We start from the raw sequence: 57534 nt of genomic DNA, 5'->3' as shown, positions 1-57534 counted from the left end.
GTACGCCGCCTGCTGGGTGTCGCGGAAGGACTCGAGGTCCGCGCGAGGAAGCTCCGACAACGGCTGGGACAGGGGCTGCGTGCTCACCCGCCCATCGTGTCAGAGAGACTGGGTCCCGAGTCCACGGGGTATCGGCTCTCGGAACCGGCTCTCGCAGGCGGTTTGGACGCAGCCTTCCTCGACCCCGTAGACTCCACCACTGGTGGATTTCCCACAGGCTCAGCCATGCCCTCGAAGGGCTCGGCGGCCCGTGTGTGGCCCACCTCGCGGGTCACTGCGAAGGGCACTAGCTCAACTGGCAGAGCATCGGTCTCCAAAACCGAAGGTTGGGGGTTCAAGTCCCTCGTGCCCTGCAAAGGGAATGCTGATGAGAACTGGTCGAACGGTCTAAGGGAGTAGGTGAAGGACATGTCGGACAGCAAGGCGGTCCGAGGGTCGCGAGGCGGGAACGCCGACAAGCGCACCAGCCTCCCGACGTTCTACCGGCAGGTGGTCGCGGAGCTGCGCAAGGTCGTCTACCCGACCCAGGAGCAGCTGGTCACCTACTTCATCGTGGTGATGGTGTTCGTGATCGCGATGATGGCGATCGTCGCGGCGATGGACCTGGGCTTCGGCCGGCTGGTCTTCGCGATCTTCACCGGCCCGTCCAACACGTGATTCCGGCTGCCGCCGGATGACCTGGATAACTGAGCAGCAAATCGACGTTGATGGAGCAGTACGTGTCTGAGCAGGAGTACGACTCGGTGGAGACCGACGAGACCGCGGTCGACCCGACCCTGGAGGACCAGTACGGCGAGCCCAACGACGGGCCCGACGTCGAGGAGGACCCGCGTCTGGACGCCGAGGTGACCGACGAGGACACCGACGCCGAGCTGGGTCTGGACGACCACACCGCCGCGGGCAGCTCCATCGAGCTCTCCCACGCCGAGGGTGACGAGGGCGACGAGGCCGTCTCGGGCGACGAGGACGAGGTCGACGAGAACGACCCGCTCGAGGCATTCCGCCGCGAGCTGTGGGCGAAGCCCGGCGACTGGTTCGTCGTGCACACCTACTCCGGCATGGAGAACCGGGTGAAGTCCAACCTCGAGAACCGCATCATCTCCCTCAACATGGAGGACTACATCCACGAGATCGTGGTCCCCACCGAGGAGGTCGCCGAGATCAAGAACGGCCAGCGCAAGATGGTGCGCCGGACCGTCCTTCCCGGCTACGTCCTGGTCCGCATGGACCTCACCGACGAGTCGTGGGCCGCGGTGCGGCACACCCCGTCGGTCACCGGCTTCGTCGGTCACAGCCACCAGCCGGTGCCGCTGTCGATGAGCGAGGTCGAGAACATGCTGGCGCCCGCCGTGGTCGCCCGCGCCGAGGCCGAGGCCGTGGCCGCCGGTGTCCCGTCCAGCTCGGGCGGCGCCGTCGCGAAGAAGCCGGTCGAGGTCGCCGACTTCGACGTCTCCGACTCGGTCATGGTCGTCGACGGCCCGTTCGCCACGCTCCACGCGACGATCACCGAGATCAACGCGGAGTCGCAGCGGGTCAAGGCGCTCGTCGAGATCTTCGGCCGCGAGACGCCGGTCGAGCTGTCGTTCAGCCAGATCCAGAAGGTTTGAGCCCCTGCCCAGAGCTTGCTCTGGGCAGGATCCGGCTCAAAGGTTGAGGGCGTCGACGCAGACCCGAGCGAAGCGAGGGGCTGCGTGACGTGTCTCGAAACCCAGGAGATCGCGAATTCGCTTTAGAGGCGAACCCGCAGCACAATAGACAGGTTGCCCGGCTCGCGAGCCGGGCGGCAGCAGCAGGTGGCAGGGGCCTCTCCGGGGGCCTCGTCATGACCACGAGACAGAAAGAGAAGCAGCATGCCTCCCAAGAAGAAGATCGCCGCACTGGTCAAGGTGCAGCTCCAGGCCGGCGCCGCGACGCCCGCCCCGCCGGTGGGTACCGCCCTCGGTCCGCACGGCGTGAACATCATGGAGTTCTGCAAGGCGTACAACGCGCAGACCGAGTCCATGCGCGGCAACGTGATCCCCGTCGAGATCACGATCTACGAGGACCGCTCGTTCACGTTCATCACCAAGACCCCGCCGGCCGCCGAGCTGATCAAGAAGGCCGCCGGCCTGCAGAAGGGTTCGGGTGTCCCGCACAAGGAGAAGGTCGGCAAGCTGACCAAGGACCAGGTGCGCGAGATCGCCCAGACCAAGCTCCCGGACCTCAACGCCAACGACATCGACGCCGCCATGAAGATCGTCGAGGGCACCGCCCGCTCGATGGGCGTCACGACCGACTGAAACGTGGGAGAGCCGCGCTGGCTCGCTAACCACATCTCCTGAAAGCAGAGGACCATCATGCAGCGCAGCAAGACCTACCGCGCGGCGGCCGACTCGTTCGACAAGGACGAGGTCTACGCCCCGCTGGCCGCGATCAAGATCGCGAAGACCACGAGCAAGAAGAAGTTCGACGAGACCGTGGACGTCGTCATGCGTCTCGGCGTCGACCCCCGCAAGGCCGACCAGATGGTGCGCGGCACCGTCAACCTGCCGCACGGCACCGGCAAGACCGCTCGCGTGCTCGTGTTCGCGAACGCCGACAAGGCCGAGGCCGCCCGTGAGGCCGGCGCCGACGTCGTCGGTGGCGACGAGCTGATCGAGAAGGTCAGCGGTGGCTGGCTCGACTTCGACGCCGTGGTCGCGACCCCGGACATGATGGGCAAGGTCGGCCGTCTCGGCCGCGTGCTCGGTCCGCGTGGCCTCATGCCGAACCCGAAGACCGGCACCGTGACGCCGGACGTGGCCAAGGCCGTGTCCGACATCAAGGGCGGCAAGATCGAGTTCCGGGTCGACCGGCACGCGAACCTGCACTTCATCATCGGCAAGGCCTCCTTCTCCGAGGTCCAGCTCGCGGAGAACTACGCCGCGGCGCTCGAGGAGGTGCTTCGTCTGAAGCCGTCCAGCTCCAAGGGCCGCTACATCAAGAAGATCAGCATCTCGACGACCATGGGCCCCGGCGTCCAGGTCGACCCGAACCGCACCCGCAACGTCGCGGTCGAGGACGAGGCCGCTCAGGCCTGATCCACGCTCCGAGCCGAGGCCCGTCACCGTGAGGTGGCGGGCCTTCGGCGTTCCACCCGGGAGGACGCTCTCGATTTGGCGGGTCCCGCTCGGCCGCGTAAGGTTCTCCACGAAACCAAAGACCGCCGGTTGTCTCGCTGCGAATGCAGCAGGACCGAAGGCTCCGTGGAAGCGGACGACCTGCGCAGGGGACAGAGCACGAAGTCACTTCACGCCCTGAGCCTGCGCTCGGGGCGTTCGTCTTTTCCGGGCCGGGACCGGTGGTCACCACCGAAAGGACACCCATGGCGCGGGCAGACAAGCAGGCGGCCGTCGCGGACATCGTTGAGTCGTTCAACGATTCCGCCGGTGCCGTGCTGACCGAGTACCGCGGTCTCACCGTGAAGCAGCTGCAGGATCTGCGGCGCTCCCTCGGTGCGAACGCCGACTACGCCGTGGTCAAGAACACGCTGGCCAAGATCGCCGCCAATGAGGCGGGCATCTCCGGCTTCGACGACCTGCTGACCGGCCCGACCGCCATCGCCTTCATCAACGGCGACGTGGTCGAGGCGGCCAAGGGTCTGCGTGACTTTGCCAAGGCGAACCCCACCCTGGTCATCAAGGGTGGCGTCCTGGACGGCAAGATCCTCGACGCGAAGGAGGTCGCCAAGCTGGCCGACCTCGAGTCGCGCGAGGTGCTCATGGGCAAGCTGGCCGGCGCGATGCTCGCGTCGCTCAGCCAGGCCGTCTACCTGCTCAACGCTCCTCTCGCCCAGGCCGCCCGTCTCGCGGGTGCGCTCCAGGCGAAGGCCGAGCAGGACCCCTCGATCCTCGCAGGTGGTGCTGGCCAGGCTTCGGCCGAGCCGGTCGCCGCTGACGAGGCTCCCGCCGAGGAGGAGGCTCCGACCGAGGAGCCCGCCGCCGAGGCCGCCTCTGACGAGGAGACCGCCGAGGCCTGAGGCCCCGGCGTACACACCACCTGAAACCCGGTCCGGCGGCGATCCCGCACCGGACCACCGAATGGAAGGAAACGCCACCATGGCGAAGCTCAGCACCGACGAGCTCCTCGACGCGTTCAAGGAGATGACGCTGATCGAGCTCAGCGAGTTCGTGAAGCAGTTCGAGGAGACCTTCGGCGTCACCGCCGCTGCCCCGGTTGCCGTTGCGGCTGCCCCGGCTGCGGGTGGCGCGGCGGGCGGCGACGCCGCTGCCGCGGGCGGCGACCAGGACGAGTTCGACGTCATCCTGGAGTCGGCCGGCGACAAGAAGATCAACGTCATCAAGGAGGTCCGCGCGCTGACCTCCCTCGGCCTCAAGGAGGCGAAGGAGCTGGTCGAGGCCGCTCCGAAGCCGATCCTCGAGAAGGTCGCGAAGGACGCTGCGGAGAAGGCCAAGGAGGCCCTCGAGGGCGCCGGCGCCACCGTCACCCTCAAGTGACGTCTTTCTGACGCACCTCTTCGACGAGGGGCGGTCCACCCGATCCGGGTGGGCCGCCCCTCGTTGCATGTCCCGGTCCAGACCCCCAGGTGTAACGGGCGTCTCACGGGGAAGGAAACCCGCGCGTAACTTCACGCCACCGGTCGCGTTGTTACCGGTCAGTGGGGGAGTGGGGAGTGTCAGGCGGGCCCGACCCGGGAATCGGAGCGCGCGGGGTGTCGTAGGAGGGACAGGCAGGTCATGGGCGTCGAGATCAAGGTCGAGAACCTCAGCAAGTCGTTCGGCAAGCAGCTGATCTGGGGCAACGTGAGCCTGACCGTCCCGGCCGGGGAGATCTGCGTGATGCTCGGTCCCTCCGGCACCGGCAAGTCGGTGTTCCTCAAGACGCTGATCGGCCTGCTCAAGCCCGACGAGGGCTCGATCATCATCGAGGGCACCGACATCGCGACCTGCTCCGAGAAGGATCTCTACGAGATCCGCAAGCTGTTCGGCGTGCTGTTCCAGGACGGCGCGATGTTCGGCTCCATGAACCTCTACGACAACGTCGCCTTCCCGCTGCGCGAGCACACCAAGAAGTCCGAGTCCGAGATCCGTGACATCGTCATGGAGAAGATGGACCTGGTCGGCCTCATCGGCGCCGAGGACAAGCTCCCCGGCGAGATCTCCGGTGGTATGCGCAAGCGTGCCGGCCTGGCCCGGGCCCTCGTGCTCGACCCCGAGATCGTGCTGTTCGACGAGCCGGACTCCGGCCTCGACCCCGTGCGCACGGCGTTCCTCAACCAGCTCATCGTCGACCTCAACGCCCAGATCGACGCGACCTTCCTCATCGTCACCCACGACATCAACACCGCCCGCACCGTGCCGGACAACATCGGGCTCCTCTACCACCGCCACCTCGCGATGTTCGGCCCCCGCGAGATGCTGCTCTCCTCGGAGGAGCCGGTGGTTCGCCAGTTCCTCAACGCCCAGCGCGTCGGCCCGATCGGCATGTCGGAGGAGAAGGACGCCGACGAGCTCGAGGCCGAGAAGGGGCAGGAGCTCCCGCCGCTCCCGCCGATCCCGCTGCAGCTCGACCCGTCGAACGGCATCGCGCGGCGCAGCCAGCGCCCGCCGGGCGAGTGGTGCCGCGAGAACGGCGTCACCCCGCCGCCGGGCTCGTTCGAGCAGAACATGACCATGGTGACCGGGGGCTGATCGCATGTCGTCCCTGACCGCGAGCCGCGCGCTCGCTCCGGTCGGGACCGCCGGCAACCTGTTCGCCTTCGGTCTCGACGTGGCGCGGAGCATGTTCCGGCGTCCGTTCCAGCTCCGGGAGTTCATCCAGCAGGCGTGGTTCATCGCCTCGGTCACGATCATCCCGACCGCGCTGGTGGCGATCCCGTTCGGTGCGGTGATCGCGCTCCAGGTCGGTGGTCTCATCAAGCAGTTCGGCGCCCAGTCGTTCACCGGCTCGGCCGCGGTGCTCGCGGTCGTCCGCGAGGCCGGGCCGATCGCCACCTCGCTGCTGATCGCCGGCGCGGCCGGCTCCGCGATCGCCGCGGACCTGGGCGCGCGCAAGATCCGCGAGGAGCTCGACGCGATGATGGTGCTGGGCATCGACCCCATCCAGCGCCTCGTCGTCCCCCGCGTGCTCGCCTGCATGCTCGTCGCGGTCTTCCTCAACGGCCTGGTCAGCGTCGTCGGCGTCGCCGGCGGCTACGTCTTCAACGTCGTCCTCCAAGACGGCACACCAGGGGCCTACCTGGCGAGCTTCACCGCGCTCGCCCAGCTGCCCGACCTGTGGCAGGGCATGCTCAAGGCCCTGGTGTTCGGCCTGATCGCCGCGGTCGTCGCGTGCTACAAGGGCATGAACGCCAAGGGCGGCCCCAAGGGCGTCGGCGACGCGGTGAACGAGTCCGTCGTCATCACGTTCATGCTCCTGTTCGTCGTCAACTTCGTGATGAGCGCGATCTACTTCCAGCTCGTCCCACCGAAGACGGGTTAGCGACGCCATGGCCAACATCCGCGCGGTGTACGACAAGCCCGCCCGTTTCCTCGACCGCCTCGGCGAAGAGCTCGCGTTCTACGTCAAGGCCCTGTCGTGGACCCCCCGCACGATCCGCCGGTACAAGAAGGAGGTCCTGCGGATCCTCGCCGAGGTCACCCTGGGCTCCGGCGCGCTCGCGGTCATCGGCGGCACCGTCGGCGTCATCACCGCGATGTGCTTCTTCACCGGCACCGAGGTCGGGCTGCAGGGCTACGCCGCGCTCAACCAGCTGGGGACCGCGGCGTTCTCGGGCTTCGTGTCCGCCTACTTCAACACCCGCGAGATCGCCCCGCTGGTCGCGGCGATCGCGCTCGCGGCGACGGTCGGATGCGGCTTCACCGCCCAGCTCGGCGCGATGCGGATCTCCGAGGAGATCGACGCGCTCGAGGTGATGGCGATCCCGTCGCTGCCGTTCCTCGTGACCACCCGGATCATCGGGGGCCTGATCGCGATCGTCCCGCTGTACGTCGTCGGTCTGCTCGCGTCGTACTTCGCGACCAGGCTCACCGTCACCCAGTTCTTCGGGCAGAGCGCGGGCACCTACGACCACTACTTCAACCAGTTCCTGCCGCCCGGCGACGTGCTCTGGTCCTTCGGCAAGGTCCTGGTGTTCGCGGTCGTCGTGATCCTGATCCACTGCTACCACGGCTACAACGCGTCGGGCGGCCCCGCCGGCGTGGGCGTCGCGGTCGGCCGCGCGGTCCGCACCAGCATCGTCGCCATCAACGTCATCGACCTGTTCCTGTCGATGGCCATCTGGGGCGCCACCACCACCGTCAGGTTGGGTGGGTGAGCGATGCGTCGTACGGCCGGGCACAAGCTCCTCGGGGTCGTCTTCATCTGCCTCCTGCTGGCAGGTGTCTACTTCACCTACGCGATCTTCACCAAGAAGTTCGCGGACTACGAGGAGGTCACCCTCGAGACCTCGACGATCGGGCTGCAGCTGCCCATGCGCGCCGACGTGAAGATCCGCGGCGTCCTGGTGGGCGAGGTGCTCGGTTTCGAGCCGTCCGGCGACGGTGCTGAGGTGACGCTCGGCATCTTCCCGAGCGAGGTGGACACGATCCCGGCGGACGTGACCGGCGCGATCGTCCCGAAGACGCTCTTCGGTGAGAAGTACGTCGCGCTCCAGGTGCCCGACGACCCGTCGCCGGAGCCGATCGCGGCCGGCGACGTCATCGAGCGCACCGAGGTCTCGACCGAGGTCGAGCAGGTGCTGTCCGACCTCTACCCGTTGCTGCGCACCGTCCAGCCCGCCGACATCAACATGACGCTCAACGCGCTCGCGACAGCGCTGGAGGGCCGCGGCGACCAGATCGGCGAGAACTTCGAGACCGTCGACAGCTACCTCAAGCGACTGAACCCGCAGATCCCGCAGCTCGTCGAGGACCTGCGGCTGACCGCGAAGACGTCCGACACCTACGCCGCCGTGATGCCGCAGATCGCCGACATCCTCGATGACACGATCACCACCACCGGCACCCTCGAGGACCGCGAGGCCAAGCTCAACGCCCTGTTCGACGACGTCTCGAGCTTCTCCGACACCGCACGCGCGTTCCTGGAGGAGAACGGCGACAACCTGATCCAGCTCTCCGACGTGAGCCAGAAGCAGCTGGCGGTGTTCGCCCGTTACGCGCCGGAGTTCACGTGCCTCACCAAGGGCATCGTGACCGCCGGCTCCCGCCAGGCCGAGGCGTTCCGCGGGTTCGTGCTGCACATCCAGCTCGAGACGCTGCCGAACCAGCCGCGCGCCTACGGTCCGAACGACAAGCCGCACTTCGGGGAGGACCGCGAGCCGCACTGCGGGAGCCTGCCCAACCCGCCGTGGAGCCAGGACAACCCGTTCCGCAACCAGCCGAACTTCGACGACGGCGTGGACGAGCCCACCGGCAAGGGCACCACCCGGGTGGTGCCGAACCAGTACTTCCGCAGCACGGCCGGCTCCCCCGAGGAGACGCAGCTGCTGCGCGAGCTGCTCGGACCGGCGCTCGGCGTCAGCGCCGCGGAGGTGTCCGACCTCGGCCTGCTGCTGGTCGGGCCGATGGCGCGCGGGGCGGAGGTGTCGCTGCGATGAAGGTCCTCGACAAGCGCACCACCCTCGACCTGACCAAGCTGCTGATCTTCATCGTGGTCACCACGATGGCGACCGCCGTGCTGGTCATGACGATCGGCAACATCTCGTTCTCGCCGAAGAACTCCTACAAGGCCGAGTTCGTCGACGCGACCGGCGTGGTGAAGGGCGACGACGTCCGGATCGCCGGCGTGAAGGTCGGGTCGGTCACCGGCGTCGACATCGTCGACCGGACCCGCGCGCTCGTCACGTTCACGGTCGAGGAGGACGCCGCGCCCAGCGCCGCGACCCACGCGGCCATCCGCTACCGCAACCTCGTCGGACAGCGCTACATCGCGCTCACCGACGAGATCGGGGACACCGAGCCCTTGAAGGAGGGCGAGACCATCCCCGTCACCCGGACGTCGCCCGCGCTCGACCTGACGGTGCTGTTCAACGGGTTCAAGCCGCTGTTCCAGGCGCTGTCCCCGGCGGACATCAACCAGCTGTCGTACGAGATCGTCCAGGTTTTCCAGGGCGAGGGCGGCACGCTCGAGGGCCTGCTCGCGCACACGGCGTCGGTCACCTCGACCCTGGCCAGCCGAGACCAGGTCATCGGGGACCTGATCGACAACCTCAACGAGGTCCTCGACCACGTCGGCGACCGCGACGAGCAGCTGAGCCGGCTGATCACGACCTTCCGCACCTTCGTGGGCGGCCTCGCCGACGACCGGGAGGCGATCCTGGGCGCGCTGGACGACGTCTCCGAGCTGTCGGTCGAGACCGCCGACCTCGTCGACGGCATCCGCGAGCCGTTCGTCTCCGACATCCACCAGCTGCGCCGGCTGGCCGGGAACCTCGACGCCGGCCGCGCCGAGATCGACCGGTCCCTGCAGGTGCTGCCGATCAAGCTCAACAAGATCGGCCGCACGGCGACGTACGGATCCTGGTTCAACTTCTACCTCTGCAACTTCCAGGGCCGGGTGCGCCTGCCCGGAGGCCAGTCCGTCCCGGTCGACTACGCCACCGGCTCCGACAGGTGTGATCTCGGATGAGCGGCTCCTTCCGCGAGAAGAACCCCGTCGTGATCGGGGCGGTCAGCCTCGCCGTCATCGCCCTGCTCATCATGGCGGCGTTCCGCGCCCAGGACCTGCCGCTGATCGGGGGCGGCGACACCTACTACGCCGCGTTCAGCGAGTCCGGCGGGCTCAAGCCCAACGACGAGGTCCGCATCGCCGGCGTTCGCGTCGGCAAGGTCGAGACGGTCGAGCTCGACGGCGACCACGTCAAGGTGACGTTCCGCGTCGACACCGACTCCGCGTTCGGCGACGAGACGCACGCCGCGATCAAGGTGAAGACGCTGCTGGGCGCCATGTACCTCTCGCTCGAGCCGGCCGGCTCCGGCCAGCTGGACGAGGGTGCCGAGATCCCGGTCGAGCGGACCAGCTCGCCGTACGACGTCGTCGACGCGTTCTCGGGCCTCGCGGAGACCTCCGAGCGGATCGACACCGACCAGCTCGCCGAGTCGCTCACCACGCTCGCGGACCTGACCCGCAACACCCCGGAGGAGTTCCGGGCCGCGCTGGACGGGGTGTCGCGACTGTCGACGAACATCGCCGCGCGCGACGAGCAGATCAACACGCTGCTGAAGAATCTGAAGCGGGTCTCGAGCGTCCTCGCGGAGCGCGACCAGGACATCGTGGGGCTGATGCAGGACTCCGACGTCCTGTTCCGCGCGCTGGTCGCACGCCGCGCCGCAGTGCACGACCTGCTCACCTCGACCACGCGACTGTCGAACGAGCTGACCGCGCTCGTCGAGCAGAGCCGCGAGGACCTGAAGCCGGCGCTGCTCCACCTCGAACGGGTCGTGCAGGTGCTCAACAAGAACGAGGACAACCTCGACAACAGCCTGCGCCTGATGGCGCCGTTCTACCGGGTGTTCGCCAACACCCTCGGCGGCGGCCCGTGGTTCGACACCTACATCCAGAACATGCCCCCGGTCCCGCAGGTGGGTGGCTGACATGAAGAGCACCGGCATCCTGAAGCGGGCGGTCATCCCGGCCGTCATCGTCCTCGCGCTCGTGGCGGCGGCGTTCACGATGTTCACCGGCGACGACACCAAGACCGTGACCGCGCACTTCCCGCGCACGATCTCGATCTACGAGGGCAGCGACGTCCGCGTGCTCGGCGTGCCGGTCGGGACGGTCGACACCGTGACCCCGTCGGGCACGGACGTGGTGGTCACGATGACGTACGACGCGGACGTGAAGGTCCCGGCCGACGCGAAGGCCGCGATCATCGCGCCGTCGGTCGTGGGCGACCGGTTCGTGCAGCTCACCCCCGTCTACACCGGCGGCGACGTGCTGGCCGACGGCGAGGTCCTCGAGGAGGACCGCACCGCGGTGCCGCTCGAGCTCGACCAGATCTACACCAGCCTCGACGACCTCACCGTCGCGCTCGGCCCGACCGGCGCCAACCAGAACGGCGCGCTGTCGGACCTGCTGGAGACGACGGCGGAGAACTTCGGCGGTCAGGGCGCGAAGTTCCACCAGACCATCGAGGACTTCGGGAAGCTGAGCCAGACGCTCGACGACAACAAGGAGGAGCTCTTCGGCTCCGCCCGCGAGCTGCAGGGCTTCATCAGCACCCTGGCGGCGAACGACTCGACGGTACGGCGCTTCAACGAGTCCCTCTCCGACGTCTCGTCGATGCTGGCCGGCGAGCGCGACGAGCTCAGCGCGTCGCTGGAGAGCCTGGCCACCGCGCTCGGCCAGGTGAAGACGTTCGTCGCGGAGAACCGCGAGGTCCTCGGACGCAACATCTCGGGGCTGACCCGGGTCTCGAAGGTCCTGGTCAAGCAGCGCGACGCGCTGTCGGAGATCCTCGACTACGGCCCGCTGGCCCTGAACAACCTGGCGCTGACCTACAACCCCCAGGCCGGCACGCTCGACACCAACGCCAACATCGGCGAGCTGGTCCACCAGATCGAGTCCGACCCGGCGACGCTGCTCTGCGGCTTCCTGTCCCAGGCCGACCGCTCGGGCGCGCTGTGCGACCTGGTGCAGACCGCGTTGCCGCGCGCCGCGACGCTCGGCCAGGGCAAGGGCGCCCCCGCCTCGGGCGACCGCTTCGACCCGACGCTCGGCGGCTTCGTGGAGGTGGACCGATGAGGACCCCGAAGGTGCTGCGCGCCCTGGTCGCCGTCCTGGCCGGCACGATCCTGCTGACCGGCTGCGACTTCGACGTCTACCAGCTGCCGCTCCCCGGAGGCACCGACGTCGGCGACGACCCGATCACGGTGACGGCCGAGTTCCGAGACGTGCTCGACCTGGTCCCGCAGTCGACGGTGAAGGTCAACGACGTCAGCGTCGGCCAGGTGACCGACGTGGAGCTGAAGGGTCAGCACGCCGAGGTCACGCTGGAGCTGCGCAACGACGTCGAGCTCCCCGACAACACCATCGCCGAGATCCGCCAGACCAGCCTGCTCGGCGAGAAGTTCGTGTCGCTGAGCCCGCCCGAGGGCATCGAGCCGACGGGCGAGCTGGAGACCGGCGAGGTGATCCCGCTCGACCGCACCGGGCGCAACCCGGAGGTCGAGGAGGTGCTCGGCGCGCTGAGCCTCCTGCTCAACGGCGGCGGTGTCGCCCAGCTGAAGACCATCGCGACCGAGCTGAACAACGCGCTGGAGGGTCGCGAGGAGGACGTCAGCTCGGTGCTGGAGCAGGTGCGCCTGTTCATGAGCCAGCTCGACGAGAACAAGGACGACATCGTCACCGCGATCGACTCCCTCAACAACCTCGCGGTGTCGGTCAACGACCAGATGGACTCGATCGACGCCGCCCTCGACGAGCTGCCGAGCGCCCTGGAGTCCCTGGACCAGCAGCGTGCCGACCTCGTGAAGATGCTGAAGGCGCTCGACCGCCTCGGCGGTGTGGGTGTCCGGGTCATCAAGGCGTCGAAGGACGCGACCATCGAGTCGCTGCGCCAGCTCAACCCGGTGCTGACCGAGCTGGCCGACTCCGGGGACGCGCTGGTGAAGTCCTTCAACGTCTTCCTGACGTACCCGTTCGTCGACGAGGTCGTCGGCCGCGACCCGCAGGTCGCGCGCAACCTGCACATGGGCGACTACACCAACCTGTCGGTCGAGCTCGACATCGACATCTCCGGCGGTGTCACCGGCCTGCCGACCGGGATCCCGACCGAGCTGCCGACCGTGCTGCCGACCGACCTCGACCCGACGGTGATCCTCGGCCGCGTCGCGCGGTGCATCGCCAGCGGCGACGTCACCAGCAAGCCGTGCCGCAAGCTGCTCTCGACGGTCCAGGGCTTGGCGAACCTCAAGGACGCCTGCCTGAAGAAGAAGAACGAGAAGACCGTGGTCTGCCGCATCATCAACCAGATCCCCGGCCTGCCGCACCTGCCCGGCGGTGAGCTGCCGAGCGGCCTCCCGACCGAGCTCCCGTCGCTGCCCGGCCTCGACCTCGGCGGCATCCTCGGTCTCGGCCGCACCGGCGTCGGGCCGACGCAGGCCGCGCAAGGCCCCACCCTCGGCCAGCTCAGCCGGGTGTTCGACCCCGCCCTCGTCCGCCTGCTCGTCCCCGGGATGGTGACCAGGTGATCACCCGCCGCACCCGCATCCAGCTGGTCATCTTCGTGCTCATCACGCTGTTCGGCGTCAGCTTCGTCGGCGCGCGCTACGCCCAGCTCGACCGGATGATCATCGACGACAGCTACACCGTCGTCGCGCACTTCCCCGACTCCGGCGGCATCTTCGCCGGCGGCGAGGTGACCTACCGCGGCGTCAAGGTCGGCCGGGTCAGCGAGCTCGAGCTCACCGACGCCGGCGTCGACGTACACCTCGAGGTCGACAACGGCTACGACGACATCCCGGCCGACTCGCTCGCCGTGGTCGGCAACCGGTCGGCGGTGGGGGAGCAGTACGTCGAGCTGCAGCCGCAGGTGGACACCGGGCCGTACCTGCGCGACGACTCCGAGATCGACACCGAGGACACCCGCACGCCGATCCCGACGCAGAAGCTGCTCGCCGACATCTCCAACACGGTGTCCTCGGTCGACCAGGAGGCGCTCGCCACGACGGTCCGCGAGATGGGGGACGCGTTCGCCGGCACGGGCGAGGACCTCCAGCGGATCATCGACACCGGTGACTCCTTCATCAACGAGGCGAACGCCAACTTCGACGTGACCACCGCGCTGATCCGCGACAGCAACACCGTGCTGCGCACCCAGGTGAGATCGGCGAGCGCGATCCGCAACTTCGCCAGCCAGATGAGCCTGTTCAGCGACACGCTGGCCGGCTCGGACGCGGACCTGCGCCAGGTGATCGACGACGGCTCCGCTGCCGCCACCGAGCTGCGCACGTTCCTCGAGGACAACGAGGTCGAGCTCGGCGAGCTGATCAACAACCTGCTCACCACCGGCCAGGTGATCGTCGAGCACCTGCCGGGCGTGCGGCAGATCCTGGTGATCTACCCGTACGTCGTCGAGGGCGGGTTCACCGTCGTGTCCAAGTCCCCCGACACCGGGCTGTACGACGCCCACTTCGGGCTGATCCTCACCACGAACCCGGTGTGCCACCGGGGCTACGAGGGCACCGACACCCGCCCGCCGCAGGACGGTTCGAACCGGCCGATGAACGAGAACGCCCGGTGCACCGAGCCCGCCGCGATGAGCAACGCCCGCGGCTCGCAGAACCTCAACCGCGCGGGGGCGGCGTACCGCGCCCCGATCGCGTCGTACGACCCCGACACCGGTCGGCTGCGGTGGGGCAGCAAGGCCCACCAGGACGACTCGCAGGCGGCGGCCCCCGCGCCGCCGAGCTTCGGAGAGGACTCGTGGAAGTGGCTATTTCTCCAGCCGTTGACCAGTATCCAGAGGTGACCACGGTCGATCCCGCCCCGGGCAACCAGCCGAACCAGCGGTTCCGGCTGGTCCTGCTGGTCGTGCTCCTCGTCGCGCTGGTCGCCTCCGCCGCCACCCTCGGCTGGCTCCTCGTCGACCGCGAGGGGGGTGGCAGTGACAACCAGGCCGATCGCGAGGCCGTGATGTCGCAGACGGAGCAGTTCGTGCTGCGGCTGAACACCTACGGCCCCGACCAGCTCGACGGCCAGGGTCACCTCACCGAGTACCGCGACCAGGTCAAGGAGGTCATCACCGCGAAGTTCGCCAGCGACTTCGAGACCTCCGGCCTCCCGATCGCCGAGGAGACCGTGAAGACCGCCGGCTACGGCCGCACGGCCGAGGTGTACGGCGTCGGTGTCGAGTCGATCGACGCCGACTCCGCCACCGTGCTGGTCGCCGCGGGCCTGACCGGCAGCTACCCCGACCCGAAGCAGCCCGACGACCCGTCGAAGCGCGTCGACGCCGACGAGGACGTGCTGCGCTGGGCGGTCGACCTGGTCAAGACCGACGGGGAGTGGCTGGTCGACGACTACACCCCGGTGAACCAGGAGGAGGAGCAGTGACCGGCAGCGGGAACCCCACCTGGTACGACATCCTCGGCGTCGGCCCGGACGCCCCGGCCGACGAGATCCGCGCCGCCTGGCGAGCCCAGATCGCCGACCTCGACCCGACCGACCGGCGCTTCTCCGTCCTCAACCAGGCCGCCGAGGTCCTCCTCGACCCCGAGCGCCGGGCCGTCTACGACGCCGAGCTCGCCGCGGCCGCCGCCGAGCCCGAGCCGGAGCAGGAGCCGGTCGCCGAGGTGGACACGGCGCCGGCCGCGGACCCCGCGCCCGCTCCCGCCGGCGGGCGGACCATCCCCGGCTGGCTGCTGGCCGGTCTCGCCGCGGTCACGCTCGCCCTGGTCGCGGTGACCGCCGTCGTCTGGAGCCAGGAACCCTCCTCGGCGTCGGTCGAGAGCGACACCCGCGCCGCCCAGGCCGCCGCCGAGCGCGCCGTCGTCCCGATCCTGTCGTACGACGCCCGCAACCTCGACACCTCCAAGGCCGCCGCCCACCCCTACCTCACCAGCGACTTCCGCGAGGAGTACGACAAGCTCTTCGACGGGATCATCGCCGAGAACGCCCCCTCGACCGGGACCGTCCTCGACGCCACCCTGGTCAGCTCCGGCGTCGTCCGCGCCGGCGAGGACCGCGTCCAGGTCTTCGCCCTCGTCGACCAGACCCGCACGAACAAGAAGTACACCGAGCCGCAGGTCTACAAGAACTGGGTCACGATCACCATGGAGAAGGTCGACGGCGACTGGCTGGTCGCCTCCCTCGACACCTGACCTTCCCCCCATAGGAGGCACGACCGAGGAGCGAGCGGGCAAGCCGGACGCCGAAGGCGACCGGCGTCGCCGATGGAGCGTCAAACCGAGGCGTGGCGAGCGAAGCGAAGACACGGCGAGGTAGCGACGAGGCGACGGCGTGTGCGCCTGAGGCGGCCGGAACAGCACGCTGCAAGACGACGAGGGAGACAACGATCCCGCCGCCACCGCGGCGCCGTCGCTTGACCCAGCCCGATTCCCCGTTCATGATCGTCGCCAACGCGACCCCCGAGGCGAGATCCGGGGTTTGTGAGGTGTCCGCGCGTGCGGTAGGCTGCTTCTTTGCGTCTGCCCTCAAATGCTCTTCGGCCTGCCCGGTGGCTGATTTTGTGGTGGGCTGACGCAGATCGAAGAGCGAATCGTCGAAGGACACCTCTTGGCCGCGCGCACCACCTCTGGTAACTCCCGCCGCATCTCTTTCGCAAAGATCACCGAACCTCTCGAAGTTCCTCAGCTCCTCTCGCTCCAGACCGACAGCTTTGACTGGCTGGTCGGGAACGAGAAGTGGCAGGCCGCCGTCGAGCGCCGCCGTGCTGAGGGTGAGGACGTCTCCAGCAAGTCCGGTCTCCAGGAGATCTTCGAGGAGATCTCCCCGATCGAGGACTTCTCCGAGACGATGTCCCTCTCGTTCGAGAACCCGGTGTTCTACGACCCCAAGTACACCGTGGACGAGTGCAAGGAGAAGGACTTCACCTACTCCGCTCCGCTGTACGTCTCCGCGGAGTTCACCAACAACGACACCGGTGAGATCAAGGGCCAGACGGTCTTCATGGGCGACTTCCCGCTCATGACCGACAAGGGCACCTTCATCATCAACGGCACCGAGCGCGTCGTCGTGTCGCAGCTCGTCCGTTCGCCCGGTGTGTACTTCGAGCGCACCGCCGACAAGACGTCCGACAAGGACATCTACACCGCGAAGCTCATCCCCTCGCGCGGCGCCTGGCTCGAGTTCGAGATCGACAAGCGCGACCTGGTCGGCGTCCGCCTCGACCGCAAGCGCAAGCAGAACGTCACGGTGCTGCTCAAGGCCCTCGGCTGGACCAACGAGCAGATCCGCGAGGAGTTCGGCCAGTACGAGTCGATGATGCTGACCCTCGAGAAGGATCACACCGAGACGCAGAAGGACGCGCTGCTCGACATCTACCGCAAGCTCCGTCCGGGCGAGCCCCCGACGGAGGAGGCCGCGCAGACGCTGCTGAACAACTACTACTTCAACCCGAAGCGCTACGACCTCGCGAAGGTCGGTCGCTACAAGATCAACAAGAAGCTCGGCCTGGTCGAGGCCTTCGACCAGCAGACGCTGACCATCGACGACGTCGTCGCCGCGATCAAGTACATCGTCGCGCTGCACGACGGCCGCGAGCAGATCGAGTCGCCCCAGGGCACGCTCGACATCTCGTCGGACGACATCGACCACTTCGGCAACCGCCGGATGCGCACCGTGGGCGAGCTGATCCAGAACCAGCTCCGCACGGGTCTGGCCCGCATGGAGCGCGTGGTCCGCGAGCGGATGACGACCCAGGACGTCGAGGCGATCACGCCGCAGTCCCTGATCAACATCCGTCCCGTCGTGGCGGCGCTGAAGGAGTTCTTCGGCACCTCGCAGCTGTCGCAGTTCATGGACCAGACCAACCCGATCGCCGGCCTGACGCACAAGCGTCGCCTCTCGGCGCTCGGCCCGGGCGGTCTGTCCCGTGACCGCGCCGGCATGGAGGTCCGTGACGTCCACCCGTCGCACTACGGCCGCATGTGCCCGATCGAGACGCCGGAAGGCCCGAACATCGGTCTGATCGGCTCGCTGGCCTCCTACGGCCGGATCAACCCGTTCGGCTTCGTCGAGACGCCGTACCGCCGGGTCGAGAAGGGCAAGGTCACCGACCAGGTCGACTACCTCACCGCCGACGACGAGGACCGCTACGTCATCGCGCAGGCGAACGCCGCGCTCGACGACAAGGGCCGCTTCGCCGAGGAGCGCGTGCTGGTCCGCCAGCGCAACGGTGAGGTCTCCGAGGTCCTGGCCGACGAGGTCGACTACATGGACGTCTCGCCGCGCCAGATGGTGTCGGTCGCGACCGCGCTGATCCCGTTCCTCGAGCACGACGACGCCAACCGCGCGCTCATGGGCGCGAACATGCAGCGCCAGGCCGTGCCGCTGATCCGCAGCGACGCGCCGCTGGTCGGCACCGGCATCGAGTACCGCGCCGCGGTCGACGCCGGCGACGTGGTCACCGCGACCGCCGCCGGTGTGGTCAAGGAGGTGTCGGCCGACATCATCGAGACGATGAACGACGACGGCACGTACTCGACGTACAAGCTCGCGAAGTTCAAGCGCTCGAACCAGGGCACCTGCATCAACCAGCGCCCGCTGGTCGCCGAGGGTGACCGGGTCGAGGTCGGCTCGCCGATCGCCGACGGTCCGTGCACCGACGACGCCGAGATGGCGCTCGGCACGAACCTCCTCGTGGCGTTCATGCCGTGGCAGGGCCACAACTACGAGGACGCCATCATCCTGAGCCAGCGCCTGGTCCAGGAGGACATCCTCACCTCGATCCACATCGAGGAGCACGAGGTCGACGCCCGCGACACCAAGCTCGGCCCCGAGGAGATCACCCGGGACATCCCGAACGTCTCCGAGGAGATGCTGGCCGACCTCGACGAGCGCGGCATCATCCGCATCGGCGCCGAGGTCACCACCGGTGACGTCCTGGTCGGCAAGGTCACGCCCAAGGGCGAGACCGAGCTGACCCCGGAGGAGCGCCTGCTCCGCGCGATCTTCGGTGAGAAGGCGCGCGAGGTCCGCGACACCTCGATGAAGGTGCCGCACGGTGAGTCCGGCACGGTCATCGGCGTCCGCGTGTTCGATCGCGAGGACGGCGACGAGCTGCCCCCGGGCGTCAACCAGCTGGTGCGCGTGTACGTCGCCCAGAAGCGCAAGATCTCTGTCGGCGACAAGCTCGCCGGTCGCCACGGCAACAAGGGCGTCATCGCGAAGATCCTGCCGATCGAGGACATGCCGTTCATGGAGGACGGCACCCCGGTCGACGTCGTGCTCAACCCGCTCGGCGTGCCGCGACGGATGAACATCGGTCAGATCCTCGAGCTGCACCTGGGCTGGCTGGCCAAGCAGGGCTGGGACCTCAACCTCCACGAGGACGACAAGAAGTCCGACTGGAAGCAGCGCCTGATCAAGATCCACGCGGACAAGGCCGACCCGAACACCCGGGTCGCGACCCCGGTCTTCGACGGCGCCCGCGAGGACGAGATCACCGGCCTGCTCGGCTCGACGATCCCCAACCGCGACGGCGTGCGGATGATCGACGACACCGGCAAGGCGTCGCTGTTCGACGGCCGCTCGGGTGAGCCGTTCCCGGACCCGGTCTCGGTCGGCTACATGTACATCTTGAAGCTGCACCACCTCGTCGACGACAAGATCCACGCGCGCAGCACCGGCCCCTACTCGATGATCACGCAGCAGCCGCTGGGCGGTAAGGCCCAGTTCGGTGGCCAGCGGTTCGGTGAGATGGAGGTCTGGGCGATGGAGGCGTACGGCGCCGCCTACGCCCTGCAGGAGCTGCTCACGATCAAGTCCGACGACGTGCCTGGTCGCGTCAAGGTCTACGAGGCGATCGTGAAGGGCGAGAACATCCCCGACTCCGGCATCCCCGAGTCGTTCAAGGTTCTCGTCAAGGAGATGCAGTCGCTCTGCCTGAACGTCGAGGTCCTCAACCAGGACGGCGCGCAGATCGAGCTCCGCGACGCGGAGGAGGACGTCTTCCGCGCCGCCGAGGAGCTCGGGATCGACCTGTCCCGTCGCGAGCCCAGCTCGGTCGAAGAGGTGTGAGTCGCGGGGCCGGCTCCGGCCGGCCCCGCCTCCGCCCCCTACTTCACTTTTCTAGAACTACCGAAGGGTTGCAGCCACCGTGCTCGACGTGAACTTCTTCGACCAGCTTCAGATCGGCCTGGCCACCGCGGACGACATCCGCACGTGGAGCCACGGCGAGGTCAAGAAGCCGGAGACCATCAACTACCGCACGCTCAAGCCGGAGCGTGACGGCCTCTTCTGCGAGAAGATCTTCGGTCCCACCCGGGACTGGGAGTGCTACTGCGGCAAGTACAAGCGCGTGCGCTTCAAGGGCATCATCTGCGAGCGCTGCGGCGTCGAGGTGACCCGTTCCAAGGTGCGCCGTGAGCGCATGGGCCACATCGAGCTGGCCGCCCCGGTCACCCACATCTGGTACTTCAAGGGTGTCCCGAGCCGCCTCGGCTACCTGCTCGACCTGGCCCCGAAGGACCTCGAGAAGGTCATCTACTTCGCGGCGTACATGATCACCTCCGTCGACGAGGACGCCCGCCACCGCGACCTGTCCTCGCTCGAGGGCAAGGTGCAGCTGGAGCGCGAGCGCCTCGAGAAGCGCCGCGACGGCTCGCTCGAGGACCGCACCAAGAAGCTCGAGGAGGACCTCGCGACCCTCGAGGCCGAGGGCGCCAAGGCCGACGCGCGCCGCAAGGTCCGCGACGGCGCCGAGCGGGAGATGAAGCAGCTGCGCGACCGCGCGCAGCGCGAGATCGACCGCCTCGACGAGGTGTGGAACACCTTCAAGTCCCTCAAGGTCCAAGACCTCATGGGCGACGAGATGCTCTACCGCGAGATGAAGAACTGGTTCGGCAAGTACTTCGAGGGCCACATGGGCGCCACGGCGATCCAGAAGCGCCTCGAGAGCTTCGACATCGCGGCCGAGGTCGAGAGCCTGCGCGACACCATCGCCAACGGCAAGGGCCAGCGCAAGGTCCGCGCCCTCAAGCGCCTCAAGGTCGTCGACGCGTTCCGCAAGACCGGCAACAAGCCGCAGGGCATGGTCCTCGACGCCGTCCCGGTCATCCCGCCGGACCTGCGCCCGATGGTGCAGCTCGACGGTGGCCGCTTCGCGACCTCCGACCTGAACGACCTGTACCGCCGCGTCATCAACCGGAACAACCGCCTCAAGCGGCTGCTCGACCTCGGCGCGCCCGAGATCATCGTCAACAACGAGAAGCGGATGCTCCAGGAGGCCGTCGACTCGCTGTTCGACAACGGCCGCCGCGGTCGTCCGGTCACCGGCCCGGGCAACCGGCCGCTGAAGTCGCTGTCCGACATGCTCAAGGGCAAGCAGGGTCGTTTCCGTCAGAACCTGCTCGGCAAGCGCGTGGACTACTCGGGCCGTTCGGTCATCGTGTCGGGTCCGCAGCTGAAGCTGCACCAGTGCGGTCTGCCCAAGCAGATGGCGCTCGAGCTCTTCAAGCCGTTCGTGATGAAGCGCCTCGTCGACCTGTCGCACGCGCAGAACATCAAGTCCGCCAAGCGGATGGTCGAGCGCGCCCGCCCGGTCGTGTGGGACGTCCTCGAAGAGGTCATCACCGAGCACCCGGTGCTGCTCAACCGGGCGCCCACGCTGCACCGCCTCGGCATCCAGGCCTTCGAGCCCCAGCTGATCGAGGGCAAGGCCATCCAGATCCACCCGCTCGTCTGCTCGGCGTTCAACGCCGACTTCGACGGTGACCAGATGGCGGTGCACCTGCCGCTGTCGGCCGAGGCGCAGGCCGAGGCCCGGATCCTGATGCTGTCGACGAACAACATCCTGAAGCCGTCGGACGGTCGCCCCGTGACCATGCCGACGCAGGACATGATCATCGGCCTGTTCTTCCTCACCACGGACCGCGAGGGCGTTCCGGGTGCCGGTCGGGAGTTCTCGTCCGTGGCCGAGGCGATCATGGCGTTCGACCGCAACGAGATCGCGCTGCAGAGCCCGGTCAAGATCCGGTTCAACGACATCGTCCCGCCGCTCGAGCTCGGCGCCGACTGGGAGGCCGGCCAGGCGATCACCCTGGAGACCACCCTGGGTCGCGCGCTGTTCAACGAGACCCTGCCCGCCGACTACCCGTTCGTGAACTACGAGGTCGGCAAGAAGGCCCTCGGCGCGATCGTCAACGACCTGGCCGAGCGCTACACCAAGGTCGAGGTCGCCGCGTCGCTGGACGCCCTGAAGGACACCGGCTTCCGCTGGGCCACCTTCTCCGGCGTCACCGTCTCGATCGACGACGTGACCACGCCGCCGGAGAAGGTGCAGATCCTCTCGGGCTACGAGGACCAGGCAGCCAAGGTCCAGAAGCAGTTCGAGCGTGGTCTGGTCACCGACGAGGAGCGCCGCCAGGAGCTCATCGAGATCTGGACCCAGGCGGCCAACGAGGTCGGCAAGGCGATGGAGTCGACGTTCGACCGCGCCAACCCGATCTACATGATGGTCGAGTCGGGCGCCTCCGGAAACATGAACCAGATCCGGCAGGTCGCGGCCATGCGTGGTCTGGTGGCCAACCCGAAGGGCGAGATCATCCCGCGCCCGATCAAGTCCAACTTCCGCGAGGGCCTGACCGTTCTCGAGTACTTCATCGCGACGCACGGTGCCCGCAAGGGTCTGGCGGACACCGCGCTGCGGACCGCCGACTCGGGCTACCTGACCCGTCGTCTGGTGGACGTCTCGCAGGACGTCATCATCCGCGAGGACGACTGCGGCACCGAGCGCGGTCTGCCCAAGCGGATCGGTGAGCGCCGTGAGGACGGCACCGTGGTCAAGGCGGAGAACGCCGAGACCGCGGCGTACGCCCGCTCGGCCGCCGTCGAGGTCACCCACCCGGAGACCGGGGAGGTGCTCGCCGCTGCTGGTGAGGACCTCGGTGACGTCAAGATCGGTGAGCTCGTCGCCGCCGGCATCGAGGAGGTCAAGGTCCGCTCCGTGCTGACCTGTGACGCCCGCACCGGCACCTGCGCGAAGTGCTACGGCCGCTCGCTGGCCACCGGCAAGCTCGTCGACATCGGCGAGGCCGTCGGCATCATCGCGGCCCAGTCGATCGGTGAGCCCGGCACGCAGCTGACCATGCGTACCTTCCACACCGGTGGCGTGGCCTCCGCGGACGACATCACGCAGGGTCTGCCCCGCGTGGTCGAGCTCTTCGAGGCCCGCTCGCCCAAGGGTCGCACCCCGATCTCCGAGGCCGCCGGTCGCGTGGAGATCGAGGACACCGACAAGTCCCGCAAGGTGCTCATCACGCCGGACGACGGCTCCGAGGTCCAGGAGTACCCGGTCTCGAAGCGCTCGCGCCTGAACGTCACCGACGGTCAGCACATCGAGGTCGGCCACCACCTCACGTCCGGTACGCCGGACCCGCAGGACGTGCTCCGCATCCTCGGTGTCCGCCGGGCGCAGGAGCACCTGGTGGACGAGGTCCAGGCCGTGTACCGGTCGCAGGGTGTGTCGATCCACGACAAGCACATCGAGATCATCGTGCGGCAGATGCTGCGCCGGGTCACGGTGATCGAGTCCGGTGACACCAACCTGCTCCCGTCCGACCTGGTCGACCGGGTCCGGTTCGAGGAGGAGAACCGTCGCGTGGTCTCCGAGGGCGGCAAGCCGGCCTCGGGTCGCCCGGTCCTCATGGGCATCACCAAGGCCTCGCTGGCGACCGAGTCGTGGCTCTCGGCGGCCTCCTTCCAGGAGACCACCCGCGTCCTCACCGACGCGGCGATCCACGGCCGCTCGGACTCGCTGCGCGGTCTGAAGGAGAACGTGATCATCGGCAAGCTGATCCCGGCTGGTACCGGCCTCGAGCGGTACCGCAACATCCGGGTGGAGCCCACCGAGGAGGCCCGCGCCGCGGCGTACTCCGTCACCGGTTACGACTCCTACGACTACGAGTTCGGCAACGGCACCGGTCAGGCCGTCGCCCTGGACGACTTCGACTTCGGGTCGTACCAGAACTGACGTAGCAGACAGAACGCCCCGCCACGCATCGCGTGGCGGGGCGTTCTGCGTCCCTCAGGCGGCGGCCGGATCGGGCCAGGGCGGTCGACGTGTTCTCCTCAGGACCGGGTCCCGGGGTGCCGATAGACCTACGTCACCTCGACGCGCCCCTCTGGCCCCGCGTCCCGCCCCGAACCTCGGCCCCGTCACCCCCTCCCGGGCGGCGGGGCCGACGCCTGTGACCGGTCTCCCTCGATCCGCTCGCCGATTTCCTCATGCCGGCCGCCTCAGCGGCCGATAAGAACTCTTGCCACCTACCTGCGTACACCCCCAGGTACACGCTGGACGGTGGCCGCCGCTGGACGGATCCGGCGGTGTTCCTATCCGTAGACCAGCAGGAGACCCCCCATGTCTAACCGGAATCGGACGCCACGGACGGCGGCCCTCTTCCTCAGCCTCGCCCTCGCCGGCGGCGCTGTTCTGACCACGGTGCCGGCCATGGCCGCCGACGCCCCCGTTACCACCGTTGCCCGGCTCTCGGTCGCCAAGGCGCACGCCGGCGACACGATCCTCGTCAAGGGCGCCAAGCTGGCCACCAAGGACAGCGAGGGCGAGTGGGTTGCCAAGGCCGTCAAGTTCGGCGACAAGACCGTCACCGCCTCGGACGTCGACGCGCTCTCGGGCTCGACCCTCCTCGTCGACGTCCCGACCACCGCGGCCGGCTCGGTCAACGTGACCGTCGGCGACGCGCTCAAGGGCCCGAAGTTCACCTACCTCGCCACGATCACCACCGACCAGGACGACCTGGACGACGTGGTCCCGAGCAGCGAGTCCGGCCTCGCGGCCCAGACCGTCGTGGGCGACCACATCACCAAGAACACCAAGGTCTTCGTCGGCGGCAAGTCGGTGAAGTTCGACAAGGTGACCGGCGGCCCGTCCGCTGACGGCACCAAGTTCACGTTCGACTACCCGGCTGGCCTCACGGGCGAGCAGGACGTCATCGTCACCGACGGTGGCGAGACCGACTACCTCGGTTACGTGACCTACTCGGCCACCAAGCCGGCCATCTCGGCCGCGAGCGTCTCGGAGGTCCTCGTCGAGGCCCCGACCGCGGTGACCCTGACCGGCTCCAACCTGGACCTGGTCGTCAGCGCGACCTTCAACGACACCGAGAAGGTCACGTTCGCGAAGACCACGGACAAGACCAAGCTGACCGTCACGATCCCCAAGGGCACCGCGGTGGCCGACAAGGACCTGGTCGTGACCACGAAGTTCGGCGAGACCGCCTCCTTCACGCTCGACCGCGTTGCCGCCAAGGCGCCGACCGTCACCGCCATCTCCGGCCAGAAGGCCGCCGGCGGCGAGGTCACCCTCACCGGCACGAACCTGGTCGGCCTGAAGGCCGTCAAGGTCTACAGCACCACCACGACCGTCAAGATCTACTCGGGCTCGAAGATCTCGGTCGTCTCCCCGACCTCCGCCAAGGTGACGCTGCCGATCCTGCCGGACAACGCGGCGTACAAGGTCGAGGTCACGACCTGGTTCGCGACCCCGTCGGCGAAGTTCGACTTCGAGGTCGGCACCGTCTCGACCCCGACCCCGGCGCCGGTCCTGTCCGACGCGACCTACACGTTCGAGGCTGACGCCCCGGGCGGCAAGGCCACCATCGACCTCGAGGGCACCAACCTCGTCGTCGGCCAGAAGGTGCGCTACTACACCACCGCTCAGGGTCAGGCCGGCGCCGTTCAGGGCACCGTCGCGACCGTGGGCAGCGGCGGCACCATCGGTGCGGTCGAGCTGGCGGCCGACCTGGCCGACGGCACGTACCACGTCCAGATCAGCAAGGACGGCGGCACCACCTGGGAGACCGCGGTGATCGACTTCACCGTCGCGGCTGCCTGACAGCTCCAACCTCTCGACCGGCGCAGTCCCCTCTGGGGGCTGCGCCGGTCGTCATTTCCGCGGTCGCGCCTCCCGATGGTGCTGGTGGTGGGTGACGATGCCGGCCGGGAGTGCCAGAAGGCCGACCGCATGCCACGGTGACGCGCGCGGCCTGAGACACTAGGAGGGTGAGCACTCCCGCGCAGACCGACGTCCTCGTCGTGGGTGCCGGCCCGGCCGGGTCGGCCGCCGCGGCGTGGGCTGCCCGCGCCGGCGCGGACGTGGTGCTCGTGGACGCCGCGGTGTTCCCGCGGGACAAGACGTGTGGCGACGGGCTGACGCCGCGGGCGATCGGCGAGCTGCAGCGGCTGGGTCTGGAGGACTGGCTGCGTGCGCACACGGTCAACCAGGGTCTGCGGGCACACGGCTTCGGCCAGACCCTGCTGCTGCCGTGGCCGGGTGGGTCGCTGCCCGACTGGGGCTCGGCGGTCGCGCGCACCGAGCTCGACGATCATCTGCGGACCACGGCGATCAAGGCCGGCGCGATCGCGGTCGACGGGCACCGTGCGGTCGACGTACGACGTGACGGAGACCGGGTCAGTGCGGTCGTGTTCAAGACGGAGAACGGGCCCGTCGAGATCGGCTGCCGGCGCCTGGTGGTCGCCGACGGCGTGCGGTCCCCGCTGGGCAAGGCGCTCGGTCGGGAGTGGCACCGCGAGACCGTGTACGGCGTGGCCGGGCGGTCGTACGTCGCCTCCGAGATGTCCGACGACCCCTGGATCAGCTCGCACCTGGAGCTGCGCGGCGAGGACGGCAAGATCCTGTCGGGCTACGGCTGGATCTTCCCGCTCGGCACCGGTGAGGTGAACCTCGGCGTCGGCACCCTCGCGACCGCGAAGCGGCCCGCCGACATCGCGATCAAGCCGCTGATGGCGCACTACGCGGAGCAGCGTCGGGACGAGTTCAAGCTGTCCGGCGAGCTGCGGATGCCGACGTCGGCGCTGCTGCCGATGGGTGGCGCGGTGTCGAACGTCGCGGGGCCCAACTGGGCGCTGATCGGCGATGCGGCCGCTTGCGTGAACCCGCTCAACGGTGAGGGCATCGACTACGGCCTCGAGACCGGCCGGCTGGTGGCGGAGATGCTGGCGGAGCACGAGGACCTCTCGGTGCTCTGGCCGGCGCTGCTGCGCGAGCACTACGGCGAGTCGTTCTCGATCGCCCGGCGGCTGGCCGGGCTGGTCACGGTGCCGCGGCTGCTGCCGACCCTCGGACCGGCCGGCATGCGCTCGGACTGGCTGATGACGCTCGCGCTGCGCTGGATGGGCAACCTGGTGACCGACGAGGACCGTGACCGCGCGGCACGGGTGTGGCGCTGGGCGGGCCGCCGCTCGATCGCCCTGGACGACCGCCCGCCGTTCAGCTGATGTCCGGGCTCCCGAAGCGGCAGCGGGTCGCGGCGTACGCCGTGATCCTCAGCGGGGAGCGGATCCTGCTCAGCCGGCTGTCCCCGGCCATCTCGGCCGACGAGCTCTGGACCCTGCCCGGCGGTGGGCTCGACCACGGCGAGGACCCGCGCGACGCCGTCGTGCGCGAGGTGCACGAGGAGACGGGGCTGGACGTCGAGATCGGTGAGACGGCCCGCGTCTACTCCGCCCACCTGCCGGGAGTCTGGCGCGACGGCCACCGCGTCGACGCGCACGCGCTGCGGATCGTGTACGACGGCTGGGTGCCGGTCGACTCGCCGGCTCCGCGCGTGGTCGAGGTGGACGGCTCGACGGTCGAGGCGGCGTGGCAGCCGCTGGCGTCCGTCCTCGACGGGACGGTCCCGGTCGCGCCGATGGTGCTGGAGGCGCTGGCCGACCACCGCCCCTACCGGCACCAGCGGCTCGGTGCCTACGCACTGGTCCGTCGAGAGGACGCGGTGCTCCTGGTGCGGATCTCCGCGCGCGGCTTCCACACGGGCTCGTGGACGCTGCCGGGCGGCGGTGTCGACCACGGCGAGCCGCCGCGCTCGGCGCTGGTCCGCGAGGTCCGCGAGGAGTGCGGCGTCGAGTGCGGGGTCGGCGAGCTGGTCGCCGTCCACGACGAGCACTTCAGCGGGACGGCCCCCTCGGGGCGCTTCGAGGACTTCCACTCGGTGGGGCTGGTGTTCGCCGCCACGATCGAGGACGACGCCGAGCCGCGGCTGGTCGAGGAGGGCGGCACCACCGACGCGGTGGCGTGGGTCCCGGTGGCGGACGTCGAGTCCGGCGCACTGCCCGTGCTCGAGGTGGTCAGGGCGGCGCTCAGGGCAGCGGAGCCGCGGCGATCTCGCAGTAGTTGAGCTCGGGGCGGGCGGCGCTGTTGCCCTTCACGTACGACGACAGCACCCACGCCTTCTTGACGCCGTCGACCGACCACCAGATCCGCATCATGCCGTTGGTCGGGACCGGGACCGGCCCGACGAGCCCGGTGAACGGGTCGCGGCCGAGGTTCTTGTAGTGCACGACGTGGTCGGTGACCGCGCCCTCCTCGGTGATGTACTCGTAGTCCATGAAGGCGTTCGGGTCGTCGGTGGCCAGGGCGACCGAGCGGGTGCCGTTGCGGCCGGTCTCGCAGCGCAGCTGCGCGGTGCCGAAGCCGGGGATCGGCGTCGAGCTCGTCGAGGTGTTCGCGGCCTCGTCGTCGCCGTGCCAGCTGAGCCCGAACTGCCGCTCGGTGTCGGTGTGCAGCTTCAGCGTCATCTTGCAGTACTGGCTGCCGGGGTAGGCGAACCGCTCCCACCACCAGTTCAGCTTGAACGACGTCGCCGGCAGCGCCAGCGGCCCGCCGCCGCGGTTGTGGCGGCCCGGGCGCTGGCTGATCACGCCGTACGCCGACCCGGTGCTGAAGTCCTCGATCGGGTTCCACTGGTTGAGGCCCTCGTGGGCCTGCCATCCCGTGCCGCCGGTGCCGTCGTCGGCCGCGGTGTCGAACGTGTAGATGCGCAAGGTCTTGACGGCGACGACGCTGCGGCCGTTCTTGGTCTCGAACTTCGCCATCCACATCTGGGTCTCGGCGCGCCGGTCGTTGGCGCGGATCCGCAGGATGGTGTTGTTCGGCCGGCAGATGAGCTCGGTCTGGCCGATGCCCGGCACGTCGACGACCTTCTGGTACTTCGGTCGGGGCTGCTCGCCGTGCCAGACCACCCGGACCTTGTCCGACACCTGGAGCCGGCGCTCGCCGGCCCGGTCGGCGCCGGCGTACGTCGGTCCCACGCCGAGCACCGCGAGGGCCAGCAGCACGGGCACCGCCAGTGCTGCCAGGCGCGTGGCCCGTGGGGTCATCGCGCAGGCACTTCGCTCTGCACCGGTTGGGCCGGAGCGGTCGCGTCGTCGTCGGGAGCCACCAGCAGCGGCGCCTGCTCGCCGTTGAGCCAGGCCAGCTCCAGCTCGACGGTCTCGGCCGTCAGTGGCACCAGCCGCGCCTCGCTCGCCGAGTCCTGGGCGTTGCGCAGGAAGTGGATCATGAAGTCCCGCACCTCGGCCCGCTGCAGCGAGTCGGTGGTCGTGGTCATCAGCAGCTGGCGGGCGAGCGGGTACTCCCCGCTGACGATGGTGCGCTGGCTGGGGAAGATGCAGTTCATCTGGCCGTTGGAGTCGGTGATCTCGAAGGGCCGCAGCTGGTCCTCGAAGAGGTTGTAGTAGCTGAACCGGAAGTAGGCGACGTGACCGCGGTAGGCGGCGTAGAGCCGGCGCGCGTCGCTGACGCCGCGGTAGACCTTGTCCCACTCGTCGTAGCGGCTCTTCATGCGGTTGTAGCGGATCACCGCGGCGGAGCGCCGCTCGTAGGCACGGTCGACGCGTCGCTGGTCCTTGGCCTTGTCGGCCGCGCTGCGCTCGTCGCGGATGCCCTTCTCACGCTCGGAGAGCGCGATCGCGAGCTCCTCCCGCGCAGCGAGCAGCTCGTTGCGGGCGTCCTGGACGGCCTGGTCGGACTGCGCCCGGTGCCGGCTCACGTCGTCGAACCGGGCGACACGGGCCGCGAGCGCCGGGTTGCCGACGACGAATCGGCGCGCCTCCTCGTCGGTGCGGGCCAGGAAGTAGTCCGAGCGCAGGTCCACCTGGGACGGCTCCGGGGCGTCGAGGACGTAGCGACCGAAGAAGCCGAACCCGTTGTTCTCCGGGCTCGGGCCACCGACCTTGAGCGGTACGTCGTCGAAGCCGAGCGGCTGCTGGCTCCAGTTGGTCAGCGGCGAGCCCGCGCGGTACAGGTCGCGGACCTGGTCGACCGACAGGCAGTCGGCGCCGACGTCGGTCTCGGACTTGATCGCGACCACGATCGCCTCGGCGGCGACCTGGAACTGCACGACGTCGAGCCCGACGGCCTGGCAGGCCTCCCACTCGGCGCGACTGATCGGGCGCGCCGAGTCGACGAGGTCGATCTGGCCGGAGCAGAGCTCCTGGAACGCCTGGTCCTCGCCGTTGTCGGCGACCTGGATCTCGGCGGCGTTCGGGGTCGCCTCGTAGAGCCCGACCTCGAGCGCGGTCAGCGAGCCGCCGGTCGAGCCGTCGATGCTGACGACGCCGGTCGGGCGGTCCGGCAGCGCGTCGTGCGCCCGCTGGACCTCCTGCAGCTGAGCCTGCTCGTCGCGGAAGTTCGCGGCCTGGTCCTGGCTGACCGAGTCGCTGGCGTTGTCGTTCGGCTCGGAGCACGCGGTGACGAGGGCCAGCCCGACCGCGCAGGCGGCGAGGGTCCCGAACAGGCGCTGGCGGCTCATTGGGTCACCTCGCCCGTGGGGGAGCTGGTCGGCGACTCGGTGGGCGAGGCGGTGGTGGTCGGGTCGACCACCAGCTCGCCTGCGACGACGTCGCGGTCCGGCGGGTAGACGTAGCGGCGGCCGAGCGGCAGCACCTCGAAGTCACTCAGGCGCAGGCCCTGGAGCTCGTTGCCGCGGATCAGGTTGTTGGTCGCGTCGCGCTGGGCGTAGAGCGTGGGCACGGCCGCGCGGTCGACGACGATGGCGCCGTACGTGCGCAGACAGGCGACGATCGCGTCGGCGAGGCGCTGCTGCAGCGGGGTCAGCTTGATCGGCTTGCCCGTGCGCGGGTCGACCGGTGCCGGCAGCACCACGTCGCGCTTGAGGCGGATCCGGGCCCCCTCCGGGATCGAGCCGTTGCGGCCGTTGCCGTCGGTCGACGACGCCGGGGAGACGAACCAGCCGGCGGCCGGTCCGGGCAGGCTGATCGCGAGCGCGTGCCGGATCTCACCGGACTGCAGCTCACGCGGGCGGATGAGGCCCGCGAACAGCGGCAGGCCCGAGCCGCGGGCGCCCTCGTGGTAGGCCTCGCTGTAGCCGGGGCCGTTGAGGTCCCACTTGCGCATGTAGTTGTACGAGATCGTGTCGTCGTCCTCGCGGCGCGCGCGCCACAGGTCGTACGCCGTGGACGAGCTGGTGTCGAACACGGTGTACCAGCCGTCGTAGCGCGGGTCGGGGTCGACGTCCTCGGGGATGTTGAGCACGGTGGTGTTCGCGCCGTCGCCGCAGACGAGCTGCCGGCAGACCAGCGACGTCGGGGTGCCGCCCGCGACGACCGGCACGGTCCAGCGGTCGGTGTTGATGTACACGCCCTCGTCGATGCGCAGCTTGCGGGTGATCGTCTGGCCGGTCGGGCCCTCGTAGACGCCGATCCGGTAGTGCGCGAGCTCGATCATGCTCGCGGAGTTCGGCGCGATCTGCGCGGTGTCGATGCGCTGGTTCCACGGCGAGTCGTCGCTGAAGAACTGCCGCTCGGGCACGATGACGCCGGTGGACTCCTCCGGGTCGACGGTCACGACGACGTCGCCCGGCGAGCGGCCGCTCTCGTCCTCGCCGTCGCCATCGCCGTCGCCACCGCAGCCTGCGAGCAGCACGGCGAACGCGGCGGTCACGGCGACGGCGTACCGAGCCCGCCGCCTGTGCTGGGTACTCATGTCCGATCCCTCCGGCGGGCCCGGGCCGAGGCCAGGCTCGACTCCGTGGTGTCGGCGACGCGCGCGACCGAGTCGCTGAACACCGACAGGCGGTGTCCCTCGCCGTCCGGGTCGTCGTCGACGTCGTCGATCTCGCCGGCGCGCATCCGCGCGGCGCTGATGATCGCGTGCGCCTCACGGCGCGACTGCAGCCGGATCAGCTCGGCGTCGAGCTCGGCCTGGGCGGTGACCAGCTCGTAGCGCCGGCTGGCCTCGACCTCCATCGCCTCGATGTGGCGCAGCACCGCCTCCTCGGCGGCGTGCATCCGGGCGATCACGCCCTCGGCGACCTCCTCGACCACCCGGGCGACGTCACGCTGGACGACCGGCGCGACCGCCGGCGGCAGCGCGTCCTCCGTCTCGGCGACCGGCTCGGGCTCGGGGTCCGCGGGCGCCTCTGGCGCCAGCTCCAGGACGGGCGCGGGCTTGTCGGCCTTCGCTGCGGCGCGCAGCTTCTTCGACTTGGCGGGCTTCACGGCCTCGACGACCGGCTCGGGCTCGGGCTCGGCGGCCACGGGCTCCTCGACGACGGGCTCAGGCTCCGGCTCCGGCTCGGGCTCGGGCTCGGGCTCGGGCTCCTCGGCGACCGGCTCGTGGACCGGCTCGGCGATCACCGGTGCCGGCGGCGGCGGGACCCGGCGCAGCGTCGGCGCCGGGGCAGGGGGCTCACGACGCTCGGGCGCGGGCTCGCCGAGGCTGGCGGTGAAGTCCACCTTGCCGATGCGGGTCTCGTCCAGCAGCGACGACAGCACGTCGTCGACGGAGGGCGGCGGCGCGATGCGTGATGCGCGGTCGTCGGTCATGACGCGTCCCCTTCCTCGTCGGTGGTGAGAGAGGTCGTGGAGGTGGTCGGGGCGGCGTCGGGCCGGTAGTCCGCGGGGACGCCCACCAGGACGTAGCGCGGGGTGCGGTAGACGACCTGGAGCCGCGGGTCGGACCCGGCGGCGGCCTCCGGGTAGAGCTTGTAGAGCAGGTCGCCGTTGTCCGAGGTCGGGATCAGCATGTAGTCGACGTACTTCGCGGGGTCGCGCGCGGCGACCTTCCACGGGCCGTCACTCTCGTCGACGCGGTCGAAGAAGTACTCCGGGTGCCCGGTCAGCATCATCACGGCGTAGGTCTGGGCGTTGTCGGTGAGGATCGAGTCCTCACGCGTGATGTTGTTGCGGATGTAGGTCGCCATCGCCTGCTCGGACTCGACGCCGACCTTCTCGTTGTTGAGCGTCTCCGCGCCCTCCTGCGACTCGCCGGTCGTGAGCGCGGCGGCGAACGGCGCCTCGAGGTTCTGGTACCGGTAGGTCTTCATCTGCTGCAGCGTCCACGGGATGCTGATCACGAGGCCGACGACGATCAGGGCGGCCACGAGCGTGCTGCCCTCGTCGGCCGACCTCGCCAGCCAGATCGCGCCCACCATGGAGAGCAGCAGGATCGGCAGCGCGTTGCGCATCAGCATCGGCGAGTCGGTCAGGCGCAGCACGATGGCCATCGCCGGGGTCAGGATCGCCGCGCCGAGCAGGACCCCGAGCCACAGCGCGAAGGGGTTGCCGCGCGCGAAGCCGACGAAGATCAGCGCCGGGAGCACCACGATCGCGATCGGAGCGCCGTACAGCACCAGCTCGCCGGTGGCGCGGAGCAGCTCCACGCCCGAGAACTGGTCGAGCCCGCCGGAGGAGGCGGAGTCGCTGCTGCGGGTGATCCAGGCGAACGGCCGGCCGAGCAGGATCAGGTTGAACACGGTCCAGAGCGCGATCACGTAGACCGTGGGCGCGCCGAAGCCCACGACGGTGCCCTCGACCTCGGTGCCGTCGGCGCCGAGACGGGCCAGGATCGCGCCGATCATGATCGCGCTCAGCACGAAGAACGTGAGGCTGGAGTAGCCGGACAGCGCCGCGAACGCGTAGGCGATGCCGGCCAGCATCACGAACCGCACGTCCGCGGTGATGTACCAGGCGAACAGGGCCCCCAGGCCGGTGGCGAGGAAGGCGATCCAGACGAAGTGCCGGGTGCCGGTGGTGGCGTAGAGCAGCACCATCGGGTTGGCGCCGAGCGCGAGCAGCACGGCGTAGCGCAACGGGCCGCTGACCAGGGCCCGGCGCATCATCGTGTTGAACGCGACCATCGTGATGCCGGCGAACAGCGCCGACGCCAGGGGCACGACGATCATCGAGGTCACGAAGCCGCGGAACACCGCCAGCGGGGCGATGAGCAGCGTGGCCAGCGGCGGGTAGTCGAAGCCGATCGCGGACAGCTTGGCCGGCTCGTTGTGCCACACCATCAGGGCGCGGTTCAGCCGGTCGAGCGTCTCGAAGCCGACCACGTGCATGTCGACGACCACCCAGTGGCCGAACCAGGTGTAGGCGACGGTGAAGAACGCGAAGACCAGGAAGCTCTCCCACCAGCGGCGCGGTACGTCGTTGTTGCGGCGGCCGACCGCCTGCACGACGCCACTCAGGCGCTCCTTGGTGTGGACGACGGTGACGGTGCTCGTCGTGGTGCTCGCGGTGGTGCTCGTGGTCGCGCTCGTCGTGGTGGTCATGAGTTCGACCCCTCGTCGAGGCCGTGGGTGGTCTTCTCCCAGTAGAACGGGTTCGTGAACAGCTGGATGAAGCCCTTCCAGGCGGCCCAGCTCATCAGGCCCCAGTACAGCGGTGCCAGCAGGGCGGTCCGGGTCAGGCCGAACTCGCCGCGCTGCAGGCTCCCGGCCAGGCTGAGGTAGACGAACACGAAGTTGCCGACGAACAGCAGCGCGCTCGCCGTGTAGAAGATGACGCCCGGGAAGAGGCTCTCGATGATGCCGGCCTGGGTGAACACGTACAGCGTCGTGAGAGCCCAGAAGATCGGGTTGAGCAGCAGCACGAACGCGCTGGCCATCGTCAGGTTGAAGCTCATGAACCCGCGGATCCCGGTCTGCGACAGCAGCGCGAACGGGTGCCGCATGTGGACCAGCCAGGTCTGGATGTAGCCCTTGATCCACCGGCTCCGCTGACGGATCCAGTTCGGGATCTGGGAGTTGGCCTCCTCCAGCGTGGTGGAGTCGATCATCGCGGTGCGGTAGCCCTCGCGGTGCAGCCGGATGCCGAGGTCGGCGTCCTCGGTCACGTTGAACGGGTCCCAGGCGCCGAGCTCGCGCAGCTTGGCGGTCACGAAGTGGTTGGAGGTGCCACCGAGCGGGATCGGCGACTCCGCCGCGCCCATCGCCGGGAGGATCAGCTCGAAGTGCATCGAGTACTCGTTGGCGAACCACGCCGTGAGCATGTTCTGGTCCTGGTTGAAGTGGTTCAGCTTGGCCTGGACGCACACGACGTTGTCGTCGACCCGGGTGAAGGCGATGATCGCCTTCTTCAGCTGGTCCGGGTCGGGGCGGTCCTCGGCGTCGAAGATCACGGTGTACTCGCCGGTGGCCAGCTGGAGGCCGTAGTTGCACGCCTTCGGCTTGGTCTTCGGCTGGCTGTCGGGCACGACCACGAGGTGGAAGTGCGGCGGGAGCTGCATCGCGCGGATCTTGTCGACCGTCTCCTCGTCGTCCTCCTCGCAGAGCAGCTTCACGTCGAGGCGGGTGCGTGGGTAGTCCAGCGCGTTGATGTCGCGCACCAGGCGCGGGACGATCGCGGCTTCCTTGTAGAGCGGGACGAGGATCGTGTAGATCGGCAGGTGCCGCTCGTCGAGGGCCGCGATCTCCTCGTCGGTCACGTCGGTCTCGAGGTGCGTCCCGAGCGCGCGCAGCGTGAGGCGGAACTTGTAGAACGACACCACCAGGTAGAGCAGGCTGCAGAACGCGACCACACCGATCGCGGTCTCCAGCGGCCAGATCACGCCGCAGACGACGAGCACGATCAGCGTCATCACCAGGCCGGCCTTCTGGCCACCCGAGATGACGACGTGCGCGGAGTCCTCGGGCCGGGTCTCCATCAGCAGCCGGGTGGACACCTCGGCGTAGTGCCGGGCGTGCACCCGCTGGATCAGCTGGTCGAGCTCGGTGCGGTTCGCCAGCAGCTGGCGGAACGGCGAGCCGAGCGCCTCCTCGACCTCGGCGGCCTGCTCGGTGTCGAGCGGGCGGGCGACGGCGAGCAGGACCAGGTCGTCGGTGGCGGCGACGGGCACCGCCTGGAACTCCTGGGCGAGCGGCTCGGGCAGCCGGCGGGCGACCTCGAGGTCGGGCGTGAACTCGGCGAGCCCGACGCGCTGCATCTGGTACATCTCCGACAGCGCGGCGACCAGGACGTCCTCGGTGATCGCCTCGTGCGAGACGAGGATGTCGCCGAGCGGATCGCCGGTGCGGGAGTACTCGAGCATGGCGCGCTGCAGCTGGTCGTCGGTGATCAGCCCGCTGCGGGTGAGCATCTGGGCCATCTGCATCCGGGCCCGACGGGCCTCGGGCGACTCGACCTCGGTCTCCTGCGGCGGGTAGACCGCGTCGATCGCCGCGACGATCTCGTTGACGGTGTGCCGGACCAGGCTGACCGGGCGGTCGATCCGCTCGGCCACGACGTGGGCGGTGATGTTGTCGTCGGCGTCCGCGGCGGCGACGAGGACCGTGCCGTCGACGGCGGCGTACGGCATCACCCGGAACGTGCGGCAGATGCCCTCGGGGATGAGGAAGCGCAGCTTCGGGTCGACACCGTCGGTCAGCCGGGGGTTGGTGCGGGTCTGGATCGTGGTCACGACGCACCAGCTCCGAAGCCGTGGGACGCCGTGCCGGGCTGGCGCGGCTCACCGGGGGCCGCGGGGCCGCTCGACTTCTTGCTGCGCGGCCGCCACACGACGTAGGCGAGGTAGGCCAGGCCGAGGGCGACGAGCGGCGCGATCAGGAACGCCAGCAGGACCGCGATGCAGATCACGAGCGTGATCAGCAGGTTGACGAAGGCGGAGCCGAGCGACTTGGTCGCTGAGCGCGACGAGCTCGCCTGCACCGTCATGATGCAATCCCCCCTGCTCGGTGAAGCCTCTCCCGAGACCTTCGCCTTTCATGCTGACACGCGAGGTCGCGCGCCGTTCACCAAATGGTGAGTCCGATGCGGTAAAGGTAGACCCCTTCCCGAGGGGTCCTGGGCCGGTCTGGTCCACCGTGGGGAATCTGTGGACGAAGCGTTGCCGAGCCGTGCATCAGGTGTGGATTTCAGCCGCCGGTGTGGCCGGTCAGCCAGTCGCGGGCGAGGCGTCCGTACGCCGTCGGCCGGCCCTTGTCGTCGGCGACCAGCGCCATCGGGTCGGCGGGGTGGTCGGCCCAGACCCAGAACAGCGCACCGAGGTTGTGCTCGTCGGACCACGCCAGGTAGTCGTCGACGTAGCCACCCGTCGGGTCCTCGGCGCCCAGCTCGGAGGTCAGCACCGGCACGCTGTCGGCGAGCCGGCCGACGACGCCGTCCCAGCACTTCTCGGTGCCGCACTCCTTGAAGTCGTAGGAGTGGAACGCCGCGATCAGCTGGTCGTCGTCCGGCGCGAACTCCTGCCAGTGCGAGAGGTCGTTGGCGTAGTCCAGGCCGCCGAGCAGGATCGGCTGGCTTGCGCCCGCGTTGCGGATCGCGCTCACCATCGCGTCCATGCCCTGCACGACGTAGGTCACCCGGGCGACGGTGGCGCTCTGGTCGTCCTCGATGGGTGCCCGGCAGCCGCCGTCGCGCCAGCACTGCCAGGTCAGGTCGAACAGGTAGCGGGTGCTGCTGGCGTTCCACCGTGAGTACGGCTCGTTGAACGCGTCGAACAGCACCGACGGGTTGTCCTGGTACGCCGAGGCGACCGAGGTCCAGAACGCGATCGACTCGGAGTCGGGCATCGCGAGGTTGCCGAACTCGGGCTGCCCGATCCGCTTGCGGCTGTGCAGGTCGAGGATCACGACGACGCCCTCGCGGTTGAGCGCGGTGACGAAGTCGTGCACCTCGGCTCGGTAGCCCTCGACGGTGCGCTCGACGTACTGGTCGCTGACTGGTGCGCCGCGGGTGCCGAGCCAGCAGTCCTGGTTCAGCGGCAGCCGCACGGTGTTGGCGCCCCACCGGGCGATCGCCTTCGCCTGCGCGACGGCGGGATCGCGCGCCACGACGCTGTCGAGCGAGGACATGCCCCAGCCCTGGGCGCAGGCGTACTCGAAGCTGCTCCAGTTGACGCCGCGCGGCACGAACTCGCGCCCGCTGCGGGCGTCGACGATCCGGTTGCCCTGCACGACCGGGTGCGCGGCGCCGGTCTCGGCGACCCCTTCCGCGGACACGGGCGGGCGCATCTGGGCGTACAGCGCACCGCCCGACAGCAGCACGATGACCGCGGCCAGCGCGATCCAGCGCGCGTATCGCATGGAGCCCCCCCTCGAAGCACCGCAATCGTACGGTCTGCCCGGGCCGTTATGTTGGGCGAATGAGCGAGACCGTCTTCACGTACGCCGCTCCGGCCCTCAAGTTCGGCACCGGCGCGTCCGCCGAGGTCGGCCACGACCTGGCGGCGTACGGCGCCCGCCGGGTGCTGCTGGTCACCGACCCGGGCGTCGCGGCGACCGGGCACCCGGCGCGCATCGCCGAGCAGGTCGCGGCGCGCGGGGTCGAGGTGACGACGTACGACCAGGTGCACGTCGAGCCGACCGACGACTCGATGAACGCGGCGATCGCGTTCGCGCGCGATGCCGGGCCGTTCGACGCCATCCTCGCCATCGGCGGCGGCTCGTCGATCGACACCGCCAAGGCGGTCAACCTGCTGACCACGAACCCGGGCGAGCTGATGGACTACATCAACGCGCCGGTCGGGAAGGCGCTCGCGCCGAGCCAGCCGCTGCTGCCGCTGGTCGCGGTGCCCACCACGACGGGGACCGGCGCCGAGAGCACCACGATCTGCGTGCTCGACGTGCTGGCCCTGCACGTGAAGACCGGGATCAGCCATCCCGCGCTGCGGCCGACGCTCGCGGTGGTCGACCCCGCGCTGACGCTCAGCCAGCCGACGCTGGTGACCGCGGCGTCCGGCATGGACATCCTGTGCCACGCGCTCGAGAGCTACACCGCGCGGTGGTACGCCGACTTCGACGCCAAGCAGCCCGAGCAGCGGGTGCCGTACTGCGGCGCGAACCCGATCGCGGACATGTGGTCGGAGAAGGCGCTCTCGCTGCTCGCCGGGGCGTTCCGCACCGCGGTGCGCACCGGCTCGGACGAGGCGGCTCGCGAGCAGATGGCGATGGCGGCGACGTTCGCCGGGCTGGGCTTCGGCAACGCCGGCGTGCACATCCCGCACGCCAACGCCTACCCGATCGCCGGCCGGGTCCGCGACTACCGGCCCGAGGGCTACCCGGACGTGATGGTGCCGCACGGGATGGCGGTCTCGCTGACGGCTCCCGAGGCGTTCCGCTTCACGTTCGAGGCCGCGCCCGAGCGGCATCTGCGCGCCGCCCGGCTGCTCGATCCCAGTGCTGCGGACGGTCCCGACGCGCTGCCCTCCGTGCTCACGTCGCTGATGCGCGACATCGGCATCCCGAACGGCCTCGCCGAGGTCGGGTACGGCGAGGCCGACGTCGCGGACCTGGTGGGCGGGGCGCTGCAGCAGCAGCGGCTGCTCGCGACCGCGCCGCGGCGTCCCACGGATGAGGACCTCGCGTCTGTGTTCCGCGGCTCGATGGAACACTGGTGAGGTGACCGTCAGCCCCGATCTCGTCGCCGCGCTGCGCGACCGGGGCGTCACCGACGTCGACGACTCGACGCTCACCCGGGCGCTCTACTCCTCCGACGCCTCGCTCTACCGCGTCGTCCCGCAGGTGGTCGTCCGCCCGCGGCACCCCGACGAGCTGGACGCCGTCCTCGACGCCTCCGCGGCCACCGGCGCGCCGGTGACGATGCGGGGGGCCGGCACCTCGATCGCGGGCAACGCCGTCGGCACCGGCATCGTCGTCGACACGCTCAAGCACCTCAACCGGGTCGTCTCGATCGACCGCGAGGCGCGGACCGCGGTCGTGCAGCCCGGCGTCGTGCACGCGGACCTGCAGCGCGCGGCCGCGCCGCACGGGCTGCGCTTCGGCCCGGACCCCTCGACCCACACCCGCTGCACGATCGGCGGGATGATCGGCAACAACGCGTGCGGATCCCGGGCGCTCGGCTACGGCCGGACGTCCGACAACGTCCTGGGGCTCGACGTCGCCTACGGCCCGGGCGCTGCGGACGTCGAGGCGCGGCTCGGCGCGCTGGTCGACCAGCACCTCGGCCACATCCGCACGTCCTTCGGCCGGTTCACCCGCCAGGTCAGCGGCTACTCGCTCGAGCACCTGCTGCCCGAGAACGGCCGCAACGTCGACCGATTCCTGGTCGGCTCCGAGGGCACGCTGGCGGTGGTGCGCTCGGCGACCGTGCGGCTGGTCGAGGACGACCCGGACCGGCACCTCGTGGTGCTGGGCTACCCGTCGATGGCCGAGGCCGCCGATGCGGTCCCGGCGCTGCTGGCGGTGGCGCCGTCGATGACCGCGTGCGAGGGCCTCGACTCGCGGATCGTCGACCTCGTCCCCGGCGCGCCGGCGCTGCCGCGTGGCGCGGGCTGGCTGTTCGTCGAGGTGCCGGCGGCCGAGACCGCCGCGGTGATCGCCGCGGGCGGGGCGCTCGAGCACCGGGTGGTCCCCGACGGCCCGGAGGCGGCCGCCCTGTGGCGGATCCGCGAGGACGGCGCCGGGCTGGCTGCCCGGTCGCTGTCGCGGCCGGCGTACTCCGGCTGGGAGGACGCCGCGGTGCCGCCGGAGAAGCTCGGCGCGTGGCTGCGCGACTTCGACGAGCTGCTGAAGGAGCATCGCCTCGACGGCGTGCCGTACGGCCACTTCGGCGACGGCTGCGTGCACGTGCGCATCGACTTCCTCTTCGACGACGGTGGCCGGTCGTTCCGGGACTTCCTGACCGCGGCGGCGCTCAAGCTGAAGGAGCACGGCGGCTCGCTGTCGGGCGAGCACGGCGACGGCCGGGCGCGCTCCGAGCTGCTGTCGACGATGTACGACGAGGAGTCGCTCGCGCTGTTCGGCGCGGTCAAGGCGATCTGCGATCCCGGCAACGCGCTGAACCCCGGCAACATCGTCGACCCGGCGCCGCTCGACGCCGACCTCCGGCCGGCCCGCCCGCGCCCGCTGATCCCGCTCGCGGACGCGATCCATCGCTGCACCGGCGTCGGCAAGTGCGTCGCCCCCAAGACCAACGGCGTGATGTGCCCGTCGTACCTCGCGACCCGCGACGAGAAGGACTCCACCCGGGGTCGCTCGCGGGTGCTGCAGGAGGCACTCGACGGCGAGCTCGTGAAGGGCTTCGCCGATCCCGCCGTGCACGAGGCGCTCGACCTCTGCCTGGCCTGCAAGGGCTGCGCCTCCGACTGCCCGACCGGCGTGGACATGGCGACGTACAAGGCCGAGGCGCTGCACGCGACGTACACCGGGCCCGACGCGCGGCGCCGTCCGCGCAGCCACCTGCTGCTGGGCCGGCTGCCGAAGTGGGCCCGGATGACCGCTCCGGTCGCGCCGCTGGCGAACCGGATGATGCGGCTGGGCCCGGTCGCGCGGATGGCGAAGGCGACCGCGGGCATCGACCAGCGGCGCAGCATCCCGGCCTTCGCCCCCAAGACGCTGCGGCGTACGACGGGCGTGCCCGAGGTCGTCCCCGACGTCTGGATCTGGGCGGACTCGTTCACCGACCACTTCCTGCCGAGCACCGGGCTTGCCGCGATCGAGTTCCTGGCGTCGGTGGGCGTCACCGCGCGGGTGATCCGCGACGACGCGTGCTGCGGGCTGACCTGGGTGACCACGGGCCAGCTCGACGAGGCGCGCGCGATCATGACCCGCACGGTGCGGACGCTGAAGCCGTACGTCGAGTCCGGGGTCCCGGTCGTCGGGCTGGAACCGTCCTGCCTCGCCACCCTCCGCAGCGACGTGCCGGAGATGGTGGGGGAGCGCCTCGACGTGCTGTCGTTCGCCGAGCTCCTGGAGCGGCTCGACGTGGCGCTGCCGGACCTGACCGGCGTCGACGTGGTGGCGCAGCCGCACTGCCACCACGCGTCGATCATCGGCTGGGCGGCGGACAAGCGACTGCTGGAGAGGGCCGGCGCGACCGTGACCCAGGTGGCCGGGTGCTGCGGGCTGGCCGGCAACTTCGGCATGGAGAAGGGCCACTACGAAGTCTCGGTCGCCGTGGCCGAGACGCACCTGCTGCCGGCGGTGCGCGCGAACCGCGACGCGGTGGTGCTCGCCGACGGCATGTCCTGCAAGGTCCAGCTCGACGACCTCGCTGACGTCCCCGCGATGCACCTCGCGGAGCTGCTCGCTTCTAGAATCGAGAAGTGACTCCCCGCCAGCGCCGTCTCGTCATCCCGATCGCGCTGGTGGCGCTGCTCCTGATCGTGATCATCGCGGCGGTCGTCTGATGGGCAACGAGCCGCTGCTGCGCGCCCTCAACCGGATGCGCGGGTTCATCCTCGACCCCGACGTGCTGGTCAAGGCCGTCGCGTCCGGGAAGCAGAAGGGCGAGCAGCCGACCTGGCGGCGCGTGGAGCTGCGCTACGTCGACCTCAAGGCCGGCCGGCACCTGCAGGTCACGTCGTACGACGCCACCCAGGCACACACCGCCAACCACGCGGTGGGCGACGCCGCGCGGGACGCCGTGGACGCCCTGCTCGACGAGCCGTTCGGCAACTGGCACGTCGACACCACGACGCAGAGCCACCAGGTGCGGGTCACCAAGAAGCTCGAGGCGGTCGTGCACACCACCGACCGGGAGGCCGAGGTCGAGGCCGACCGTGGGCACGACCGCGACAAGCCCCGGCTGCTGGCCGAGGACGATCCCGTCTTCATCGCGCTCGGCATCTCGGACGCGAACGGGAAGCTCAAGCCCAGCCGGCAGGCGAAGTACCGCCAGGTCGAGGAGTTCCTGCGGCTGCTCGACGCCTCGATCACCGAGGCCCGGCAGAAGGGGCACCTGCGCAAGCCCACGCCCGAGGACCCGCTGCGGATCGTGGACCTCGGCTGCGGCAACGCCTACCTGACCTTCGCCGCCGAGCGGTTCCTGTCCCAGCGGCTGCCGGTCCGGCTGACCGGCGTCGACGTCAAGGAGCAGTCGCGCGAGCACAACTCCGCGGTCGCCGCCGAGCTCGGCATCGACGCGGACTTCGTGGTCGGCAGCATCGGTGGCGTCCAGCTCGACCGGGCGCCCGAGGTCGTGCTGGCGCTGCACGCCTGCGACACCGCCACCGACGAGGCGCTGGCGCGCGCGGTCGAGTGGGACGCGCAGCTGGTGCTGGCCGCTCCGTGCTGCCACCACGACATCTCCGCCCAGCTGCGCAAGGCGCCCACGCCCGCGCCGTACCAGATGCTCACCCGGCACGGGATCCTGCGCGAGCGGCTCGCCGACACCCTGACCGACGGCCTGCGCGCCTCGCTGATGCGGCTGCAGGGCTATCGCGTCGACGTCGTGCAGTTCGTCGAGAGCCAGCACACGCCGCGCAACACCATGCTGCGCGCGGTCCGCACCGGCGCCCCGGTCAAGGGCGGCTCGGCGCGCAAGGAGTACGACGAGATGGTCACCACCTGGGGCCTGCGGCCGAAGCTGGCGGAGCTGCTCCACTGATGCTGGATCGCGTCCTGGGGCTCGTGTCGCTGGTGCCGTTCGCGATCGGCTCGATGGCCGCTCCGGCCGCGGCGCCGTCCTCGGTGGACTTCGAGTTCCAGGACCCCGCGATCGTCGAGTCGAGCGGGCTCGTGGTCCAGGGCGGGCTGTTCCTCACGACCAACGACTCCGGCGACGGGGGCCGCGTGTTCGTGGTGGACGGGACCGGCCGGACCGTCGGCACGACGTCGTGGGAGCCGGAGCCGGAGGACGTCGAGGCGCTCGCGCCGGCCGAGCCCGGGTTCGTCTGGGTCGGCGACATCGGTGACAACTCCGCGGCCCGGGAGTCGGTCACCGTGCTGCGGGTGCCGTACGGCCGGACGGCGCAGGAGGTCGAGCCGGCGTCGTACACGCTGGTCTACCCCGACCACGCCCACGACGCCGAGACCCTGCTGGCCCATCCCCGGACCGGGCAGCTCTTCGTCGTCTCGAAGAACGTCTTCGGCGGCACGGTGTACGCCGCGCCGCGCACGCTCTCGGAGAGCGAGCCCAACCGGCTGCGCGAGGTCGCCGACCAGGTCAAGGGCGTGGCCACCGACGGGTCGTTCTTCCCCGACGGGCGGCACTACGTGCTGCGCGACTACGTGGACGCCACCGTGTACACGTTCCCGGGGCACGAGCCGATCGACTCGTTCAGGCTGCCCGCGCAGCGGCAGGGCGAGGGGATCGCGGTCGACGAGCGCGACGCCGTGCACGTGAGCACCGAGGGGCAGTTCACCCAGGTGCGGTCGGTGCAGCTGCCGCCGAAGCTGCAGGCTGCGATGCAGCCCGAGCGGCCCGAGCAGCCCGCGACGACGCCGCCGTCGGAGGTCGAGGGCGCGCAGGCCGATGAGCCGGTCTGGCCGTGGCTCCTGCTCGGAGCGGTGGGAGCCGGGTTTGTGCTGCTGATCTTGCGGAAACTCACTCGGCATGGTGCGGCTTCGTAGGACGTCTCCCGACCAGCCCGGCTGGTCACGCCGGCGCGCCGGTCGCGGCTTCGTCTACCTCGACCAGCACGGCGACCGGCTCCCCGAGGAGGACGTGCAGCGGATCCGGGACCTGGTGATCCCTCCCGCCTGGACCGACGTGTGGATCACGCCGTACGACAACGGGCACCTGCAGGCCGTCGGCACCGACGACGCGGGACGGCGGCAGTACCTCTACCACCCGGACTGGCGTGCGCGGCGGGACGCGGAGAAGTTCGACCGGATGCTGGAGTTCGGCAAGGCGCTGACCAAGGCGCGCGAGCTCGTGGTGCTCGACCTCGGCCGCGAGGGGATGCCGCTCGAGCGCGCCTGTGCCGCCGCGGTGCGGCTCCTCGACCTGGGGTACTTCCGGATCGGCAACGACGTGTACGCCGACACCAACGGCTCCTTCGGCCTGACGACCCTCGAGCGGCGGCACGTGCGGCGCCGCCAGGACCGGCTGGTGTTCCAGTTCGTCGGCAAGTCGGGCGTCGAGCACCGCATCGAGATCGACGACGCGACGGTGATCCAGGCGATCGACGTCATGCGCCGCCGGCGCGGGTCCGACCTGCGACTGCTGGCGTACAAGAACGGTCGCGGGTGGCGCTCGATCCTGCCGGACCTGGTCAACGAGTACGTCCGGACGTCCACCGGGCTCGAGGTCACCGCGAAGGACTTCCGCACCTGGCACGCGACGGTCCTCGCCGCCGCCGCGCTCGCGGAGAGCGAGGAGCCGGGGCAGACGAAGGCGTCGCGCAAGCGCGCGGTGGCCGGCGCGATGAAGGAGGTGGCGTCCTTCCTCGGCAACACCCCGACCCTGGCGCGGTCGTCGTACGTCGACCCGCGGGTGATCGACGCCTACGAGGAGGGCCGCACGATCGCGCGCGCCACGCGGCGCCGCTACGACACCACCGACGAGCGACAGGCGGCGCTCGAGCGTGCGACCCTGCGCCTGTTGAAGGGAAGCTGATGGAGATCACGGTCGTGCGGGGCGACATCACCACCCAGCGGGTCGACGCGGTCGTCAACGCGGCCAACCGGGCGATGCGCGGCGGTGGCGGCGTCGACGGCGCGATCCACCGGGCCGGCGGGCCGGCCGTGCTCGCGGACTGCGTCGCTCGGTTCCCGCGCGGGCTGGACACCGGCGCCGCCGGCTGGACGACGGCGGGGGAGATGCCGGCGCGGTGGGTGATCCACGTGGTCGGCCCGAACTACACCGCCGGCGAGCGGGACCGGTCGCTGCTGCTGTCCTGCTACACGCGGGCGCTCGAGGTCGCCGACGAGCTCGGCGCGTCGTCCGTGGCGTTCCCGCTGGTGTCCGCGGGCGTGTACGGCTGGCCCAAGGACGACGCGATCGCCGCGGCCCTGGAGACACTCCGCGCCTCGGCCACCGAGGTGACCGAGGCGCGGATCGTGGCGTTCGACGCCGCGACGTACGACGACGTCCTGGCGGCTACGAGATCGTGACCGCCTGGGTGCCGGACGCCTCGGCCCACCCGAGCTTCGGGACGTACTTGATCGTGATCGTGCCGGAGGCGGTCGGCTTGATCGTCGCCTTGTAGTCGCCGGTCGTGTTGGTGGTGACGTTCAGCGTCCCGGTCTTTCCGCCCACGAGCGGGTAGGTCACGGTGATCCGCGACGACTTGAACGGGATCATGTCCGAGCCGGAGGCCTGGGTGAGCTTGCCGGTCACGATCACCGCCGTGCCCGCCGTGACCGTGCTCGCCGAGAGCGCGGAGGTCAGCTCCGTCGCCCGCGGGGTGACCGTCAGGCTGATGTCGTCGCTGGTCGAGGCCACGACGATGCCGGTCTTGCTGACCTTGCCGGCGTAGCGCGCCTGCAGGGTCGCCGTCCCGAGCGGCTTGATCACGGCCGAGTAGGTGCCGTCGCCGAGGGTCGTCGCCGAGCCCGCGGTGGTCCACTTGGTCGAGCCCGGGTACTGGTACCAGAACGTCACCTTCTCGCCGGCGGCCGGAGCCTCGTCGGCACCGGTCGGCGTGCGGGAGAGGGTGCCGGTCACCGTCACCGGGTCGCCGGCGTTCGTCGTGTCGTCGTCGACCTCGGCGGTGACCGCGGTCGCGCAGTCGCCGGACGGGATCGTGACCACGATCTCCGAGCTGGCGACGCTCGGGATCGCCTTGGTCAGCGTGGTCGCGACGGAGTACTTCGCGGCGACCATCGACACCGGCTTCGAGGTGGCGACGCCGTTCACGTCGGTCGTGGCCGTGCCGGCGCTGGCCGGCTTCAACGCGGTCGCCGTGAGCTTGCGGAACGTGACGCCGATGCCCTTCACGCCGACACCGGTGCTCTGGTCGACGACCTTCGCGCTCAGCACGCCCTTGCCGCCCACGCACGTGACGTACGCCGCGGCGTCCGAGCCGTCGATCTTGAACGTCGGGGCGACGGTGCGCGGCGTCAGCGAGAAGGTGATCGGGATGGTGCGGACGATCGTCTCGCCTGCCGAGTCCGTGACGGTCGCGGTCACGGTCGATGCGCTCAGATTCTTGGCGTCACAGGTCACGGTCGTCTGCACGGCCGTCCGGTCGGCGAACACGCAGTCGCGGCGCTTCGACGTCCAGGCGATCGTCGTCGTCCGCCCCGCAGGCACCTCGAGGCTCAGCGCGACCTGGGTCGGCAGGCCGGCGACGGCCGGGTTGTTGACCGTCATCGAGCCGCCGAGCTTGGTCGGTACGCCGGAGGATCCGCCGCCCGAGCCGTCCCCGCCACCGATCAGGAACCGCGAGTCCGCGGCGTTCCAGTGGGTGTCCAGGTAGGAGCCGCCGGTCGGGAACGTCGAGAAGTAGTCGTCGTCGTTGCAGTCGAGCAGGTGCTCCTGGTCGGTCGCGCAGATCTGCTGCATCGCCTTGCCGCCACCGTCGGCGTAGCACATGGTGTCGGACTCGTCGTAGCAGTGACCGGCGTTGGTCCCGTGCGGGGCGTCGCTGAACACCGAGCCCATCGTGTGCGCGAGCTCGTGCGCCTCCACGGAGTGCGAGGTCGCCGTACCTCCCTGGCCCCAGCAGGGGGCGTCGGTGCGGGCGTACTGCGGGTACAGGCCGTTGTTGGGGTTGGACTGGTCGGCGGGGGTGCTGTACGGGTAGGTCACCGCGATGCCACAGATGCCGAAGCCGCTGCCGTCGACCCACATGAGGTACTTGCGGTTGGGGTTGTTGTAGCCGAGGTTCTGCAGCGCGGCGATCGAGGAGTTGAACGACGCGAACGAGCCGGCCGGGACCGTGACGTTGAGGACCTTCGCGGAGCAGGTGCCGTCACCGTTGTCCTCGGTCACGTAGCGGACGTTGCGCACGCCGCCGGTCTTGGCGGCGGACAGGTTGAACACGGTGTCCACGCCGGCAGCCCACTGCTGGATGTCGTCGGCGAGGTCGGCGTACCGGTTGGGCTTGTCGGCGGTCACCATGTAGATGGCCTGCGTCCGGAAGCCCGAGGTGCCGTCGCCGTCGCACTCCACCTCGTCGGAGACGGCCGCGACCTCGGCGGGCACCGGGATCCCCTCGTCCTCGGCGGCAGCCACGGCGGCGGCCGCGCCGCCCTCGCGCTCCTCGAGGACCGAGGTCGGTACGTACTTGTCCAGGTCGACGCCCATCGGAGGCTCGTCCGCGTGGGCGCAACCCTGGGGCGCGCCCGGCTCCGCGGGAACGATCACCTCGTCACACTGCGCCCACACGTCCGAGACGTCGGCGTAGGTGCCCTCGCGCGAGTGGTCGGCCAGCGTGCTGACGCTGACGGCGACACCACCGATCGCGAGGGTGGTGGCCGCGAGGAGCGCGACGAGGCGACGAGGGGACCTGGGCGAATTCATCCGTGAACTCCATGACTGTCCGGACGACTCATCCGTGAGTCGTCTGCTAGATCGTCTATCGGCCTCCCGGGCCCCGGACTTGAGGCGTTGCCGCCATGATGTGTCCCGTGAGGCTCGTGGTCGCAGCGCTGGTCCTGCTGCTCGTGGGGTGCGGCTCGTCCGACCCCGCCTCGCCGCCCACCGACATCGCGTCGACCACCTGGATCGGCATGCAGCCCGGCGACGCCCGCGCCTTCGACGGCCCCGGCGGCGAGCTGGTGCTGGTCTACGTGGACGAGACGTACGACATCGGCGCCGACGACTACGCCTCCGCACTCACCTGGTCACACGGCGGCGAGTACACGACGGACTACTGGATCCAGGACGACGACGGCACCCTGTGGTGGTACGGCCGCAAGGGCAAGTGGCGCGCCGGCAGGAACGGCGAGGAGCCGCGCGAGGTCGACCTCGCCGGCGGTACGGCGACGTTCGGCGACACCGTCATCACGCTCTCCGACGACGGCCCCACACAGGTCGAGACGCCGCACGGGGTCTACACGCCGTGATCGAGGTCGGATGAACGTCCTGCTGTACGCCGACCTTCGCTACTCCTGCGGGAACTGAACGGTGCCGGCGCGTGTGACGCGGTAGCGCCGGCCGTGTGGGCCGGTCCAGGTGTAGGTGCCGTCGGGTTCTCGTCGGTATCGCCATCGTCGTCTGGTCTTGGCGCGGTGGTGATGTCGGCAGAGCGGCGCAAGGTTGAGGGGCGATGTGGCGCCGCCGTCGTCGTACGGGATGACGTGGTCGAGGTCGCAGGAGCGGGCGTCAGTGGCGCACCAGGGGAAGACGCAGTGCTGGTCGCGCAGGATGACCTGCTCGCGCATCCAGGCGGGCGGGTCGTGGCGGTCGACGGCGTCGGTGCGGTCCATCCGGATGACGGGGACGACGGTGACCGCGCTGTGGCCGACCCAGTCCTTGATGCGCTGCACGCTGAGGGGACCGAGTCGCTCGACGGAGCCGACGCCGAGGGTGTCGTCATCGAGGCCCGACTGATCGGTGTGCACGTAGAGCCGGACCCGGGGTCGGGCTCCGGTGCCGAGGTGGCGGACGGCGAGGGCGCGGCGTACGTCGAGGGTATCGGCGTCGGGGAGCTTCTCGGCCTCGGTGGTGAGGCGTTCGTAGAGCTGGGTGAGGTCGGCGGTGTCGCCGGTGATCTCGAGGATCGAGGAGCCGACCCACCGGCCGGGGCCGGCCATGGGTCCGTGGAAGAGCCGGACGCCCCAGCTGGTGCGGTCGATGACCTCGGCGTCGATCTGCTCGGGCGCCTGGGTGGCGTCGGCGATCGCGCGGTCGATGAGCCGGTGTCCGCAGGTGTGGGCCTTGGCCGCGAGAACCTGGTCGACCTCGGCGGCCTGCCCGGCCGTGAGCTGGCTGGTGGCCTGGGCGATGCGGCGGGCGCGCCAGGCGGGGACCTCGAGGGCCTCGACGCGCGCCCAGGTGCGGGGGAGGCGGTGGTGGAGGTCGAGGGCGTCACTGATGAGCTGACGGGCGGCGTGGGTGGTGATCTGGAACGCCGCGCCGAGGGGGTCGGCGGTGAACTCCTCGACGTCGGGGGTGCCGTCACCGCCGGCGTGCTCGACGTGACCCTTGGCGGCGTCGGCCGGGTCGGCGGGGTGCAGGTGGGCCCAGTGGAGGGCGTAGCGCAGCCGGCGTCGTTCGGCCCGGCGGGACTCGGTCTCGGCGTCCTCGCACAGCGCCAGCAGCCAGTCGGCGTCGACGTCGTCGACGACGATCGGCTGGTGGGTGCTGTCGGTCTCGATCACATGTCCACTCAAGCACTGGCCACCGACAGTCAGGGCTCAAAATCCCTTGTTCTGACCGGGATGTGGACACTTTTCAGAAACACTTCTGCGGTTCCTCGGGCGCCTCACTCGCCGTGCCGGCGCCGGGCCGCGAACACACCGATCCGACCGGATGCCGGCGTCCTTCCGATAGGGGCCGCAGACTGCGCCGTACGGAAGGACGACGCAAGTCCGGCAACAGCTACCTGTGCTCGATCACCCAGTCGATGCAGGCGGTGAGGGCCTCGACGTCGGCGGGGTCGACGGCGGGGTACATCGCGATGCGCAGCTGGTTGCGGCCGAGCTTGCGGTAGGGCTCGGTGTCGACGATGCCGTTGGCGCGCAGGGTGGCGGCGACGGCCGCGGCGTCGATGGACTCCTCGAAGTCGATGGTGCCGATCACCAGCGAGCGGTGGTCGGGGTCGGCGACGTACGGGAAGGTGTGCGGCGACTTCTCCGCCCACGTGTAGAGAACGTCGGACGAGGCGGTCGTGCGCGCGACCATCCCGGCGAGGCCGCCGTTCTCGTTCATCCAGTCCAGCTGCTCGGCCATGAGGAACAGCGTGGCGACCGACGGGGTGTTGTAGGTCTGGTTGAGCGCGGAGTTCGAGATCGCGGTCGGCAGGTCGAAGAACGCAGGGACGTGCCGGCCCGAGCCGGCGATCGTGGCCGCCCGCTCCAACGCGGCCGGCGACATGATCGCGCTCCAGAGACCGCCGTCGGACGCGAAGCACTTCTGCGGCGCGAAGTAGTAGACGTCGCACTCGCGGAGGTCGACGGGCAGGCCGCCGGCACCCGAGGTCGCGTCGATGAGGACGAGGGCGTCGTCGGCCGCGCCGGCGGGCCGCACGACGGGCGCCATCACCGCGGTGGAGGTCTCGTTCTGCGCCCAGGCGTAGACGTCGACGCCGTCCTCGGCGACCGCCACCGGCCGCGAACCGGGCTCGGACCTGATCACGGTCGGGTCGGCCAGCCAGGGCGCGGCGGCCGCGGCGGAGGCGAACTTCGCGGAGAACTCACCGAACGACAGGTGCTGGCTCTTCTGCTGGATCAGCCCGTACGTCGCGATGTCCCAGAACGCCGTGGCGCCACCGTTGCCGAGCACCACCTCGTAGCCCTCCGGCAGCGAGAACAGGTCGGCGAGCCCGGACCGGACCCGTCCGACGACACCACGGACCGGAGCCTGCCGGTGCGACGTCCCCATCAGCGACGAACCCGTGGCAGCCAGCGCGTCCAGGTGCGACGTCTGGATCTTCGAGGGTCCCGCGCCGAAGCGGCCGTCGGCGGGGAGGAGGTCGCGGGGGATCTGCGGGGCGTCGCTCACGGCCCCTATTCTGTCAGCCTCGGCCCCAGACTCTCGGGAGATGACAGATCATGAACAAGCGCACGCCGGGCCAGACCCTGCTCCTCGTCGTGGGCATCATCGTCTTCCTGGGCGGGCTCGCGTGCGTGGTCGCGGGCTTCGGAGGCTTCGTCGGCTCCTCGGACGACCCGGCCGGCGACAGCGGGTCGAGCAGCCTCATGCTGTTCGCCGCGGGTGGCTTCTCGATGGTCGTCGGCTTCGGCATCGTGGCCTTCACGCGCGCGGCGATCCTGACCGGGAACGGCGCCTACACGCGGGTGACCATCGAGCAGGGCACGGCGCCGCGTGGCGCCGGACCGTTCTGCTCGCAGTGCGGGTCGCGCAACGACGCCGAGGCCCGGTTCTGCGACGCCTGCGGTCAGCGCCTGCCGACCACCACGTAGCGCTCGTCGTCGATGCGCTTGCCCCAGTACGCCGGGTCCGCGAGCGGGCGCACCGACGCGGTGAGCCCGGCGCCCTCGACCAGGGCCGCGGTGCGCTCGGCGGTCAGTCCGGTGCCGGTCGACCACTGACCCTCGATCAGCAGCAGCCGCCCGTCGCGCGCCAGCAGGTCGACCCAGCGCGCGAGGGCCTCCGCCGGCTCCGGGATCGCCCAGAGCACGTGCCGGCACAGGACCACGTCGTACGCGCCCTGCTCGAACGGGGGCACGGCGGCGTCGCCGACGACGAACCCGACGCCGGGGAACGTGCCGGCCTTGGCGTTGGCGCGCCGCACCATCTCCGGGGAGACGTCGATGCCGTCGACCCGGTGGCCCTCCTCGGCGAGCAGCAACGAGAGGCTGCCGGTGCCGCAGCCGAGGTCGGCGACGCGGCACGGCGCCGGCGGCGTCAGCCCGACGATCAGGCTCCGCCACGCGTCGTGGACCTGCGGGTCGCGCAGGCCGTGGTCGGGCTCCTCGTCGAACCTCGCGGCCTCACCGTCCCAGAATTCGCGATCGGCGGAGGTCATCCCCTGACACTAGGCTCCTTGCCGTGCTTCTGCCTCCCCAGGTGGCCCAGGGTGTCGCCGACGGCTCGGTGACGTTGGCGTTCCGCCGCTGGCGCAAGCCGGACGTCCGGCCCGGCGCCGAGTTCCGCACCGTGGCCGGTGTGGTCCGCGTGGACGCCGTCGAGGTCGTCGCGGAGATCACCGACGAGGAGGCGGTCGCAGCGGGCTGGCCGGACGCCGCCCGGCTGCGCAAGCAGCTGGACAAGGTCTCCCGGGACCAGGGCGCTGAGCTGCCGACGTACAAGGTGACGCTGTCGTGGGCGGGCCCCGACCCGCGGGTCGCGCTGCGCGAGAGTGCCGACCTCACCGACGACGACGTGGCCGCGATCGATACGAGGCTCGAGCGACTCGACCGCGCCAGCAGCCACGGTCCCTGGACGATGGCGACGCTCGACGTCATCCGCCGCCGCCCGCACACGCGGGCGCCGGACCTCGCCGCGGAGCTGGGCAGGGAGCGCGACCCGTTCAAGATCGACGTCCGCAAGCTCAAGAACCTCGGTCTGACCCGCAGCTTCGAGGTCGGCTACGAGGTGTCCCCGCGGGGCCTGGCCTACCTGGAGCGCACGAAGCGGACGTAAGGTCTTCGTCCATGCGCCTTCTCGGGATCGCTGTCCTGCTGTCCACCCTGCTCGTCGCGCCGCCGGCCGTCGCGGAGTCCGACATCGAGGACTACGCGTCGTACGAACCGTCGTCGAAGTGCCATCCGCGGGCCCGGCCCGGCACCGACTACCTCGCGCACTGGATGGTGCGGAAGTTCGGTGGCGGCTTCGGCGGCACGGCGCGCCCGTGCGATCGCAAGGCCACCTCGGAGCACCAGAACGGTCGTGCGTTCGACTGGAGCCTCGATGCCACCAAGCGCGCCGACCGTCAGCGCGCCCGGACCTTCATGTCGCGCATCTTCCAGACCGACCGGCACGGCAACACCGACGCATGGGCGCGTCGGATGGGCGTCATGTACATCATCTGGAACGACACGATGTACCCCGCCTGGGACCACTTCGAGCCGGAGCCGTACCTCTCGTCGAGCTGCCCCCGGCGTCCGCGGTGCTCCAAGACGCTGCGGCACCGCGACCACCTGCACCTCTCGCTGACCACCCGCGGCGCCCGCGGCCTCACCAGCTGGTACGACGGCCGGCTCTAGCGGCGGCCGCCCCGCTCCCAGCGGTGCGTCTCGGCGACTGCGCAGCCCACGAGGGCACCGCGCGCCGCCTCCTCGGTCGCGCCGAGCGCGGCCGCGCCCAGCAGCATGGCGCCGTCGTCGGAGAGCAGCGGGCCGAAGCCGGCCAGGTCTCTGGGGGGCGCCGGGAGGTCGTCGTACGGCGCGGGCCGGTCGAGGAAGCCGATCGCCAGGCACCCGCCGGTCACGGACATGTCGAGCACCTGCCAGGCGGTCCGTCGCAGCAGCACGTCGCGGTAGGCGCCGGCCTGGTAGCTCGGCTCGTCGAACACGAACGCGCGCGCCGCGGCGACGTCCGGCACCTCGACCACGTGCACGCTGCCGGTGAGCGTGTCCTCGTCGAGGAACGTCGGGCCGCGCGCGATGAGCTCGAAGCGGTCCATGTAGGACCAGTGCTCCTCGACCAGATCGGCGCGCAGCGGGGTCGAGCCCGTGCGGTCGCGGTGGTAGCAGAAGAACTGCACCGCGCTACTGGCCCCACTCCTCGCGCCAGCCCTCGACCTCGGTCGCCGGCCGGGCCGGGGGACCGGTGTAGATCGCGGACGGCCGGATCAGCCGGCCGGTGCGCTTCTGCTCGAGGATGTGCGCCGACCAGCCACCGGTTCGCGCGCACGTGAACATCGAGGTGAACATGTTCGCCGGGACCTCGGCGAAGTCGAGCACGATCGCGGCCCAGAACTCGACGTTCGTCTCCAGCACGCGGTCCGGGCGGCGCTCGCGGAGCTCGGCCAGCGCGGCCTGCTCGAGAGCCTCGGCGACCTCGTAGCGCGGTGCGTCCAGCTCGCGCGCCGTACGGCGGAGCACGCGGGCGCGCGGGTCCTCCGCGCGGTAGACCCGGTGCCCGAAGCCCATCAGCCGCTCGCCGCTGTCCAGCAGGCCCTTGACGTACGCCCGGGCGTCGCCGCTCTTCTCGACGTCCTCGATCATGCCGAGCACGCGCGACGGGGCGCCGCCGTGCAGCGGACCGCTCATCGCGCCGATCGCACCGGAGAACGCCGCCGCCACGTCGGCGCCGGTCGAGGTGATCACCCGGGCCGTGAACGTCGAGGCGTTCATGCCGTGCTCCGCGGCCGACGACCAGTAGGCGTCGATCGCCTTGACGTGCTTGGGGTCCGCCTCGCCCTTCCAGCGGATCAGGAACTTCTCGGCGAGCGTCTTGCCCTCGTCGACCGCCTTCTGCGGTACGACCGGCTGGTGCAGACCGCGCGCCGACTGGGCGGCGTACGACAGCACCATGACCGCCAGCCGGCCGATGTCCTCGCGGGCCTGCTCGTCGCTGATGTCGTAGGTCTGGCCGAAGCCGAACGCCGGCGCGAGCATCGCCACCGCCGCCTGCACGTCGACGCGCACGTCGCCCGTGTGCACCGGCAGGTTGTAGGGCTCGGCCGGGGAGAGGCCCGGGGTGTAGGCCCCGTCGATCAGGAGGCCCCAGACGTTCTCGAACGGCACGCGGCCGACGATGTCCTCGATGTCCACGCCGCGGTAGCGGAGGGCGGAGCCCTCCTTGTCCGGCTCGGCGATCTCGGTGGCGAAGGCGACGACGCCTTCCAGTCCGTGTTGTACGTCGGTCACGGAGTGGAGTCTAGGGTCGGGTCATGGATCTCGCCGCCCTGCGTCAGGAGTACGGCCGGGCCGGCCTGGACGAGGCCGACCTCGCGCCCGACCCGATCACGATGTTCGAGGGGTGGATGCGCGACGCGGTGGACGCGCAGCTGTACGACCCGAACGCCATGGTGGTCTCGACCGTCGGTGCCGACGGCGCCCCGTCCTCGCGGATGGTGCTCCTCAAGGGCCTCGGCCCCGACGGCTTCGTCTTCTACACGAACACGCACTCCCGCAAGGGCGAGGAGCTGGCCGCCAACCCGCGCTGCGCGCTGCTGTTCCCCTGGCACCCGCTCGAGCGCCAGGTGCGGGTCGACGGGGTCGCCGAGCGGCTGCCGCAGGAGGCCGTCGACGCCTACTTCGCGGTCCGTCCGCGCGGTTCGCAGCTCGGCGCCTGGGCCTCGCCGCAGTCGCGGGTGGTGACCCGGGACGACCTCGCCGAGGCATACGCCGCCGCGGAGGAGCGCTATCCCGACGCGGTGCCGGTGCCCGACGAGTGGGGCGGGTACGTCGTGCGCCCCGAGGCCGTGGAGTTCTGGCAGGGCCGGCCGGGGCGGATGCACGACCGGCTGCGGTACCGCCGTACCGGCGAGACCTGGGCCGTGGAGCGGCTGGCACCGTGAAACCCATTTGTGAGTGAGTGCTCACTCACTCTAGGCTCGCGGTCATGTCACCCCGAGCCCGGCCGATGTCGCCCGAGGAGCGCCGCGCCGACCTGACCGACGTCACGCTGCGCCTGCTGCGCGTGCACGGCCGCGACGTGACCACGCGCCAGATCGCCGAGGCCGCGGGCATCGCGGAAGGCACGGTGTTCCGGGCGTTCGCGTCGAAGGACGAGCTGATGGACGCGGCGGTCGCGCGGGCGTTCGAGCCCGGCGACGTCGTCGCGCGCATCGAGGAGATCGACGCGGACCTGCCGCTGCGCGAGCGCCTGGTGCTCCTGGTCTCGATCCTCCAGCAGCGGTTCCGCGCGACGTTCGACCTCATGCAGAAGATGGGTTTCGTCGGACCGCCGCGCCACCTGCGCGACCAGGCCGCGGTCGAGGAGTGGCGGGCGCGCCAGGAGCTGCTGCTCCTGGCCGTGGTCGGCGACGACGCCGACCAGCTCCGCGTCCCGGTCACGGAGTTCGTGCACGTGCTGCGGATGCTCACCTTCGCCGGCAGCCACGACCACATCGCCGACGGCCACCTGCTCACGCCCGACGAGATCGTCGACACCCTCCTGCTCGGACTCCTGAGGAGGCCCGGATGCTGACCCAGCTGCTGCGCGAGCGGCTCGCGCCGTACAAGACCTGGATCGCCCTGGTGGTGCTGTTCCAGTTCCTCGGTGTCGTCGCGATGCTGTACCTGCCCAGCCTCAACGCCGACATCATCGACCGGGGCATCGCCACCGGCGACACGGGCTACATCCTGCGCACCGGCGCGGAGATGCTCGCGATCTCGTTCGGCCAGATCATCTGCTCGGTGCTCGCCGTGTGGTTCGGCGCGCGGACCGCGATGTCGTTCGGCCAGGACGTGCGAATCTCCCTGTTCCGCCGCGTCGGCACGTTCTCGGCCCGCGAGGTCCAGCAGTTCGGGGCCCCGTCGCTGATCACCCGCAGCACCAACGACGTCCAGCAGGTGCAGATGCTGGTGCTGATGGCGTGCACGATCGCCGTCCAGTCGCCGATCATGATGGTCGGCGGCGTGATCATGGCGCTGCGCGAGGACCGCGGGCTCGGCTGGATCGTCGTGGTGGCGGTCCCGGCCCTGTTCCTCTGCGTCGGCTTCGTGGTCAGCCGGATGGTGCCGAGCTTCCGCGTGATGCAGGCGCGCATCGACGAGGTGAACCGGGTGCTGCGCGAGCAGATCTCCGGCATCCGCGTGGTCCGCGCGTTCGTGCGGGAGCCGCACGAGGCGCAGCGCTTCGGGAAGGCGAACGACGACCTCACCGCGGTGGCGATCAGCGCCGGTCGCTGGATGGCGACGATGTTCCCGCTGGTGATGCTGGTGCTGAACGTCTCCAGCGTCGCGGTGATCTGGTTCGGCGGCCACCGCATCGACGACGGCGAGATGATGCCGGGCGCGATGACGGCGTTCCTGTCGTACCTGATGCAGATCCTGATGTCGGTGATGATGGCGACGTTCATGCTCATCCAGATCCCGCGGGCCGCGGTCTGCGGCGACCGCATCGCCGAGGTGCTGGGTACGACGACGTCGGTCGAGCCGCCGGCCGACCCGGTGGCGCCGGACCCCGCGCTGCGCGGGCATCTCGCCCTCGAGCAGGTCACGTTCGCCTACCCGGGCGCCGAGGAGCCGGTGCTGTGCGACGTCTCGTTCGAGGCGCGGCCGGGGCAGGTGGTCGCGGTCATCGGCTCGACCGGCGCCGGCAAGACCACGCTGGTCAACCTGGTGCCCCGGCTGTTCGACGCGACGTCCGGGGTGGTGCGGGTCGCCGGCCAGGACGTGCGCGACCTCGACCCCGACGTCCTGTGGGCGCAGCTCGGCCTGGTCCCGCAGAAGGCCTACCTGTTCAGCGGAACCGTCCGCAGCAACCTCCAGCACGGCAAGCCCGACGCGACCGACGAGGAGATGTGGGCCGCGCTCGAGGTGGCGCAGGGCCGCGACTTCGTCGAGGCACTGCCCGAGGCGCTGGACGCCCCGGTCGCGCAGGGCGGCACGAACTTCTCGGGCGGTCAGCGGCAGCGGCTGGCGATCGCCCGGGCGCTGATCCGCAAGCCGGCGATCTACCTGTTCGACGACTCGTTCTCGGCGCTGGACCTCGCGACGGACG

At 70.2% G+C, this 57534-nt stretch carries 50 protein-coding genes and 1 tRNA gene (2 of these 51 running past the window's edge); 36 read left to right on the top strand and 15 right to left on the bottom strand.

Going from position 1 to position 57534, the window contains the following annotated elements; genetic code table 11:
- Window positions 1-72: the start of an aspartate aminotransferase type Ic gene (locus ABD875_RS17130; protein WP_379187955.1), read on the bottom strand. It extends 1203 nt beyond the left edge of the window; only the first 72 of its 1275 coding nucleotides appear in the window; its start codon is at window positions 70-72; the stop codon falls past the left edge of the window.
- 208 nt (window positions 73-280) lie between these two features.
- Between ABD875_RS17130 and ABD875_RS17125 the strand changes: the two genes are divergently transcribed.
- The 23 genes from ABD875_RS17125 (at window position 281) to ABD875_RS17015 (ending at window position 27815) form a co-directional block, all read left to right on the top strand.
- Window positions 281-353: transfer RNA gene (locus tag ABD875_RS17125), tRNA-Trp, on the top strand.
- A gap of 55 nt (window positions 354-408) precedes the next feature.
- Window positions 409-657: a preprotein translocase subunit SecE gene (gene secE / locus ABD875_RS17120; RefSeq protein ID WP_345180382.1), complete on the top strand. Its 249-nt coding sequence runs from the start codon at window positions 409-411 to the stop codon at window positions 655-657.
- Window positions 658-707: 50 nt separating this feature from the next.
- Window positions 708-1607, top strand: a complete 900-nt coding sequence (gene nusG / locus ABD875_RS17115; RefSeq protein WP_345180380.1) for a transcription termination/antitermination protein NusG — start codon at window positions 708-710, stop codon at window positions 1605-1607.
- 243 nt (window positions 1608-1850) lie between these two features.
- The gene (rplK, locus tag ABD875_RS17110) at window positions 1851-2279 is read left to right on the top strand and encodes a 50S ribosomal protein L11 (protein ID WP_028637305.1); all 429 of its coding nucleotides are present in this window, start codon (window positions 1851-1853) and stop codon (window positions 2277-2279) included.
- A gap of 57 nt (window positions 2280-2336) precedes the next feature.
- Window positions 2337-3059, top strand: a complete 723-nt coding sequence (gene rplA / locus ABD875_RS17105) for a 50S ribosomal protein L1 (protein ID WP_345180375.1) — start codon at window positions 2337-2339, stop codon at window positions 3057-3059.
- A 284-nt stretch (window positions 3060-3343) separates the two neighbouring features.
- On the top strand, window positions 3344-3997 hold the full coding sequence (gene rplJ / locus ABD875_RS17100) for a 50S ribosomal protein L10 (protein ID WP_345180373.1): 654 nt from the start codon (window positions 3344-3346) through the stop codon (window positions 3995-3997).
- Window positions 3998-4076: 79 nt separating this feature from the next.
- On the top strand, window positions 4077-4475 hold the full coding sequence (rplL, locus tag ABD875_RS17095; RefSeq protein WP_345180370.1) for a 50S ribosomal protein L7/L12: 399 nt from the start codon (window positions 4077-4079) through the stop codon (window positions 4473-4475).
- 240 nt (window positions 4476-4715) lie between these two features.
- Window positions 4716-5669, top strand: coding sequence for an ABC transporter ATP-binding protein (locus ABD875_RS17090; RefSeq protein ID WP_345180367.1), 954 nt, complete (start codon window positions 4716-4718; stop codon window positions 5667-5669).
- Window positions 5670-5673: 4 nt separating this feature from the next.
- Window positions 5674-6459, top strand: coding sequence for an MlaE family ABC transporter permease (locus ABD875_RS17085; protein WP_345180364.1), 786 nt, complete (start codon window positions 5674-5676; stop codon window positions 6457-6459).
- 7 nt (window positions 6460-6466) lie between these two features.
- Window positions 6467-7294, top strand: a complete 828-nt coding sequence (locus ABD875_RS17080; protein WP_345180362.1) for an MlaE family ABC transporter permease — start codon at window positions 6467-6469, stop codon at window positions 7292-7294.
- A gap of 3 nt (window positions 7295-7297) precedes the next feature.
- The gene (locus tag ABD875_RS17075) at window positions 7298-8575 is read left to right on the top strand and encodes an MCE family protein (protein WP_345180360.1); all 1278 of its coding nucleotides are present in this window, start codon (window positions 7298-7300) and stop codon (window positions 8573-8575) included.
- Window positions 8572-9606: an MCE family protein gene (locus ABD875_RS17070; RefSeq protein WP_345180358.1), complete on the top strand. Its 1035-nt coding sequence runs from the start codon at window positions 8572-8574 to the stop codon at window positions 9604-9606. Before ABD875_RS17075 ends, ABD875_RS17070 begins: the two co-directional genes overlap by 4 nt.
- On the top strand, window positions 9603-10571 hold the full coding sequence (locus ABD875_RS17065; protein ID WP_345180355.1) for an MCE family protein: 969 nt from the start codon (window positions 9603-9605) through the stop codon (window positions 10569-10571). The genes ABD875_RS17070 and ABD875_RS17065 overlap by 4 nt, the downstream gene beginning before the upstream one ends.
- Before the next feature lies 1 nt (window position 10572).
- Entirely contained in the window at window positions 10573-11721 is a 1149-nt protein-coding gene (locus tag ABD875_RS17060; protein WP_345180353.1) for an MCE family protein, read from the top strand.
- Window positions 11718-13169, top strand: a complete 1452-nt coding sequence (locus tag ABD875_RS17055; protein WP_345180351.1) for an MCE family protein — start codon at window positions 11718-11720, stop codon at window positions 13167-13169. Before ABD875_RS17060 ends, ABD875_RS17055 begins: the two co-directional genes overlap by 4 nt.
- Entirely contained in the window at window positions 13166-14449 is a 1284-nt protein-coding gene (locus tag ABD875_RS17050) for an MCE family protein (RefSeq protein ID WP_345180348.1), read from the top strand. Before ABD875_RS17055 ends, ABD875_RS17050 begins: the two co-directional genes overlap by 4 nt.
- Window positions 14446-15033, top strand: coding sequence for a hypothetical protein (locus ABD875_RS17045; protein WP_345180347.1), 588 nt, complete (start codon window positions 14446-14448; stop codon window positions 15031-15033). Before ABD875_RS17050 ends, ABD875_RS17045 begins: the two co-directional genes overlap by 4 nt.
- A complete protein-coding gene (locus ABD875_RS17040; RefSeq protein ID WP_345180344.1) occupies window positions 15030-15800 on the top strand; it encodes a J domain-containing protein in 771 nt (256 codons plus the stop codon). Before ABD875_RS17045 ends, ABD875_RS17040 begins: the two co-directional genes overlap by 4 nt.
- 415 nt (window positions 15801-16215) lie before the next feature.
- Window positions 16216-19680 (top strand): DNA-directed RNA polymerase subunit beta, encoded by a 3465-nt coding sequence (gene rpoB / locus ABD875_RS17035; RefSeq protein ID WP_345180343.1) that lies wholly within the window; start codon window positions 16216-16218, stop codon window positions 19678-19680.
- A 79-nt stretch (window positions 19681-19759) separates the two neighbouring features.
- On the top strand, window positions 19760-23632 hold the full coding sequence (locus tag ABD875_RS17030) for a DNA-directed RNA polymerase subunit beta' (protein ID WP_345180340.1): 3873 nt from the start codon (window positions 19760-19762) through the stop codon (window positions 23630-23632).
- A 387-nt stretch (window positions 23633-24019) separates the two neighbouring features.
- The gene (locus ABD875_RS17025; RefSeq protein WP_345180339.1) at window positions 24020-25513 is read left to right on the top strand and encodes an IPT/TIG domain-containing protein; all 1494 of its coding nucleotides are present in this window, start codon (window positions 24020-24022) and stop codon (window positions 25511-25513) included.
- A gap of 167 nt (window positions 25514-25680) precedes the next feature.
- Window positions 25681-26916 (top strand): geranylgeranyl reductase family protein, encoded by a 1236-nt coding sequence (locus tag ABD875_RS17020; protein WP_345180336.1) that lies wholly within the window; start codon window positions 25681-25683, stop codon window positions 26914-26916.
- The gene (locus tag ABD875_RS17015; RefSeq protein ID WP_345180333.1) at window positions 26916-27815 is read left to right on the top strand and encodes an NUDIX domain-containing protein; all 900 of its coding nucleotides are present in this window, start codon (window positions 26916-26918) and stop codon (window positions 27813-27815) included. The genes ABD875_RS17020 and ABD875_RS17015 overlap by 1 nt, the downstream gene beginning before the upstream one ends.
- On the opposite strand, the gene ABD875_RS17010 is transcribed toward ABD875_RS17015, so the two are convergent.
- The 8 genes from ABD875_RS17010 to ABD875_RS16975 form a co-directional block, all read right to left on the bottom strand.
- On the bottom strand, window positions 27778-28797 hold the full coding sequence (locus ABD875_RS17010; protein WP_345180331.1) for a hypothetical protein: 1020 nt from the start codon (window positions 28795-28797) through the stop codon (window positions 27778-27780). The genes ABD875_RS17015 and ABD875_RS17010 overlap by 38 nt on opposite strands.
- Complete coding sequence (locus tag ABD875_RS17005; protein WP_345180329.1) at window positions 28794-30230, bottom strand: PstS family phosphate ABC transporter substrate-binding protein; 1437 nt, start codon at window positions 30228-30230, stop codon at window positions 28794-28796. Before ABD875_RS17005 ends, ABD875_RS17010 begins: the two co-directional genes overlap by 4 nt.
- The gene (locus ABD875_RS17000) at window positions 30227-31423 is read right to left on the bottom strand and encodes a hypothetical protein (RefSeq protein WP_345180327.1); all 1197 of its coding nucleotides are present in this window, start codon (window positions 31421-31423) and stop codon (window positions 30227-30229) included. The genes ABD875_RS17005 and ABD875_RS17000 overlap by 4 nt, the downstream gene beginning before the upstream one ends.
- A complete protein-coding gene (locus ABD875_RS16995) occupies window positions 31420-32265 on the bottom strand; it encodes a hypothetical protein (RefSeq protein WP_345180325.1) in 846 nt (281 codons plus the stop codon). The genes ABD875_RS17000 and ABD875_RS16995 overlap by 4 nt, the downstream gene beginning before the upstream one ends.
- Window positions 32262-33995, bottom strand: coding sequence for a hypothetical protein (locus tag ABD875_RS16990; protein ID WP_345180324.1), 1734 nt, complete (start codon window positions 33993-33995; stop codon window positions 32262-32264). Before ABD875_RS16990 ends, ABD875_RS16995 begins: the two co-directional genes overlap by 4 nt.
- A complete protein-coding gene (locus ABD875_RS16985; protein WP_345180321.1) occupies window positions 33992-36121 on the bottom strand; it encodes a glycosyltransferase in 2130 nt (709 codons plus the stop codon). The genes ABD875_RS16990 and ABD875_RS16985 overlap by 4 nt, the downstream gene beginning before the upstream one ends.
- A complete protein-coding gene (locus tag ABD875_RS16980) occupies window positions 36118-36375 on the bottom strand; it encodes a hypothetical protein (RefSeq protein ID WP_345180320.1) in 258 nt (85 codons plus the stop codon). The genes ABD875_RS16985 and ABD875_RS16980 overlap by 4 nt, the downstream gene beginning before the upstream one ends.
- Window positions 36376-36575: 200 nt before the next feature.
- Complete coding sequence (locus tag ABD875_RS16975; RefSeq protein WP_345180318.1) at window positions 36576-37745, bottom strand: glycoside hydrolase family 5 protein; 1170 nt, start codon at window positions 37743-37745, stop codon at window positions 36576-36578.
- A 59-nt stretch (window positions 37746-37804) separates the two neighbouring features.
- On the opposite strand from ABD875_RS16975, the gene ABD875_RS16970 reads away from it, so the two are divergent.
- The 6 genes from ABD875_RS16970 to ABD875_RS16945 all read left to right on the top strand — a co-directional run bounded on the left by ABD875_RS16970 (window position 37805) and on the right by ABD875_RS16945 (window position 45458).
- Window positions 37805-39058: a hydroxyacid-oxoacid transhydrogenase gene (locus ABD875_RS16970; RefSeq protein WP_345180316.1), complete on the top strand. Its 1254-nt coding sequence runs from the start codon at window positions 37805-37807 to the stop codon at window positions 39056-39058.
- 1 nt (window position 39059) lies between these two features.
- Window positions 39060-41729 carry an FAD-binding and (Fe-S)-binding domain-containing protein gene (locus ABD875_RS16965; protein ID WP_345180313.1) on the top strand — a complete coding sequence of 890 codons (2670 nt, stop codon included), beginning with the start codon at window positions 39060-39062 and terminating at the stop codon, window positions 41727-41729.
- 79 nt (window positions 41730-41808) lie between these two features.
- Window positions 41809-43008: a class I SAM-dependent methyltransferase gene (locus ABD875_RS16960; protein WP_345180312.1), complete on the top strand. Its 1200-nt coding sequence runs from the start codon at window positions 41809-41811 to the stop codon at window positions 43006-43008.
- Entirely contained in the window at window positions 43008-43973 is a 966-nt protein-coding gene (locus ABD875_RS16955; RefSeq protein ID WP_345180310.1) for a hypothetical protein, read from the top strand. Before ABD875_RS16960 ends, ABD875_RS16955 begins: the two co-directional genes overlap by 1 nt.
- On the top strand, window positions 43957-44961 hold the full coding sequence (locus ABD875_RS16950; protein ID WP_345180307.1) for a DNA topoisomerase IB: 1005 nt from the start codon (window positions 43957-43959) through the stop codon (window positions 44959-44961). The genes ABD875_RS16955 and ABD875_RS16950 overlap by 17 nt, the downstream gene beginning before the upstream one ends.
- The gene (locus ABD875_RS16945) at window positions 44958-45458 is read left to right on the top strand and encodes an O-acetyl-ADP-ribose deacetylase (RefSeq protein ID WP_345180530.1); all 501 of its coding nucleotides are present in this window, start codon (window positions 44958-44960) and stop codon (window positions 45456-45458) included. Before ABD875_RS16950 ends, ABD875_RS16945 begins: the two co-directional genes overlap by 4 nt.
- Here the strand turns inward: ABD875_RS16945 and ABD875_RS16940 are convergent.
- Window positions 45445-47811: a hypothetical protein gene (locus ABD875_RS16940; RefSeq protein ID WP_345180305.1), complete on the bottom strand. Its 2367-nt coding sequence runs from the start codon at window positions 47809-47811 to the stop codon at window positions 45445-45447. The genes ABD875_RS16945 and ABD875_RS16940 overlap by 14 nt on opposite strands.
- 107 nt (window positions 47812-47918) lie before the next feature.
- Between ABD875_RS16940 and ABD875_RS16935 the strand changes: the two genes are divergently transcribed.
- Complete coding sequence (locus ABD875_RS16935) at window positions 47919-48356, top strand: hypothetical protein (protein WP_345180304.1); 438 nt, start codon at window positions 47919-47921, stop codon at window positions 48354-48356.
- A 39-nt stretch (window positions 48357-48395) separates the two neighbouring features.
- Here the strand turns inward: ABD875_RS16935 and ABD875_RS16930 are convergent, their stop codons facing one another.
- Both ABD875_RS16930 and serC read right to left on the bottom strand, forming a co-directional pair.
- Window positions 48396-49613: an HNH endonuclease signature motif containing protein gene (locus ABD875_RS16930; protein WP_345180302.1), complete on the bottom strand. Its 1218-nt coding sequence runs from the start codon at window positions 49611-49613 to the stop codon at window positions 48396-48398.
- Between the two features lie 220 nt (window positions 49614-49833).
- Window positions 49834-50955 (bottom strand): phosphoserine transaminase, encoded by a 1122-nt coding sequence (gene serC / locus ABD875_RS16925; RefSeq protein WP_345180300.1) that lies wholly within the window; start codon window positions 50953-50955, stop codon window positions 49834-49836.
- A gap of 50 nt (window positions 50956-51005) precedes the next feature.
- Here serC and ABD875_RS16920 point away from each other — a divergent pair, with 50 nt between their 5' ends.
- Window positions 51006-51377, top strand: coding sequence for a zinc ribbon domain-containing protein (locus tag ABD875_RS16920; RefSeq protein ID WP_345180298.1), 372 nt, complete (start codon window positions 51006-51008; stop codon window positions 51375-51377).
- Here ABD875_RS16920 and ABD875_RS16915 read toward each other — a convergent pair.
- The gene (locus tag ABD875_RS16915) at window positions 51353-51943 is read right to left on the bottom strand and encodes a class I SAM-dependent methyltransferase (RefSeq protein ID WP_345180296.1); all 591 of its coding nucleotides are present in this window, start codon (window positions 51941-51943) and stop codon (window positions 51353-51355) included. The two genes, ABD875_RS16920 and ABD875_RS16915, sit on opposite strands and share 25 nt — an antisense overlap.
- A 23-nt stretch (window positions 51944-51966) precedes the next feature.
- On the opposite strand from ABD875_RS16915, the gene ABD875_RS16910 reads away from it, so the two are divergent.
- A complete protein-coding gene (locus ABD875_RS16910; protein ID WP_345180295.1) occupies window positions 51967-52560 on the top strand; it encodes a hypothetical protein in 594 nt (197 codons plus the stop codon).
- An 11-nt stretch (window positions 52561-52571) separates the two neighbouring features.
- Entirely contained in the window at window positions 52572-53123 is a 552-nt protein-coding gene (locus ABD875_RS16905; protein ID WP_345180293.1) for a VldE C-terminal domain-containing protein, read from the top strand.
- On the opposite strand, the gene ABD875_RS16900 is transcribed toward ABD875_RS16905, so the two are convergent.
- Both ABD875_RS16900 and ABD875_RS16895 read right to left on the bottom strand, forming a co-directional pair.
- A complete protein-coding gene (locus ABD875_RS16900) occupies window positions 53120-53623 on the bottom strand; it encodes a YciI family protein (protein WP_345180292.1) in 504 nt (167 codons plus the stop codon). The genes ABD875_RS16905 and ABD875_RS16900 overlap by 4 nt on opposite strands.
- A 4-nt stretch (window positions 53624-53627) precedes the next feature.
- On the bottom strand, window positions 53628-54731 hold the full coding sequence (locus tag ABD875_RS16895) for a citrate synthase 2 (RefSeq protein ID WP_345180289.1): 1104 nt from the start codon (window positions 54729-54731) through the stop codon (window positions 53628-53630).
- 23 nt (window positions 54732-54754) lie between these two features.
- Between ABD875_RS16895 and pdxH the strand changes: the two genes are divergently transcribed.
- The 3 genes in view from pdxH to ABD875_RS16880 are tightly spaced (at most 44 nt apart) and all read left to right on the top strand, a layout consistent with a single transcriptional unit that may run on beyond the window.
- Window positions 54755-55384 (top strand): pyridoxamine 5'-phosphate oxidase, encoded by a 630-nt coding sequence (gene pdxH, locus ABD875_RS16890; protein ID WP_345180288.1) that lies wholly within the window; start codon window positions 54755-54757, stop codon window positions 55382-55384.
- A gap of 44 nt (window positions 55385-55428) precedes the next feature.
- Window positions 55429-56016: a TetR/AcrR family transcriptional regulator gene (locus ABD875_RS16885; protein WP_345180286.1), complete on the top strand. Its 588-nt coding sequence runs from the start codon at window positions 55429-55431 to the stop codon at window positions 56014-56016.
- Window positions 56010-57534, top strand: partial view of an ABC transporter ATP-binding protein gene (locus ABD875_RS16880; RefSeq protein WP_345180284.1) — the 5' portion only. Its footprint extends 212 nt past the window's final position; only the first 1525 of its 1737 coding nucleotides appear in the window; the start codon lies at window positions 56010-56012; its stop codon lies off the right edge, out of view. Before ABD875_RS16885 ends, ABD875_RS16880 begins: the two co-directional genes overlap by 7 nt.

The organism is Nocardioides caricicola (assembly GCF_039541135.1).
Classification (GTDB): Bacteria; Actinomycetota; Actinomycetes; order Propionibacteriales; family Nocardioidaceae; genus Nocardioides; species Nocardioides caricicola.
Note: the sequence above shows the minus strand (reverse complement) of the source record. Positions and strands in the feature narration are given on the sequence as shown.

What these genes read in the sequence shown, in the direction of transcription:
- secE (WP_345180382.1), top strand. Translation starts at nt 409, where the DNA reads ATGTCGGACAGCAAGGCGGTCCGAGGGTCGCGAGGCGGGAACGCCGAC.
- nusG (WP_345180380.1), top strand. Translation starts at nt 708, where the DNA reads ATGGAGCAGTACGTGTCTGAGCAGGAGTACGACTCGGTGGAGACCGAC.
- rplK (WP_028637305.1), top strand. Translation starts at nt 1,851, where the DNA reads ATGCCTCCCAAGAAGAAGATCGCCGCACTGGTCAAGGTGCAGCTCCAG.
- rplA (WP_345180375.1), top strand. Translation starts at nt 2,337, where the DNA reads ATGCAGCGCAGCAAGACCTACCGCGCGGCGGCCGACTCGTTCGACAAG.
- rplJ (WP_345180373.1), top strand. Translation starts at nt 3,344, where the DNA reads ATGGCGCGGGCAGACAAGCAGGCGGCCGTCGCGGACATCGTTGAGTCG.
- rplL (WP_345180370.1), top strand. Translation starts at nt 4,077, where the DNA reads ATGGCGAAGCTCAGCACCGACGAGCTCCTCGACGCGTTCAAGGAGATG.
- ABD875_RS17090 (WP_345180367.1), top strand. Translation starts at nt 4,716, where the DNA reads ATGGGCGTCGAGATCAAGGTCGAGAACCTCAGCAAGTCGTTCGGCAAG.
- ABD875_RS17085 (WP_345180364.1), top strand. Translation starts at nt 5,674, where the DNA reads ATGTCGTCCCTGACCGCGAGCCGCGCGCTCGCTCCGGTCGGGACCGCC.
- ABD875_RS17080 (WP_345180362.1), top strand. Translation starts at nt 6,467, where the DNA reads ATGGCCAACATCCGCGCGGTGTACGACAAGCCCGCCCGTTTCCTCGAC.
- ABD875_RS17075 (WP_345180360.1), top strand. Translation starts at nt 7,298, where the DNA reads ATGCGTCGTACGGCCGGGCACAAGCTCCTCGGGGTCGTCTTCATCTGC.
- ABD875_RS17070 (WP_345180358.1), top strand. Translation starts at nt 8,572, where the DNA reads ATGAAGGTCCTCGACAAGCGCACCACCCTCGACCTGACCAAGCTGCTG.
- ABD875_RS17065 (WP_345180355.1), top strand. Translation starts at nt 9,603, where the DNA reads ATGAGCGGCTCCTTCCGCGAGAAGAACCCCGTCGTGATCGGGGCGGTC.
- ABD875_RS17060 (WP_345180353.1), top strand. Translation starts at nt 10,573, where the DNA reads ATGAAGAGCACCGGCATCCTGAAGCGGGCGGTCATCCCGGCCGTCATC.
- ABD875_RS17055 (WP_345180351.1), top strand. Translation starts at nt 11,718, where the DNA reads ATGAGGACCCCGAAGGTGCTGCGCGCCCTGGTCGCCGTCCTGGCCGGC.
- ABD875_RS17025 (WP_345180339.1), top strand. Translation starts at nt 24,020, where the DNA reads ATGTCTAACCGGAATCGGACGCCACGGACGGCGGCCCTCTTCCTCAGC.
- ABD875_RS17015 (WP_345180333.1), top strand. Translation starts at nt 26,916, where the DNA reads ATGTCCGGGCTCCCGAAGCGGCAGCGGGTCGCGGCGTACGCCGTGATC.
- ABD875_RS17010 (WP_345180331.1), bottom strand. Translation starts at nt 28,797, where the DNA reads ATGACCCCACGGGCCACGCGCCTGGCAGCACTGGCGGTGCCCGTGCTG.
- ABD875_RS17005 (WP_345180329.1), bottom strand. Translation starts at nt 30,230, where the DNA reads ATGAGCCGCCAGCGCCTGTTCGGGACCCTCGCCGCCTGCGCGGTCGGG.
- ABD875_RS17000 (WP_345180327.1), bottom strand. Translation starts at nt 31,423, where the DNA reads ATGAGTACCCAGCACAGGCGGCGGGCTCGGTACGCCGTCGCCGTGACC.
- ABD875_RS16995 (WP_345180325.1), bottom strand. Translation starts at nt 32,265, where the DNA reads ATGACCGACGACCGCGCATCACGCATCGCGCCGCCGCCCTCCGTCGAC.
- ABD875_RS16990 (WP_345180324.1), bottom strand. Translation starts at nt 33,995, where the DNA reads ATGACCACCACGACGAGCGCGACCACGAGCACCACCGCGAGCACCACG.
- ABD875_RS16980 (WP_345180320.1), bottom strand. Translation starts at nt 36,375, where the DNA reads ATGACGGTGCAGGCGAGCTCGTCGCGCTCAGCGACCAAGTCGCTCGGC.
- ABD875_RS16975 (WP_345180318.1), bottom strand. Translation starts at nt 37,745, where the DNA reads ATGCGATACGCGCGCTGGATCGCGCTGGCCGCGGTCATCGTGCTGCTG.
- ABD875_RS16970 (WP_345180316.1), top strand. Translation starts at nt 37,805, where the DNA reads ATGAGCGAGACCGTCTTCACGTACGCCGCTCCGGCCCTCAAGTTCGGC.
- ABD875_RS16960 (WP_345180312.1), top strand. Translation starts at nt 41,809, where the DNA reads ATGGGCAACGAGCCGCTGCTGCGCGCCCTCAACCGGATGCGCGGGTTC.
- ABD875_RS16955 (WP_345180310.1), top strand. Translation starts at nt 43,008, where the DNA reads ATGCTGGATCGCGTCCTGGGGCTCGTGTCGCTGGTGCCGTTCGCGATC.
- ABD875_RS16950 (WP_345180307.1), top strand. Translation starts at nt 43,957, where the DNA reads ATGGTGCGGCTTCGTAGGACGTCTCCCGACCAGCCCGGCTGGTCACGC.
- ABD875_RS16940 (WP_345180305.1), bottom strand. Translation starts at nt 47,811, where the DNA reads ATGAATTCGCCCAGGTCCCCTCGTCGCCTCGTCGCGCTCCTCGCGGCC.
- ABD875_RS16920 (WP_345180298.1), top strand. Translation starts at nt 51,006, where the DNA reads ATGAACAAGCGCACGCCGGGCCAGACCCTGCTCCTCGTCGTGGGCATC.
- ABD875_RS16915 (WP_345180296.1), bottom strand. Translation starts at nt 51,943, where the DNA reads ATGACCTCCGCCGATCGCGAATTCTGGGACGGTGAGGCCGCGAGGTTC.
- ABD875_RS16905 (WP_345180293.1), top strand. Translation starts at nt 52,572, where the DNA reads ATGCGCCTTCTCGGGATCGCTGTCCTGCTGTCCACCCTGCTCGTCGCG.
- pdxH (WP_345180288.1), top strand. Translation starts at nt 54,755, where the DNA reads ATGGATCTCGCCGCCCTGCGTCAGGAGTACGGCCGGGCCGGCCTGGAC.
- ABD875_RS16885 (WP_345180286.1), top strand. Translation starts at nt 55,429, where the DNA reads ATGTCACCCCGAGCCCGGCCGATGTCGCCCGAGGAGCGCCGCGCCGAC.